This is a genomic window from Puerhibacterium sp. TATVAM-FAB25 (assembly GCF_046535855.1).
GTDB lineage: Bacteria > Actinomycetota > Actinomycetes > Actinomycetales > Cellulomonadaceae > Puerhibacterium > Puerhibacterium variabilis_A.
Genome location: NZ_JAXUAK010000004.1, coordinates 169,834 through 225,831 on the forward strand (window position 1 = coordinate 169,834; position 55,998 = coordinate 225,831).

Annotated in this window: 53 protein-coding genes and 1 tRNA gene (1 of these 54 only partly in view); 35 read left to right on the forward strand and 19 right to left on the reverse strand. The window is 76.2% G+C overall.

Features of this window, described 5'->3' with window-relative positions:
- Positions 1 to 76 precede the first annotated feature (76 nt).
- Positions 77 to 577, reverse strand: a complete 501-nt coding sequence (locus tag U5M74_RS06165; RefSeq protein WP_410907142.1) for an NUDIX hydrolase — start codon at positions 575 to 577, stop codon at positions 77 to 79.
- Positions 578 to 898: 321 nt separating this feature from the next.
- Here U5M74_RS06165 and U5M74_RS06170 point away from each other — a divergent pair, with 321 nt between their 5' ends.
- A complete protein-coding gene (locus U5M74_RS06170) occupies positions 899 to 2,008 on the forward strand; it encodes a 3-deoxy-7-phosphoheptulonate synthase (RefSeq protein WP_410907144.1) in 1,110 nt (369 codons plus the stop codon).
- A gap of 60 nt (positions 2,009 to 2,068) precedes the next feature.
- Here the strand turns inward: U5M74_RS06170 and U5M74_RS06175 are convergent, their stop codons facing one another.
- Entirely contained in the window at positions 2,069 to 3,307 is a 1,239-nt protein-coding gene (locus U5M74_RS06175) for an NAD(P)/FAD-dependent oxidoreductase (RefSeq protein ID WP_410907146.1), read from the reverse strand.
- Positions 3,308 to 3,744: 437 nt separating this feature from the next.
- Here U5M74_RS06175 and U5M74_RS06180 point away from each other — a divergent pair, with 437 nt between their 5' ends.
- Complete coding sequence (locus tag U5M74_RS06180; protein WP_410907148.1) at positions 3,745 to 4,569, forward strand: DUF4839 domain-containing protein; 825 nt, start codon at positions 3,745 to 3,747, stop codon at positions 4,567 to 4,569.
- Positions 4,570 to 4,872: 303 nt separating this feature from the next.
- Here the strand turns inward: U5M74_RS06180 and U5M74_RS06185 are convergent.
- From U5M74_RS06185 to U5M74_RS06195, 3 genes are all read right to left on the reverse strand, one after another.
- Positions 4,873 to 4,949: transfer RNA gene (locus tag U5M74_RS06185), tRNA-Pro, on the reverse strand.
- Positions 4,950 to 5,082: 133 nt separating this feature from the next.
- Positions 5,083 to 6,015: a metallophosphoesterase gene (locus U5M74_RS06190; protein WP_410907150.1), complete on the reverse strand. Its 933-nt coding sequence runs from the start codon at positions 6,013 to 6,015 to the stop codon at positions 5,083 to 5,085.
- Between the two features lie 11 nt (positions 6,016 to 6,026).
- Positions 6,027 to 8,288 (reverse strand): transglycosylase domain-containing protein, encoded by a 2,262-nt coding sequence (locus U5M74_RS06195; RefSeq protein WP_410907152.1) that lies wholly within the window; start codon positions 8,286 to 8,288, stop codon positions 6,027 to 6,029.
- Between the two features lie 126 nt (positions 8,289 to 8,414).
- On the opposite strand from U5M74_RS06195, the gene U5M74_RS06200 reads away from it, so the two are divergent.
- Positions 8,415 to 8,579 carry a DUF4177 domain-containing protein gene (locus U5M74_RS06200; RefSeq protein ID WP_142988609.1) on the forward strand — a complete coding sequence of 55 codons (165 nt, stop codon included), beginning with the start codon at positions 8,415 to 8,417 and terminating at the stop codon, positions 8,577 to 8,579.
- On the forward strand, positions 8,579 to 9,058 hold the full coding sequence (locus U5M74_RS06205) for a RidA family protein (protein ID WP_410907154.1): 480 nt from the start codon (positions 8,579 to 8,581) through the stop codon (positions 9,056 to 9,058). The genes U5M74_RS06200 and U5M74_RS06205 overlap by 1 nt, the downstream gene beginning before the upstream one ends.
- A 252-nt stretch (positions 9,059 to 9,310) precedes the next feature.
- Here the strand turns inward: U5M74_RS06205 and U5M74_RS06210 are convergent, their stop codons facing one another.
- Positions 9,311 to 9,946, reverse strand: a complete 636-nt coding sequence (locus U5M74_RS06210; protein WP_410907293.1) for a Crp/Fnr family transcriptional regulator — start codon at positions 9,944 to 9,946, stop codon at positions 9,311 to 9,313.
- Positions 9,947 to 10,309: 363 nt separating this feature from the next.
- Here U5M74_RS06210 and nth point away from each other — a divergent pair, with 363 nt between their 5' ends.
- Positions 10,310 to 11,017: an endonuclease III gene (nth, locus tag U5M74_RS06215; RefSeq protein WP_410907295.1), complete on the forward strand. Its 708-nt coding sequence runs from the start codon at positions 10,310 to 10,312 to the stop codon at positions 11,015 to 11,017.
- 52 nt (positions 11,018 to 11,069) lie between these two features.
- Here the strand turns inward: nth and U5M74_RS06220 are convergent, their stop codons facing one another.
- Together U5M74_RS06220 and U5M74_RS06225 are read right to left on the reverse strand one after the other, a co-directional pair.
- Complete coding sequence (locus U5M74_RS06220) at positions 11,070 to 12,017, reverse strand: alpha/beta fold hydrolase (RefSeq protein ID WP_410907156.1); 948 nt, start codon at positions 12,015 to 12,017, stop codon at positions 11,070 to 11,072.
- Between the two features lie 83 nt (positions 12,018 to 12,100).
- Positions 12,101 to 12,898 (reverse strand): winged-helix domain-containing protein, encoded by a 798-nt coding sequence (locus tag U5M74_RS06225; RefSeq protein WP_410907158.1) that lies wholly within the window; start codon positions 12,896 to 12,898, stop codon positions 12,101 to 12,103.
- Between the two features lie 243 nt (positions 12,899 to 13,141).
- On the opposite strand from U5M74_RS06225, the gene U5M74_RS06230 reads away from it, so the two are divergent.
- Positions 13,142 to 13,870 carry a hypothetical protein gene (locus U5M74_RS06230; protein ID WP_410907160.1) on the forward strand — a complete coding sequence of 243 codons (729 nt, stop codon included), beginning with the start codon at positions 13,142 to 13,144 and terminating at the stop codon, positions 13,868 to 13,870.
- A gap of 42 nt (positions 13,871 to 13,912) precedes the next feature.
- On the opposite strand, the gene U5M74_RS06235 is transcribed toward U5M74_RS06230, so the two are convergent.
- Positions 13,913 to 14,569, reverse strand: coding sequence for a YceI family protein (locus U5M74_RS06235; protein ID WP_410907162.1), 657 nt, complete (start codon positions 14,567 to 14,569; stop codon positions 13,913 to 13,915).
- A gap of 261 nt (positions 14,570 to 14,830) precedes the next feature.
- Here U5M74_RS06235 and U5M74_RS06240 point away from each other — a divergent pair, with 261 nt between their 5' ends.
- From U5M74_RS06240 to U5M74_RS06250, 3 genes are read left to right on the forward strand one after another with little or no spacing between them, the layout of a single operon-like run.
- Positions 14,831 to 15,430, forward strand: coding sequence for an FABP family protein (locus tag U5M74_RS06240; protein WP_410907164.1), 600 nt, complete (start codon positions 14,831 to 14,833; stop codon positions 15,428 to 15,430).
- Positions 15,431 to 15,446: 16 nt separating this feature from the next.
- Positions 15,447 to 16,664, forward strand: a complete 1,218-nt coding sequence (locus tag U5M74_RS06245; RefSeq protein ID WP_410907166.1) for a YgfZ/GcvT domain-containing protein — start codon at positions 15,447 to 15,449, stop codon at positions 16,662 to 16,664.
- A gap of 14 nt (positions 16,665 to 16,678) precedes the next feature.
- A complete protein-coding gene (locus U5M74_RS06250) occupies positions 16,679 to 17,836 on the forward strand; it encodes an FUSC family protein (RefSeq protein ID WP_410907168.1) in 1,158 nt (385 codons plus the stop codon).
- Here the strand turns inward: U5M74_RS06250 and U5M74_RS06255 are convergent.
- Positions 17,823 to 18,866, reverse strand: coding sequence for an acetamidase/formamidase family protein (locus U5M74_RS06255; protein WP_410907171.1), 1,044 nt, complete (start codon positions 18,864 to 18,866; stop codon positions 17,823 to 17,825). The genes U5M74_RS06250 and U5M74_RS06255 overlap by 14 nt on opposite strands.
- Before the next feature lie 136 nt (positions 18,867 to 19,002).
- Between U5M74_RS06255 and U5M74_RS06260 the strand changes: the two genes are divergently transcribed.
- From U5M74_RS06260 to U5M74_RS06295, 8 genes are all read left to right on the forward strand, one after another.
- The gene (locus U5M74_RS06260; RefSeq protein WP_410907173.1) at positions 19,003 to 19,305 is read left to right on the forward strand and encodes a type II toxin-antitoxin system Phd/YefM family antitoxin; all 303 of its coding nucleotides are present in this window, start codon (positions 19,003 to 19,005) and stop codon (positions 19,303 to 19,305) included.
- A gap of 13 nt (positions 19,306 to 19,318) precedes the next feature.
- Positions 19,319 to 19,744 (forward strand): type II toxin-antitoxin system VapC family toxin, encoded by a 426-nt coding sequence (locus tag U5M74_RS06265; protein WP_410907175.1) that lies wholly within the window; start codon positions 19,319 to 19,321, stop codon positions 19,742 to 19,744.
- A gap of 10 nt (positions 19,745 to 19,754) precedes the next feature.
- A complete protein-coding gene (locus U5M74_RS06270) occupies positions 19,755 to 20,069 on the forward strand; it encodes a DUF2516 family protein (RefSeq protein WP_410907177.1) in 315 nt (104 codons plus the stop codon).
- The gene (locus U5M74_RS06275) at positions 20,066 to 21,085 is read left to right on the forward strand and encodes an asparaginase (RefSeq protein WP_410907179.1); all 1,020 of its coding nucleotides are present in this window, start codon (positions 20,066 to 20,068) and stop codon (positions 21,083 to 21,085) included. Before U5M74_RS06270 ends, U5M74_RS06275 begins: the two co-directional genes overlap by 4 nt.
- A 24-nt stretch (positions 21,086 to 21,109) precedes the next feature.
- A complete protein-coding gene (gene dtd / locus U5M74_RS06280) occupies positions 21,110 to 21,535 on the forward strand; it encodes a D-aminoacyl-tRNA deacylase (RefSeq protein WP_069984002.1) in 426 nt (141 codons plus the stop codon).
- 73 nt (positions 21,536 to 21,608) lie between these two features.
- A complete protein-coding gene (locus U5M74_RS06285; protein WP_410907181.1) occupies positions 21,609 to 22,646 on the forward strand; it encodes a S66 peptidase family protein in 1,038 nt (345 codons plus the stop codon).
- Positions 22,647 to 22,765: 119 nt separating this feature from the next.
- Positions 22,766 to 23,206: an OsmC family peroxiredoxin gene (locus U5M74_RS06290; RefSeq protein WP_410907183.1), complete on the forward strand. Its 441-nt coding sequence runs from the start codon at positions 22,766 to 22,768 to the stop codon at positions 23,204 to 23,206.
- A 127-nt stretch (positions 23,207 to 23,333) separates the two neighbouring features.
- Positions 23,334 to 24,857, forward strand: a complete 1,524-nt coding sequence (locus tag U5M74_RS06295; RefSeq protein ID WP_410907185.1) for a M20/M25/M40 family metallo-hydrolase — start codon at positions 23,334 to 23,336, stop codon at positions 24,855 to 24,857.
- Between the two features lie 10 nt (positions 24,858 to 24,867).
- Here the strand turns inward: U5M74_RS06295 and U5M74_RS06300 are convergent, their stop codons facing one another.
- Positions 24,868 to 25,947 carry an NAD-dependent epimerase/dehydratase family protein gene (locus tag U5M74_RS06300; protein ID WP_410907187.1) on the reverse strand — a complete coding sequence of 360 codons (1,080 nt, stop codon included), beginning with the start codon at positions 25,945 to 25,947 and terminating at the stop codon, positions 24,868 to 24,870.
- A 283-nt stretch (positions 25,948 to 26,230) separates the two neighbouring features.
- On the opposite strand from U5M74_RS06300, the gene U5M74_RS06305 reads away from it, so the two are divergent.
- The 3 genes from U5M74_RS06305 to U5M74_RS06315 all read left to right on the forward strand — a co-directional run bounded on the left by U5M74_RS06305 (position 26,231) and on the right by U5M74_RS06315 (position 31,105).
- Entirely contained in the window at positions 26,231 to 29,206 is a 2,976-nt protein-coding gene (locus U5M74_RS06305) for an FAD-binding and (Fe-S)-binding domain-containing protein (protein ID WP_410907297.1), read from the forward strand.
- Between the two features lie 112 nt (positions 29,207 to 29,318).
- On the forward strand, positions 29,319 to 30,425 hold the full coding sequence (locus tag U5M74_RS06310; protein ID WP_410907189.1) for a GNAT family N-acetyltransferase: 1,107 nt from the start codon (positions 29,319 to 29,321) through the stop codon (positions 30,423 to 30,425).
- A 59-nt stretch (positions 30,426 to 30,484) separates the two neighbouring features.
- Entirely contained in the window at positions 30,485 to 31,105 is a 621-nt protein-coding gene (locus U5M74_RS06315) for a nitroreductase family protein (protein WP_410907191.1), read from the forward strand.
- Between the two features lie 15 nt (positions 31,106 to 31,120).
- Here U5M74_RS06315 and cofC read toward each other — a convergent pair whose 3' ends face one another.
- Entirely contained in the window at positions 31,121 to 31,819 is a 699-nt protein-coding gene (gene cofC / locus U5M74_RS06320; RefSeq protein WP_410907193.1) for a 2-phospho-L-lactate guanylyltransferase, read from the reverse strand.
- The gene (gene cofD, locus U5M74_RS06325; RefSeq protein WP_410907195.1) at positions 31,816 to 32,778 is read right to left on the reverse strand and encodes a 2-phospho-L-lactate transferase; all 963 of its coding nucleotides are present in this window, start codon (positions 32,776 to 32,778) and stop codon (positions 31,816 to 31,818) included. Before cofD ends, cofC begins: the two co-directional genes overlap by 4 nt.
- Positions 32,779 to 32,845: 67 nt before the next feature.
- Here cofD and U5M74_RS06330 point away from each other — a divergent pair, with 67 nt between their 5' ends.
- Both U5M74_RS06330 and U5M74_RS06335 read left to right on the forward strand, forming a co-directional pair.
- Positions 32,846 to 33,166 carry an MTH1187 family thiamine-binding protein gene (locus U5M74_RS06330; RefSeq protein WP_069984726.1) on the forward strand — a complete coding sequence of 107 codons (321 nt, stop codon included), beginning with the start codon at positions 32,846 to 32,848 and terminating at the stop codon, positions 33,164 to 33,166.
- A 327-nt stretch (positions 33,167 to 33,493) separates the two neighbouring features.
- The gene (locus U5M74_RS06335) at positions 33,494 to 34,795 is read left to right on the forward strand and encodes a hypothetical protein (protein ID WP_410907197.1); all 1,302 of its coding nucleotides are present in this window, start codon (positions 33,494 to 33,496) and stop codon (positions 34,793 to 34,795) included.
- A gap of 35 nt (positions 34,796 to 34,830) precedes the next feature.
- Here U5M74_RS06335 and U5M74_RS06340 read toward each other — a convergent pair whose 3' ends face one another.
- A complete protein-coding gene (locus tag U5M74_RS06340) occupies positions 34,831 to 35,790 on the reverse strand; it encodes a zinc-binding dehydrogenase (protein WP_410907199.1) in 960 nt (319 codons plus the stop codon).
- Between the two features lie 114 nt (positions 35,791 to 35,904).
- Between U5M74_RS06340 and U5M74_RS06345 the strand changes: the two genes are divergently transcribed.
- Positions 35,905 to 36,855, forward strand: coding sequence for a hypothetical protein (locus U5M74_RS06345; protein WP_410907201.1), 951 nt, complete (start codon positions 35,905 to 35,907; stop codon positions 36,853 to 36,855).
- 13 nt (positions 36,856 to 36,868) lie between these two features.
- Here U5M74_RS06345 and U5M74_RS06350 read toward each other — a convergent pair whose 3' ends face one another.
- The 5 genes from U5M74_RS06350 to U5M74_RS06370 all read right to left on the reverse strand — a co-directional run bounded on the left by U5M74_RS06350 (position 36,869) and on the right by U5M74_RS06370 (position 42,169).
- Entirely contained in the window at positions 36,869 to 37,300 is a 432-nt protein-coding gene (locus tag U5M74_RS06350; protein ID WP_410907202.1) for a VOC family protein, read from the reverse strand.
- A 162-nt stretch (positions 37,301 to 37,462) separates the two neighbouring features.
- On the reverse strand, positions 37,463 to 38,680 hold the full coding sequence (locus tag U5M74_RS06355; RefSeq protein ID WP_410907204.1) for a homoserine O-acetyltransferase: 1,218 nt from the start codon (positions 38,678 to 38,680) through the stop codon (positions 37,463 to 37,465).
- Positions 38,677 to 40,029, reverse strand: a complete 1,353-nt coding sequence (locus U5M74_RS06360) for a bifunctional o-acetylhomoserine/o-acetylserine sulfhydrylase (protein ID WP_410907206.1) — start codon at positions 40,027 to 40,029, stop codon at positions 38,677 to 38,679. The genes U5M74_RS06355 and U5M74_RS06360 overlap by 4 nt, the downstream gene beginning before the upstream one ends.
- 490 nt (positions 40,030 to 40,519) lie before the next feature.
- A complete protein-coding gene (locus U5M74_RS06365; protein WP_410907208.1) occupies positions 40,520 to 41,578 on the reverse strand; it encodes a zinc-binding dehydrogenase in 1,059 nt (352 codons plus the stop codon).
- 96 nt (positions 41,579 to 41,674) lie between these two features.
- The gene (locus U5M74_RS06370) at positions 41,675 to 42,169 is read right to left on the reverse strand and encodes an inorganic diphosphatase (RefSeq protein ID WP_410907209.1); all 495 of its coding nucleotides are present in this window, start codon (positions 42,167 to 42,169) and stop codon (positions 41,675 to 41,677) included.
- Between the two features lie 142 nt (positions 42,170 to 42,311).
- Here U5M74_RS06370 and dacB point away from each other — a divergent pair, with 142 nt between their 5' ends.
- The 12 genes from dacB to U5M74_RS06430 all read left to right on the forward strand — a co-directional run.
- Positions 42,312 to 43,715 carry a D-alanyl-D-alanine carboxypeptidase/D-alanyl-D-alanine-endopeptidase gene (gene dacB, locus U5M74_RS06375; RefSeq protein WP_410907211.1) on the forward strand — a complete coding sequence of 468 codons (1,404 nt, stop codon included), beginning with the start codon at positions 42,312 to 42,314 and terminating at the stop codon, positions 43,713 to 43,715.
- A gap of 54 nt (positions 43,716 to 43,769) precedes the next feature.
- Positions 43,770 to 44,909, forward strand: coding sequence for a zinc-dependent metalloprotease (locus tag U5M74_RS06380; protein ID WP_410907213.1), 1,140 nt, complete (start codon positions 43,770 to 43,772; stop codon positions 44,907 to 44,909).
- A 5-nt stretch (positions 44,910 to 44,914) separates the two neighbouring features.
- Complete coding sequence (tilS, locus tag U5M74_RS06385) at positions 44,915 to 46,096, forward strand: tRNA lysidine(34) synthetase TilS (protein WP_410907215.1); 1,182 nt, start codon at positions 44,915 to 44,917, stop codon at positions 46,094 to 46,096.
- A gap of 4 nt (positions 46,097 to 46,100) precedes the next feature.
- Complete coding sequence (gene hpt / locus U5M74_RS06390; protein WP_069984564.1) at positions 46,101 to 46,652, forward strand: hypoxanthine phosphoribosyltransferase; 552 nt, start codon at positions 46,101 to 46,103, stop codon at positions 46,650 to 46,652.
- 126 nt (positions 46,653 to 46,778) lie between these two features.
- Entirely contained in the window at positions 46,779 to 48,803 is a 2,025-nt protein-coding gene (ftsH, locus tag U5M74_RS06395; protein WP_410907217.1) for an ATP-dependent zinc metalloprotease FtsH, read from the forward strand.
- A 32-nt stretch (positions 48,804 to 48,835) separates the two neighbouring features.
- Positions 48,836 to 49,435 carry a GTP cyclohydrolase I FolE gene (gene folE, locus U5M74_RS06400; RefSeq protein ID WP_410907299.1) on the forward strand — a complete coding sequence of 200 codons (600 nt, stop codon included), beginning with the start codon at positions 48,836 to 48,838 and terminating at the stop codon, positions 49,433 to 49,435.
- An 82-nt stretch (positions 49,436 to 49,517) separates the two neighbouring features.
- The gene (folP, locus tag U5M74_RS06405; RefSeq protein ID WP_410907301.1) at positions 49,518 to 50,408 is read left to right on the forward strand and encodes a dihydropteroate synthase; all 891 of its coding nucleotides are present in this window, start codon (positions 49,518 to 49,520) and stop codon (positions 50,406 to 50,408) included.
- Positions 50,405 to 52,324, forward strand: coding sequence for a 2-amino-4-hydroxy-6-hydroxymethyldihydropteridine diphosphokinase (gene folK / locus U5M74_RS06410; protein WP_410907219.1), 1,920 nt, complete (start codon positions 50,405 to 50,407; stop codon positions 52,322 to 52,324). Before folP ends, folK begins: the two co-directional genes overlap by 4 nt.
- Positions 52,324 to 52,812, forward strand: coding sequence for a DUF3180 domain-containing protein (locus U5M74_RS06415; protein WP_410907221.1), 489 nt, complete (start codon positions 52,324 to 52,326; stop codon positions 52,810 to 52,812). The genes folK and U5M74_RS06415 overlap by 1 nt, the downstream gene beginning before the upstream one ends.
- 76 nt (positions 52,813 to 52,888) lie before the next feature.
- Entirely contained in the window at positions 52,889 to 53,401 is a 513-nt protein-coding gene (locus tag U5M74_RS06420; RefSeq protein WP_410907223.1) for a PH domain-containing protein, read from the forward strand.
- A complete protein-coding gene (locus tag U5M74_RS06425) occupies positions 53,398 to 55,221 on the forward strand; it encodes a PH domain-containing protein (RefSeq protein WP_410907225.1) in 1,824 nt (607 codons plus the stop codon). Before U5M74_RS06420 ends, U5M74_RS06425 begins: the two co-directional genes overlap by 4 nt.
- Positions 55,218 to 55,998, forward strand: partial view of a Rossmann-like and DUF2520 domain-containing protein gene (locus U5M74_RS06430; protein ID WP_410907227.1) — the 5' portion only. Its footprint extends 164 nt past the window's final position; only the first 781 of its 945 coding nucleotides appear in the window; the start codon lies at positions 55,218 to 55,220; its stop codon lies off the right edge, out of view. The genes U5M74_RS06425 and U5M74_RS06430 overlap by 4 nt, the downstream gene beginning before the upstream one ends.

Sequence of the window (55,998 nt, forward strand, 5' to 3'; positions counted from 1 at the left end):
CCCTATCAGTGCCCAGCCCCGCGCCCTGCGGCCGCCGCGCAGGTCGCGCATCAGGGCCGCGTATCGGGACCGCGTGTCAGGGCGCGACGAACAGCGTGACGCGGTCCCCGTTGGCCTCGAAGCGGCGCAGCAGGGCCAACCGCTGCGTCGTCGACGCCGTCAGCGGCTCGGGGAGCGCGTCGAGCGCGAACCAGCCGACGGCGGAGTTCTCGTCGTCGGCCACGTGCGCCGCGGCGGCGGCCTCGGCCGACACCGGGTGCGCGGTGAACAGCAGGTCGAGGTAGGTGGTGCGGTCGCCGTTGGGGTAGACGATCTCACCGGTGGTGGAGACGGCGGCCAGGTCGTCGACGACGACGGCGACGCCCGTCTCCTCCAGCGACTCCCGCGCCGCGGCCGGCGCGGGCTCCTCGCCCGGGTCGATGATGCCGCTGACCAGGGCCCACATGTCGTTGTCGGCGCGGCGGGTGAGCAGCACGCGTCCCGCGTCGTCGCGCACGACGACGGTCACTCCGGGCAGCCAGAGGAGGTCGGTCCCGATGCGGGTGCGCAGGTCGGCCACGTACGGCGGGATCGGCATGGCAGCGAGGTTACGCCCGCGCCCCGTCGCCGTCCTTCCCACGATCCGGACGCCGGCTGGACGGCGCCGGGCGGTCGGCGTACCGTCGTCGACCGTGAACACTCGTTGGTATTGGCGCTTTACGCCGGCTCCGTGCGGAGCTCGGCGGGCTTGCGCCTGACCGACGCCATCCACCGGAGCCAGCACAGGGCCTGGGACCGCTCGCCGAGCGGTCCGGGCCCTTCGTCGTCAGACGGGCCGCTCCGGTCGCCGGGACCACGGTGCGTCGACGACGACGTCAGACCCACCGGCACCTCGACCGACGACCAGGAGCGACACCCCATGAGCACCACGACCGAGCCGGCCACCGCGCACGGCGAGCTGCAGGCCGAGACCTCCGACCTGCGGATCCGCGCGCTCGAGCCGCTGCCCGCGCCGCGTGCCCTGCGCACCGAGATGCCGCTCGGCACCCGCCGCAGCGACCTGGTGACCACCTCGCGCCGCGAGGTGCGCGACGTGCTGCGCGGCGAGGACGACCGGCTGATCGCCATCGTCGGGCCGTGCTCCGTACACGACCCGGAGGCCGCGCTCGAGTACGCCGGGCGCCTGGCCGCCGTGGCTCGCGAGCTCGCCGACGACCTCGTCGTGGTCATGCGGGTGTACTTCGAGAAGCCGCGCACCACGGTGGGCTGGAAGGGCCTCATCAACGACCCGCACCTGGACGGCACCCACGACGTGCACCACGGCCTGCGGCTCGCGCGCGAGGTGCTGCTCGGCGTGCTGGACGCGGGCGTCCCGGCGGCCACGGAGTTCCTCGAGCCGACCAGCCCGCAGTACATCGCCGACGCCGTCACCTGGGGCGCGATCGGCGCGCGCAACGCGGAGTCGCAGGTGCACCGCCAGCTCGCCTCGGGCCTGTCGATGCCGGTCGGGTTCAAGAACGCGACCGACGGCGACGTGCAGATCGCCGTCGACGGCTGCATCACCGCCGCCAGCGAGCACACGTTCTTCGGCGCCGACGCCGAGGGCCGCGCCGCCGCGGTGGAGACGGCCGGCAACCCGGACTGCCACGTCATCCTGCGCGGCGGGCGCGGCGGCCCGAACTACTCCGCCCAGGACGTCGCCGCAGCGCTCGAGGTGGCCCGCGGCTCCGGGCTGGGCGGCGCCGTCGAGGCGGGCGTGGTCGTCGACGCCTCCCACGGGAACTCGAACAAGGACCACGTGCGCCAGGCGCAGGTGGTGCGCGAGATCGCCGAGCGGCTGGCGGCGGGGGAGCGCGGCATCAGCGGCCTCATGATGGAGAGCTTCCTCGAGGCCGGCGCCCAGAAGCCGGGCCCGCTCGACGCGCTCACCTACGGCCAGTCGGTCACCGACAAGTGCATGGACTGGGGCACCACCGAGGGCCTGCTGCGCGAGCTCGCCGCGGCGGTGCGGGCGCGCCGGGAGGCCTGAGCCCGCCTCGGAGCTGCGGCGTCGTCCGGTTGCCGGGCGGCGCCGCAGGCCCGCGACCCCTCAGCCGCGGAACGCCTCCAGCTCCTCGCGCGGCACCTCGCGCCGGGACCGGATGAGCTCCTCGGCGTCCGGCATCCGGTCCCACGTGTTGAGCGCCATCGCCATCTGCACGGCGCCGCCGCGCCGCCAGAACGCGACCGCCTCGCGGTCGTCGAGCGACCCGCTGACCACGACGTCGTCGTAGCCGCCGGGACCCTCGATCCAGCCGATGGCCTCCATGCCCAGGTCGTACTGGTCGGTGAAGAAGTACGGCAGCACGTCGTACGGGTCGGCGGCGTCCAGCATCGCCCGCGCCGCGTGGGCGCCGGTCGAGTCCGCGCCGGCCCAGTGCTCGTGCCGCAGGGGGCGGCCGTACTGCGGCGACGGCACCGAGGCGATGTCGCCGGCGGCGAAGACGTCGGGGTGCGACGTGCGCAGCGAGCCGTCGACGACGACGCCCCCGCCCTGCGCGGCCGGCCGCAGGTCGAGCCCCGCCGCCGCGGCCAGGCCCACCTCGGGAACCGCGCCGATGCCCACGACGACGACCGCGGCCTCGACGTGCGTCCCGTCGGCCATGTCGACGCCGGTCACCTGGCCCTCGGAGTGCGTGAACGCCGTCACCAGCGCCCGCCGGTGCACGCGCACGCCGCGCTGCTCGTGCAGGCGGGCGAACGCCTCGCCGAGCTCCGGACCGACGGCGGCGCCCAGCGGGTGCGACCCGCGGCCGAGGAGCGTGACGTCCAGGCCGAGGTCGCGCGCCGAGGCCGCGACCTCCAGCCCGATCCAGCCGTCGCCGACCACGGCGACCTGCCCGCCGCCCTCGAGCGCGGCGGGCAGCAGCACGCCGGCGAGGTGGTCGGCGTCGTCGATGGTGCGCAGGTAGTGCACGCCCCGCAGGTCGGATCCGGGCACGGAGAGGTGCCGAGGGACCGAGCCGGTGGCCAGCAGCAGCCTCGACCAGGCCAGCGCGCTGCCGTCCGAGAGCGTCAGGCTGTGCCCCGCGGGGTCGAGGCCCATCGCCCGCGTCCCGGGGCGCAGGTCGACGCCGTGCTGGCCGTACCAGTCCTCCGGCAGCGGGTAGAGGGACGCGCGCCCGGCCTCGCCCCGCAGGTAGTCCTTCGACAGCGGCGGCCGCTCGTAGGGGCAGTGCCGCTCGGCGGTCAGGACGACGACGTCGCCGTCGTGGCCCTCGTCCTGGAGGGTCGAGACGGCCCGGGCGGCGGCGAGGCCGCCGCCGACGACGACGATCGGTGCGGGCACGGTGCCTCCTCGGCGTGGTCGGGCCAGCGTCCGGTAAGCATCCCCGCCTCGCACCCGGGGAGGGGTGCGGCGCGCCGCCCGGGCTGTCGTCGGGAACGACGAAGCAGCCCTAGACAACGACGCCGCGGCCGTTATTCGAGTCCACTTGGGCCGACAGCGGTTCGGGAAGCAGCGTCGACCTCCCGGTCTTCCGAGCGTTCGACAAGGCCGACGCCATCAGTCTCGGACTCCTGTCCTGGCTGCGACCACTGCTGCGGCAGGTGAAGCCTGGCGATCGAAGCAGCGCCACGGGGTGAAATCGGAACGGACGTGGCGTCAGTGCAGCGCGGTCCGGCATCCCAAGCGCTGAGTGGGCGCGTTGGGGCTGATACGTTCGCGTCCGCTTAGAGTGTCGAGGCGCGGTGAGACCGGGCCATTCATGGTCGAGAGGAACACCCGTGCGGCGCAACACCCTGGTTCTTTCCGTGGCGATGTTGCTCGCGGTCTCATCGCTCGCTGGATGCGGCGGTGGCGACACTCATGAGAACGAGCTGCGATCTCCCCTCGCGGCAAGCGCCGCAGAGGGCCAGGACTACGAGGATGTAGTGAAGCAGCTCGAGGCCGCAGGCTTCACCAATGTTGAGACGAAGGTGCTCGACGACCTGGTCACTGGGTGGCTCACTTCCGATGGCGAAGTCGAGCAAGTTTCAATCAATGGAGTCGCGGACTTCGACGGCAACGACTGGTTCCCCACTGACGCTTCGGTGGTCGTCACCTACCACACGTTCCCTGAGGAGGGCTCTGACAAGGGTCCGTCGGATAGCTCCGAGGAGTCTGGAACTGCCGAGGCTGTGCCGACCGAGGAGCCAGCTGCGTCGGACGCCGCCGACGAAGTGCTGACGGCGGAGAGCAACCCGGACCTCGCGGCGCTGCTGGTGGAAGGCGATAACTGCAGCGCGACGATGGCGGACTTCGCAACGAAGTACGCAGGACGCACGATCGAGTTCGACGGGAGCATCGTCAGCATGGGCAACCACGGCGACTACGACACGAGGTATGACTTCCTCCTGGCTCCGGAGGACTACAGCGAGAACGCGGGCGGTCGTGGGCCGGCCTTCCAGTTCAGTGACGTGAACGTCTTCGACCTCGACCTGACCGGCCCGAACGTGCCGGATTTGGTCGGGGTGGGGCAGAACTTCCACTTCGTCGCCGAGGTGTCCGAGTACGAGGCGAATTCGTGTCTCTTCCTCTTGGATCCGATCGAGACGCAGTTCCGGGGCTGATCCGGACGGGACCGTCGCGCCTCGGTGAAGGTTCGAGGACTGGGCGGAACTGGGTGGCGTGTGCACGATGGACGCATGTGGACTCCCGAGCATGCGCGGAAGGTGGCGTTCGAGTATTTGTCCGCACCTGGACGACGCTGGTGATACGCGCGTGCCGTCGGAGAACTCACAGAAGCTCTGGCCGACGACGGAGCCGTCGATGAGGACGTCGTCATGGCGGCCTGGCTCCACGACCTCGGGCCGCCTCAGGAAACGCGAAAGGCCCTCCGGTCAGCGTTTCCGCTGACCGGAGGGCCTTTCGGCTGGTCGGGGTGACAGGATTTGAACCTGCGACCTCTTCGTCCCGAACGAAGCGCGCTACCAAGCTGCGCCACACCCCGAGGGAGCCCACCCCGCGAGCAGGTCGCCTGACGGCGGCCGACCTCGTGGGGAAGCCTGCCCAGCATAGCCGACCGCGGGCCCCGGAGAAAAACCGGGCCGGGCGCGCGCCCCGCGACCGGCCCGGTCAGGCGCTCACCGGGCGGTGAGCGTGAGCAACGTCGCCTCCGGGCGGCACGCGAACCGGACCGGCGCGTAGGGGGAGGTGCCCGCGCCGGCCGACACGTGCAGCCACGTCGAGCCGGCACCGCCCGGGGCGTCCGGCCGGGGTCCCGGCCAGCCGTGCAGGCCGCTGGCCCGCCCGCGGTCGAGGTCGCAGTTCGTCACGAGCGCGCCGTAGAACGGCACGCGCAGCTGCCCGCCGTGCGTGTGCCCCGCCAGGACCGCGTCGACGCCGTCGGCGTGCATCGCGTCGAGCACGCGGACGTACGGGGCGTGGGCGACGCCGAGCCGCAGGTCCGGGGTGCGCCCGTCCGGCCCCGCGTCGTCGGGGGCCGACGCCGGGAACGCGTCGCGGTCCAGGTGCGGGTCGTCGACGCCGACGCAGGCGACGGTGCGCCCGGCGGCCTCCACGACGTCGCGGCGGTTGGTGAGGTCCTTCCACCCGGCCTCGGTGAAGGCGCGCGCCAGCTCCTGCCACGGCAGGTCGATCGGCTCGGCGTGGATCACCCGCGGGTCGCGCAGCAGGTACCGGGCCGGGTTCTTGGGCCGCGGGCCGAAGTAGTCGTTCGAGCCCATGACGAACACCCCGGGCGTCGTGGTCAGGAGCGGCTCGAGCGCGTCGAGCAGCGGGCCGACGGCGCCGCGGTCGGCGAGGTTGTCACCGGTGTCGACCACCAGGTCGGGCTCGAGGTCGGCCAGCGAGCGGATCCACGCCAGCTTGGTGCGCTGCGAGGGCACCACGTGCAGGTCGCTCACGTGCAGCACCCGCAGGTCGGCCTGGCCGGGCGGCAGCACCGGGACGGTCACGTGCCGCACCGTGAAGAGCTTCGTCTCGACGTGCGCGTAGGTCACGCCCGCCGCCCCGAGGGCGGCGACCCCGCCGAGCAGGCGGAGCGCGCCCGGCACGCCGCGGGCGCTCAGCCCTGGCCCCCGTCGCCGTCGTTGCCGGTCCCGCTGCCCTGGCTGGTGCTGCTGGCCGGCGAGGCGGTGTTCGGCGAGCTCTGCGAGGAGCCGCCGCCACCGATGAGCGCCGGGTCCGGCGCGGGGAAGTCCTCGACGGGCATGCCGTCGGTCGCCTGGTTCATGTAGTCGCGCCACAGGGGCGCGGCGATCGAGCTGCCGTAGAGGGTCCGGATGTAGCGGCCCTGGAAGTTCACGTCGAAGTGCGGGGTCTCGCCCGAGGCCTCGCCCACCCAGACGGTGGTGGAGATCTGCGGCGTGAACCCGGTGAACCAGGTCTGCGCCGAGAGCTGGTTGGTGCCGGTCTTGCCCGCCGCGGGGCGGCCGCCGGCCAGCTCCATGCCGTGCGCCGTGCCGATGGTCAGCACGTTCTTCATGGCGTAGACCATGGTGGCCGCGACGTTGCCGGGCAGCGCGTCCGGGTTGCAGTTGGCCGACGGCACCTTGATCTCCGAGCCGTCCGGCTTGGCGACCTTGGTGATCGCGATCGGCTCGCAGTACGTGCCGTTGCTGGCGATCGTGGCGTAGGCCGCGGCGAGCTGCAGCGGCGAGGTGTTCTGCGTGCCGACGACCATGGCCGGCGTGACGTAGACGTCCTCCACGGTGGGGTTGGTCAGCGGCTGGCGCGTCCGGTTGTCGACGGTGGGGCGGAAGCCCATGTCCCAGGCGGTGTTGCGGAGGTCGCACAGGTCCAGCTGGGTGGACATCGAGGCGTACGCGGTGTTCACCGACAGGTAGGTCGCCTTGAGCACGCTCATGTTGCCGGTGAGGTTGCCCTCGGAGTTCGCGGGTCCCCAGGTCTCGCGGCCAAACCGGCCGCGGCAGGTGGCGTGCCACGCCGTCAGGGGCCGGTCCACCTTGCTGGCGCTGACCGTCTGGCTCAGCGTGCGGCCGGTCTTGAGCCACTCGGCCAGCACGAACGGCTTGAAGTTCGAGCCGGGGTGGAAGCCGCGGGAGCCGCCGTGCGCGTAGTCGGCGGCGTAGCTGACCGAGGTCGTGCCCGGCTCCGGGTCGCTGCTCGGGTCGTACGGCACGTTCTGCGCCATCGCGAGGATCTTGCCCGTGCCCGGCTCCACCGAGACGACGGCGGACTCCAGGCCGGCGGTGTTGTCCGCGGGCACCTGCGTGGTGACCTGCTGCTCGGCGGCGGTCTGCTTGGCCGGGTCGAGCGTCGTCGTGATCTCCAGGCCGCCGCGGTACAGCAGCTCCTGGCGGTCGCCCGAGGTCTCCCCGAACTCCGGGCTCGCCATGATCTCCTTGATCACGTACTCGCAGAAGAACGCGGCGCCGTCGGCGGCCTGGCAGCCGACCTCGATGGGCGTGACGTTCAGCGTGTCGGCAATCGGCGTCGAGATCGCGTCGTTGTACTCCTCGGTGCTGATGTAGCCGAGCGACCACATCTTGTTCAGCACGATGTCGCGGCGCTTCTGCGACTCCTCCGGGTTGACCGTCGGGTCGAACTGGCTCGGGGCCTTGGTGACGCCGGCGATCGTGGCCGCCTCGACGGGCGTGAGGTCCTTGGCGGACTTGTCGAAGTAGTAGTGGGAGGCCGTCTCGACGCCGTAGACGCTCGTGCCGAACTGGGCCACGTTGAGGTAGCCCTGCAGGATCTCGTCCTTGCTCATCTCCTTCTCGAGCGCGATGGAGAGCTTGGCCTCCCGCAGCTTGCGCTCGACGGAGTCCTCGCGGGCCTCGAGGACGCCGAACGGGTCGCCCTCCTGCTCCGCCTGGTCGATGAGTACGTTCTTGACGTACTGCTGCGTCAGGGTCGAGGCGCCCTGCGTCGACTTGCCGGCGAGGTTGTTCGCGAACGCGCGCGTGATGCCGCGCGGGTCGATGCCGCCGTGCTCGTAGAACCGCTCGTCCTCGATGGCGATCACGGCGTTCTTCATCGCGTCCGACACCTCGTCGAGCGGGACGACGATGCGGTTCTGCGCGTAGAACGTGGCCAGCAGGGAGCCGTCCGCGGCGTAGACGAACGACGCCTGCGACAGCGGCCCGGGCGTGAGCTCGTCGGGCACCTCCTCGAACAGCTCGACGGTGCTGTCCGTCGCGGTGCTCGCGCCCGCGGCGAGCGGGATCGCCAGCCCGGCCGCGAGCACGCCGCCGGCGCCGGCCGTCAGGAGGAAGGCGAGCAGCAGCGCGACGAGCTGGGTCGCCGGCATCGTGCGCGTGATGCGGCGGGGGTCCGAGGGGTTCACGTGCCGTCGACTCGCCATGGCGACCAGGGTACGGGGTGCTTCCTGGACGCGGGCGAGCACGGGCGACGGGCCGATGTGCAGGTCCTGTGGACGCCCCGGCCTCCCGGGCGCACCTGGCCGCGGGGCCGCGGCTAGCCTGAGCGCATGGCAACGACGTGGGAGTACGCGACGATCCCCCTCCTCATCCACAACACCAAGGCGATCCTCGACCAGTGGGGCGCCGACGGCTGGGAGCTCGTGCAGGTGGTGCCGGGCCCTGACGGCACGGGGCTCGTGGCGTACCTCAAGCGCCCGACCGGCGGCGAGTGATGGCGGCGGCCACCCCGGAGGCGCGCCTCGCCGAGCTCGGGATCGAGCTGCCCGACGTCGTCCCGCCCGTCGCGTCGTACGTGCCGGCGGTGCGCTCCGGCCGCTACGTCCACACCTCGGGCCAGCTGCCCATGGTCGACGGCGCGCTGCCCGCCACGGGCAAGGTCGGCGTCGGCGAGGGCCTCGTGGACCCCGAGGACGCCGCCGGCTACGCCCGGCAGTGCGCGCTCAACGCGCTGGCCGCGGTCCGCTCGCTCACCGGCTCCCTCGACCAGGTGGCCCGAGTGGTCAAGGTCGTGGGCTTCGTCGCCTCCGACCCGACGTTCACGGGCCAGCCCGCGGTCATCAACGGCGCATCGAACGTCCTGGGCGAGATCTTCGGCGACGCCGGCGTGCACGCCCGCTCGGCGGTCGGCGTGGCGGTCCTCCCGCTCGACTCCCCGGTCGAGGTCGAGCTCCTGGTCGAGCTCGCCGAGTAAGACCGCCAGTACGCCAAGTCCCGACTCCCACGGGCCGCGCCGCCGTCCAGGACGCGGCGCGGCCCGCCTGCTGAGCTGCCGCACCGACGCGGCGGGAAGCCTGCGAACCGACGGAGCGCGACAACGGGGCCTTCGACGCCCGGTCGTATCCGTCCCGAAGTGGAGCGCCCCCTGGGGCGCGTGGACGCGACCGGGCGTCGAAGGCCCTGTTGTCGTGCGGCCCCGCGCCGAACCGCGCGAGCCACAGAGAGATCAGCGCGCCCGGCGCTCCAGGCGGTCCAGGTCGAGCAGGACGACGGCACGGCCCTCCCGCCGCACCCAGCCCCGCGAGGCGAAGTCGGCCAGCGCCTTGTTCACGGTCTCGCGCGAGGCGCCGACGAGCTGCGCCAGCTCCTCCTGCGTGAGGTCGTGCGCCACGCGCACGCCGTCGTCGGACGGCTCGCCGAAGCGGGTCGACAGGTCGAGCAGCGCCTTGGCGACGCGGCCGGGGACGTCGGAGAAGACGAGGTCGGCGAGCGTCTCGTTGGTGCGGCGCAGGCGGCGCGCCAGCGCGCCGAGCAGGTGGGTGGCGACCTTGGGGTGCGCGTTGACCCAGGCGACGAGGGCCTGGTGGCGCAGCTCGTAGACGACCGAGTCGGACACCGACGAGGCCGAGGCGGTGCGGGGGCCCGGGTCGAACAGCGACAGCTCGCCGAACATCTCGCCGGGGCCGAGGATCGACAGCAGGTTCTCGCGGCCGTCCGACGAGCGGCGGCCGAGCTTGATCTTGCCCTGCGCGATGACGTAGAGGCGGTCGCCGGGCTCGCCCTCGCGGAAGAGCACGTCGCCGCGGGACAGCTCCACGGGGACCATGGAGTCCAGGAGCGCACGCGTCTCCTCGTCCTCCATGTCGGCGAAGAGGGGGGCGGAGAGCACGACGGTGGTGTCGTCCACGGGGCTTCCTCACGTTCTCGGGACCGTCGTGCGGTGCACCACCGGGGCGGTCCTGGTGTCGATGGCTTGTGTTCCAGTTCTCAAGTTTGCCTCACATCCACGCGGACGCAGGTCACACCCGCCCGGTACGGCGCCGTCCGGGCGGGCGGCGCGCCCGCCGAGGTCCCGGGCGCCGGTGTCCGGGGGCCTCGCTACGCTGCCCGTGTGCCGCCGTCGAAGTCGTCGAAGCCGACCGCACGCCCGTCCGCCGCCTCGGGGCCGCCCGAGGCGTCCGGGCCGGACGGCGCGCCCACCCCGACGGGCGAGTCCCGCCTCGCGCTGGTGCGCCGTGCGCGGCGGATCGACCGGGAGCTGGCGGCGGCCTACCCGGACGCCCGCGCCGAGCTCGACTTCACCACGCCGCTCGAGCTGCTCGTGGCCACGGTGCTGTCCGCGCAGACCACGGACGTGCGGGTGAACGCGACGACGCCCGAGCTGTTCGCGCGCTACCCCGACGCCGCCGCCTACGCGGCGGCGGACCCGGAGGAGATGGAGCAGATCCTCAAGCCGCTGGGCTTCTTCCGTGCCAAGACGCGGTCGCTGATCGGGCTGGGGCAGGCGCTGGTGGAGCGGTTCGACGGGGAGGTGCCGGCGCGGCTGGAGGACCTGGTGACGCTGCCCGGCGTGGGGCGCAAGACGGCCAACGTGGTGCTCGGCAACGCGTTCGGCGTCCCCGGCATCACGGTGGACACGCACTTCGGCCGCCTGGCCCGCCGCTTCGGGTGGACCGAGTCCGAGGACGCGGTCAAGGTCGAGCACGAGGTGGGCGAGCTCGTGCCGAAGAAGGACTGGACGATGCTCAGCCACCACCTGGTGTGGCACGGGCGGCGGGTGTGCCACTCGCGGCGCCCGGCGTGCGGGGCGTGCGTGGTGGCGCGCTGGTGCCCGTCGTACGGCGTCGGCGAGACCGACCCGGAGGTGGCGCGCACGCTGGTCAAGCCGGGCCCGACGCCGTCGCCGTCGACGCCGCAGCCGCCGCACGCCTGACGGCCCGCGCCGCGGACCGTCCGCGCCGCGGGACCATCGTTGCCGAGGGACGTCAGCGCGGGGCGACCCGCTCCAGCCAGCCGAGCAGCAGGGCGTTGACCCGGGCGGGGGCCTCCTCGGGCAGGAAGTGCCCGGCGCCCTCGACCACCTCGAACCGGTAGTCGCGGGCGAGCGCCGCGCCGTCGGCGTCGGCCAGCCGACGGCGCAGCAGGCCGTCCCGCGCGCCGTGCACCTGCAGCGCCGGCACGGGCACGCCGCGGCGCACCGCGGACAGGAACCGGCGACCGTCCAGCCGGGGCGTCGAACGGACCAGCCACCGCACCTGCTCCAGGGCGGCGTGCGCGGCGAACGGGATGCGCATCGCGGTGCGGTACAGCTCGACCTCCTCGGCGGGCCGCGCGGCGGCGGCGCCCGTGGTGAGCAGGCGCTCGACGAGGTCGGCCTCCCGCAGCCCGCGCTCGGGCAGCGTGGGGACCTGGGCGAGCGCCACCATGCGCAGCGCGGCGGGGGTCAGCAGCCGGCGCACCGACGCGTGCAGCCGCGCGGGGTGCGGGGCGGACAGCGCGGCGACGGCGGTGGTGACCGCCGGCTGGAGCGTGGCCATCGACCAGGCGACGGTGCCGCCGGTGCCGTGCCCGACCACCACGGCGCGGTCGTGCCCGAGGGAGCGGATCACGCCGGCCACGTCGCGGGTGCGGGTGGGCACGTCGTAGCCCGACGGCGGCTTGTCGGACGCGCCGGTGCCGCGCAGGTCCATCGCGGCGACCCGGTAGCCGGCGTCGGCCAGCGCGGTCACCTGGTGGCGCCACGCCCACCAGAACTGCGCCGTCCCGTGCAGCAGCACCACGAGCGGCGAGCCGTCCGCGTCGCGGTCGTGGGTCGGCTCCGGCCCGGCGAGCGCCACGTGGAAGCGCGAGCCGTTGGCGGCGACGAACTCGTGCCGCCACGGGCCGTCGACGAGGACGGCGGAGTAGTCGGCGACCTCCAGCGCGTCGCTCATCGCCCCGCCCCCGCGGCAGGCAGGGGGGAGGGCACGGCGGCGAGCGGAGCGATCACGCCAGGCAACCTACCCGGCGGGCCGGGTCAGGGGCGGGAGGCCACCGCTCGCGGGCCGGTCGTGCGGGCCGGCGCGTCGGGGCGGCGGGCGGGGCCGCCGTCGGTGGAGCCGTCGACGTCGTCGCGGGCCTCGGCGTCGAGCTGGGCGCGGTCCTTCGGCGGGTCGAACCGGTAGCCGACGTTGCGGACCGTGCCGATGAGCTGCTCGTGCTCCGGGCCGAGCTTGGCGCGCAGGCGCCGCACGTGGACGTCCACGGTGCGGGTGCCGCCGTAGTAGTCGTAGCCCCAGACCTCCTGCAGCAGCTGGGCGCGGGTGAACACGCGGCCCGGGTGCTGCACCAGGTACTTGAGGAGCTCGAACTCCTTGTAGGTGAGGTCGATCGGCCGGCCTCGCAGGCGGGCGGTGTAGCCGCCGGCGTCGATGGCGAGGTCGCCGGCGGAGATCTCCTGCGGCGACTCCTCGGCCGGGCCGCGCGCCGAGCGCTCGACGACCAGGCGCAGCCGCGCCTCCACCTCGGCGGGGGAGGCCGTCTCGAGCAGCAGGTCGTCCGCGCCCCACTCGTGCGTGACGACGGTGAGGCCGCCCTCGGTGAGGATGAGCACGAGCGGCACGGTGAGCCCGGTGGCGTGCAGCAGCCGGCACGTGGTGCGGGCGGCGACGAGGTCGCGCCGCGCGTCCAGCAGGACGACGTCCGAGTCCGGCGCGTCGACCAGGGCCGACGGCTCCATGGGCAGCACGCGGACGCGGTGGGACAGCAACCCCAGGGCGGGCAGCACCTCGACCGACCCGCCCGTCGCGGGGGTGAGGATCAACAGCTCTGCCAACGCGCACCTCCTCCCGGTGTCGTCGGGCCGGGTGCCGGCGGCGCCGTGCACGAGTCCCGACACACCTGTGTGATCCCGGGCAGTGTGCCCCGGACCACGTTACGGGCACATTACGCGTCGTTTTCGTGGACGGTCGCGGCGGCGCGGCGGGCCCGCCCGCGTGCCCCCGGCGTCACACGGGCGATGCGCGCGCGACCCACGGGCGGGCGGGACCGGGCCGCCGGGTCCGGGATACTCGTCCCCGTGACCGTGACCTCCCGCGCCGTGACGACCGCCGTCCTCGCCGCCGTCGTCGCCGCCGCGGCGTACGCCGGGACGCCGGCGCTCGTGGCCGTGGCCGTGGTGCTCGTGGCGGGCCTCGCCGCGGGCGCGCCCCGCCTGGTCCGCTCGCCGGCGCCGGGCGGCGCCTCCGTCGTCCTCGCCCTGGCCGGCCTCGGAGCCGTCGGCGTGGCCTGGCGCACCCAGGGCGAGCCGGTGCTGCGCCACCTGCCGCTGGTCGTGGCGATGGCGCTGATGCTCGCGTTCCTCGCCGAGATGCTGCGTCGCGACGGGCGCCCGCGGCTCGTGGAGTCGGTCAGCGGCACCGTGACCGGCGCGGTCGTCGCCGTGGCCGCGGCCGGCTGGGTCGCCACCGGGCGCACCGAGGAGGGCACGGCGCTGGTCGTCGCCGCGGCCGCGGCGCTCGCCGGAGCGGCCGCCGTCTCCGCGATCCCGGCCGGCCGGGTCGCCGCCGGCGCCGCCGTGGTCGCGGCGGGCGGGATCGGCGCCGCCGCGGGGGCCGTGCTGCCCGCGCTCGACGTCGTCGTGGGCCTCGTCGCCGGCCTGGTGGCCGGGGCCGTCGTCGCCGCGGTGCGCCTGCTGCTCGTCCGGCTGCCGGAGCTCGCGGGGCGGCGGGCCGGCATCGCCGGCGCCGTGGTGCCGGTGGCGGTGGCGGGCGTGCTGGTCTTCGCGGTGGGACGGGTGCTCGCCTGAGCACCACCCCCGGGTGAGCGCGGCGGCGGGGCCGCGGCGGCGTCAGCCCGCCTCGCGGATCGCCTCGCCGGCCAGCTCGATGCGCACCGTGCGGGCCACGAGCACGCCGCCGGCCTCGAGCGCCATGTTCCAGCGCAGGCCGTAGTCCTCGCGGTCGATCTCGCCCGTGGCGCTGAAACCGAACACGTCCTCGCCGGTCGGGGTGCGCCGGGCGCCGCCGAACTCGGCGTCGAGCGCGACGGGACGCGTCACGCCGCGGATCGTCAGCTCGCCGTGCACCACGAACGTCGTGGGCTGCGCGGGCTCGGGCGTGGCGGCCCTGCCGGGCGTGCGGCCCTTGAGCCGCGCCCAGGCGAAGATCGGGTCGGCCTCCGGCGCCTTCCACGCCACGCGCGTGCTGACGAAGTCGATCGTCGGGTGGTTCGCCACGTCGAGGAAGTCCGCGCTGCGCAGGTGGGAGTCCCGGTCCGGCTGGTGCGTGGTGATCGAGTCGGCCCGGATCTTCGCCACGACCTGGGACTGCAGCGGGTCCTCGGCCACGCGGACCACCGCGGTGCCCTCGCCGAACTCGCCGCGCACCGCGGAGACCATCATGTGCGTCACCTGGAAGCCCAGGCGCCGGTGCGCGGGGTCCAGCGTGAACGTGCCGGGCGTCGGGATGACGAGGCCGTTCCACGTCCGCAGGGGCAGGTCGGTCATCAGGCGTCCCCCGGGGTCGAAGGTCCCCCGCCAGTACACCACCGCACGCCGGCGACCACCAGGGACAGCGTCCTGCCACCTCCGGTGGCGGGCGCGCGGGTGACCACCGCCACCGGGCCCGCACCGCCGGCCGGACGCTACGATCGGAGCCATGTACTCCGGTCTCGAGGCGTTCTTCATCGGCCTGCTCGTCGTCACGTCGGTGACCATCGTGTGGTTCGCCGGCTACGTCGTCTACAAGCTGTTCCAGGGTCAGCGCTGATGCCCTTCTCCTTCCCCGAGGGGCTCGCCCCGGAGGTGTACCCGCTCGCGTGGCTCGTGGGCCGGTGGCGGGGCGAGGGAGTCATCGAGTACCCCGGGATCGAGACGACGGCGTTCGTCAACGACGTCGTCTTCGACCATGACGGCGGGCCGTACCTGCGGTACGAGTCGACCATCCGGGTCCTCGACGCGCAGGTGCCCGAGACGGTGCCCGACGAGGGGGAGTGGCCGGCGTCCGTGGCGGACGGCCCCGAGCCCGGCGCGGCGGCGGAGGCCGGCGCCGGCACGGTGTGGTCCACCGAGACCGGCTACTGGCGCGTCTCCAGCGACCGCCCCGAGGGCATGGACGACGAGAAGCACGCCCTCGAGGTGCTGGTGGCGGACGCCTCGGGCCGCATGAGCCTGTTCCTCGGCATGGTCGGCAACGGCCGCATCGACCTGGCCACCGACTTCGTGGCCCGCACGTCCACGGCGGCCGAGGTCGGCGCCGCCAAGCGGCTGTACGGGCTGGTCGAGGGCCAGCTCATGTGGGTGGAGGAGCTCGCCGCGTTCGGCCACCCGCTCGGCTCGTACGCGTCCGCCCGCCTCGACCGGGCCTGAGACGCCGGAGGCACCCGTGACCGTCGTGCAGCAGACCCCCGAGACCCCCCGCCCGTACGCGAGCCCGCTGCTCGCGCGGCGCGGCGCCGTCGCCGCGGCCGGGCCGGACGCCGGCGTCGCGTGGCACTACGGCGACCCCGTGGCCGAGCAGCGCGCGCTCGCCCGCGGCGGCGCCGTCGTCGACCAGTCCCACCTCGGCGTGGTGCGCGTGGCCGGCCCGGACCGGCACCGCTGGCTGCACGACATCACCTCCCAGCAGCTGGCGGACCTCGCGCCGCGCACCTCCACCGAGACGCTCGTGCTGTCCCCGCAGGGGCACGTGGAGCACGCCGCCGCGGTGGTCGACGACGGCGAGGCCACGTGGCTGATCACCGAGCGCGACCACGCGGCGCCGCTGGCCGGCTGGCTGGACCGGATGCGGTTCATGCTGCGGGTCGAGGTCGCCGACGTCACCGACGACTGGGCCGCGCTCGGCGAGGCCGTGGCCGGCGAGGGCGCCGAGGGCGAGCCGCTGACCTGGTGGGACACCTGGCCGCGGGTCGCCGCCGGCGGCACCCGGTACGGCCCGGCCGAGGCGGAGCACCCGGGCATGCAGCGCCCCTGGCGCCTGGTGCTCGTGCCGCGCGCGGACCTGGCCGCCGAGGTGGCCGCCCGCGAGGCGGCGGGCTGGCGGCTGGCCGGCACCTGGGCCACCGAGGCGCTGCGCATCGAGGCGTTCCGCCCGCGCCTGGCCCGCGACGTCGACCACCGCTCCATCCCGCACGAGGTCGACTGGCTGCGCACCGCCGTCCACCTGGAGAAGGGCTGCTACCGCGGCCAGGAGACCGTGGCGCGCGTGCACAACCTCGGCCGGCCGCCGCGCCGCCTGGTGTTCCTGCACCTGGACGGGTCGGTGCACGTGCTGCCCGAGCCCGGCGCCGAGGTGTTCGTGCGCGGCGCCGACGGCGCGCCGGAGGGCCGCGCGGTGGGCACGCTGACGTCCGTGGCGCGCCACCACGAGCTGGGCCCGGTCGGCCTGGCCGTCGTGAAGCGGAACGTGCCGGAGGACGCCGAGCTCGTCGTCGTCGGCGTCATCGGGGCCGACGCCGAGGGCGCGGGCGGCGAGCAGGTGACGGTCGCCGGGGCGCAGGAGGTCGTCGTGCCGGGCGACGGCGTCTCGGCCGACCGTCCCGAGCCGCGCGGGCCGCTCATGCGCGGGCTCGGTGCGCCCGGCGGGCACCAGAGCCTGCTGTGAGGTAGACCGGCCGCGTGACCCCACCGCACCCCGTGCCCGCCACCGGCCCCGGGACCGAGCGTCCTGCCCCCGCCTCCCGGCTCGCCCGTGCGGTGGTCCGGCGGCTGGTGGTGCGCTCGCGGGTGCGCCAGGGCTGGTCGCGGGTCCGGGCGTCGTTCTGGCCCGTGCTCCAGGCGTCCCTCGCCGCGGGCGTGGCCTACGGCATCGGCCTGTACGTGCTGGGCCACGAGATGCCCTTCTTCGCCGCCATCGCGGCCTGGGTGTGCCTCGGCTTCTCGTTCGAGCGCGAGCTGCGCAAGATCGCGGAGGTCGCCGTCGGGGTGGCCGTGGGCGTCGGCATGGGCGACCTGGTGGTGCACCTCATCGGCGCGGGCTGGTGGCAGCTCGTCACCGTCATGTTCGTCTCGGCCCTGCTCGGCCGGTTCATCGACCGCGGGGCCGTGCTCGCCTCGCAGGCCGGCACGCAGGCGATCGTCGTGGCCGGGCTGCCCATCCTCAGCGGCGGGCCGTTCGGGCGCTGGGCCGACGCGCTCGTCGGCGGCCTCGTGGCCCTCGCCGTCGCGCTGCTGACCCCGGGCGACCCGCGCCGCGCGCTGCGCACCGCCGGCGCCACCGCCACGAACGCGCTCGCCGACACGCTGCGCATGGTCGCCACGGCCCTGCGCGAGGCGGACCCGGAGGGGCTGCAGGCCGCGCTGGTGCGCGGCCGCGCCGCCGAGCCCGCCCTGCAGGACTGGATGGAGTCCGCCCACCACGCGAGCGACCAGGCGCGCGTCTCGGTCAACCGGCGCCACCGCGACGAGATCGTGCGGCTGGAGAAGCAGGCGGTGCTGGTGGAGCGGGCGATGCGCAGCGTGCGGGTGCTCGCCCGGCGCGCCGCGGCCACCGTGGCGCTCGTGGACCTCGAGCACCTCGAGCCGATGGCGGACCTGGTCGACCGCTACGCCGTCGCGGTGGGCGAGCTGGCCGCCGCCGTCAGCCGCGGGACCGACCTGGGCGCCGCGCGCGCCGCGCTCGAGGCGGTCGCCCACGACGCCGACCCGCACGTCCTCGGCGCGGGCGCGTGGGAGGTGCAGGCCCTGGTGATGCTGGTGCGCTCGCCGGTGGTCGACACCCTGGAGGCCACGGGCGCCACGGGGCAGGAGGCGCGGGCGGCGCTCACCGAGCTGTGACCCGGCCGGCCAGCAGCGCCTTCGGCACCGACGCGGTGACCAGCTGGTTGCCGTCCACGGCCTCGGCCACCACGAAGTCGACCGCGATGCTGCACAGTGCGTAGGCGTCGGCGGCGGACAGCGCGCCGTCGGTCTTCTCGCGCAGCAGCGCGATCGCCTCGGTGACCGCGATGCGCAGGGCGACGTCGAGGTCGGCGTGCGCGCCCATCGCCAGGTGCCGGTCCGGCGTCTCGACGCGCGGCCACGTCAGCCGCAGGTCCTTGCGCACGGTGAACCTCGCGGTGAGCGCCATGGAGTGCTCGACGGCGGTCTGGTTCACCTCGCCCTGGCCCTGCGCGCCGTGCGTGTCGCCCACGTAGAACTGCGCGCCGGGCTGGAACACCGGCAGGTACAGCGTGGAGCCCGCGGTGAGGTCCTTGACGTCCATGTTGCCGCCCCACCGGTCGGGCGGGTTGGCCGAGACGACGCCATCGGCGGGCACGGCGTCGTCGGGCGGCGCGACGGCCATGATGCCCGCGAACGGCGCGGCCGGGACGCGGATGCCGTGGCCGAACCCGTAGTGGGTGCCGGCCTCGTCGAGGCGCAGCAGCCGCACCGACGGCGCGTCGAGCAGGTCCGGCAGCACGCCGGCGCCGTGCCCGCTGGCGTTGACGCCGTAGCTCACTCGCGGGGCGACGTCGAGCACGTCCACCTGCAGCACGTCCCCGGGCTCGGCGCCGGCCACGTGCACCGGTCCGGTGAGCACGTGCCCCGAGGACCCCGGCGTGCGCGGCACCGCGGCCACCTCGACCAGCTCGGGCAGCACCTCGCCGGCGGGCACCCCGAGGGCCGCGAAGTACGCCAGCGGCCCGCCCGGCGCCGCCGCGCCCGCCTGGTTGACGGCGTCGATGCGCACCACGGCGCCCGAGCCCACCTCGAGCGCCGGGTCGCGGCGGGCGGGGAACCAGCCCCACAGCGCCGTGGCCGGCGACGTGGGCAGGACGGCGTCCACCGCGGCGAGCACGGGGGCGGGGCGGGCGGAGAGCGACACGGGGCCTCCGAGGGGTGCGGCGGGGCGGGCGGGAGGAGACGGCGGGGTAGCGGACGGCGCCATCCTGCCCGACCAGGGCCCGGCCACGGGCCGCGGCCCTGGTGGCGGCCGGTCCCGGACGGTACGGTCCCGTGCCATGGAGGTGCCCGTCAGCGCGCTGCGCGCCGAGCTCAAGTCCTGGATCGAGAAGGCGCGCGCCGGCGAGGAGGTGGTCATCACCGACCGCGGCGTGCCCGTCGCGCGGCTCACCGGCGTCGCGACGGCCGACCTCGTGTCCGGCCTGGTCCGCGACGGCCTGCTGACCAGCGCGCAGGCGCCCCGCCCGGCGGTCGACGTCGCCGAGACCGCCGACGGCGGCGCCCCCGTCCCGGCCGGCGTGCGCGGGCCCCGCGGCGGCGCCGCCGGGCTCGCCGGGCTCGTGCGCCGGATCCGGCGCTGAGGAGGACGCCGACATGGCCCTCGTCTACTTCGACGCCTCCGCGCTGGTGAAGCTGCTGCTGCCCGAGCCGGGCACGGCGCTCGCGGCCGCGCTCTTCGCCCGCGCCGACGTCGTCGTCACCAGCCGCATCACCGACACCGAGGTGCGCGCCGCGCTCGCCGCGGGCGAGCGCGCCGGGGTCGTCAGCCCCGAGGAGCACGACGCCGCCCGGGCCCGCTGGGACGCCGTGTGGCCGTCCCTGCACGTGGTCGAGGTGGGCGACGACGTCGCCCGGCGGGCCGCCGACCTGGTCGGCGACTGCCCCGTGCCGCTGCGCTCCGGCGATGCGCTGCACGTGGCCTCGGCGCTCGCCGTCGCGCACCCGGACACCGTCGTGGCCGCCTGGGACGAGCACGTGGCCGGTGCCGCGCGCTCCCGCGGCCTGCGGGTGGTCCCGTAGGCTCTCGACCGTGCTCGACCTCTTCCGCGGGTTCGTCGTCCTCATCATCTCGCTCGCCGTCCTGGTGGTGGCGGTGATCGCGCTGCTCGACGCCGTCCGCCGCCCCGAGCGCGCGTTCGCCTCCGAGGGCAAGCTGACCAAGAAGAAGTGGCTGCTCATCCTGGGCGCGGGCGCCCTGTTCGCGCTGCTCGGTGCGCTGGGCCTCATCGGCATCGTGCTGAACATCGTGGCCATCGCTCCGGCCGTCATCTACTGGGTGGACGTGCGGCCTGCCATCAAGCCGTACGGCACCGGCCGCCCGCGCAACCAGGGCCCGCAGTGGTGAGCGGCGCCGCGGCCCCCACGGTGGCCGACGGCGCCGGCCTGCTGGCCGAGGTGGTGCGCGGCGACCTCGTGGAGTCGGTGCACCTGGGCCACCTCGTCGTCCTCGACCCCGCCGGCGCGCCCGCCCTGGCGGTGGGCCGGCCCGACGCCGTCGTCTACCCGCGCTCGTCGCTCAAGCCGCTGCAGGCGGCCGCGATGCTGCGCGCCGGGCTCGACCTGCCCGACCGGCTGCTCGCCCTCGCCGCCGCGAGCCACAACGGTGAGCCGGCGCACCTCGACGGGGCGCGCGAGATCCTCGCGGGCGCGGGCCTGGGCGTCGACGCCCTGCGGAACACCCCCGACCTGCCGCTGCACGCGCCGTCCGCCCTGGCCTGGCAGCAGGCCGGGCACGGCCCCGAGCCGCTGACGCAGAACTGCTCCGGCAAGCACGCTGCGATGCTCGCCACGTGCGTCGCCGCCGGCTGGGACACCGCGACGTACCTCGCCCCGGAGCACCCGCTGCAGCAGGCGGTGCGCGCCGAGGTGCTCGACCTGACCGGCGACGACCCCGCCGCGCTGCACCCCACGACCGACGGGTGCGGCGCGCCCCTGCTCGCCACCACGCTCACCGGCCTCGCGCGGGCCTTCGCGCGGCTGGCCGCCGACGCCGCCGGCCCGGGCGGGCGCGTCGTGCGCGCGATGGCCGCCCACCCCGAGATGGTGGCCGGCACAGGCCGCGACGCGACCGCCGCGATGCGCGCGATGCCCGGGCTGGCCTGCAAGGACGGCGCCGAGGGCGTCTACGCCGGCGTGCTGCCGAGCGGCGCCGCCTTCGCGTTCAAGGTGCTCGACGGCGCGGGCCGGCCGCGCCCGGCGATCCTCGCCGCGGTGCTGCGGGCCGCCGGCGCGCTCGACGTGGACGGCGCGGACGCCGCCGCCCTCGACGCGCTCGGCGACGTGCCGGTGCTGGGCCACGGGCGGCCGGTGGGCGGCGTGCGCGTGCCGTTCGCCGACGTCGCGGTGGGGGCCTCGGCGTGAGGGCGGCGGCGTGAGGGCGGCGGTGTGAGGGCGGTGGTGCAGCGGGTGACGCGTGCCAGCGTCACCGTCGACGGCGAGGTGGTCGGCGCGATCGACCGGCCGGGCGTCGTCGCGCTCGTCGGCGTGACGCACGACGACGGGCCAGCCCAGGCCGACACGGTCGCGCGCAAGATCGCCGAGCTGCGCATCCTGCGCGACGAGCGGTCGGTGGCCGACGAGAAGGCCCCCGTGCTGGTGGTCAGCCAGTTCACGCTCTACGGCGACGCCCGCAAGGGTCGCCGGCCGTCGTGGTCCGCGGCGGCTCCCGGCGACGTGGCCGAGCCGCTCGTGGACGCGGTCGTCGAGCGGCTGCGCGAGCGCGGCCTCGAGGTGGCGACGGGGCGGTTCGGCGCCGACATGGCGGTGGAGCTCGTCAACGACGGGCCGTTCACGGTGCTCGTCGAGGCCTGAGCCCGGCCGCGGGAGCGGCGGCGCGCCGCCCGACCGCGTTGCCGCCCGTCGCCGCGGCGGGCAGGGTGCGGGCATGACGATCAGCCACCCGCGCCCGCTCCGGCCGGGCGACATCGTCGGCGTCACCGCGCCGTCGTCGGGCGTGCCCGCACGTCTCGCCGGCCGCCTGGACTTCGCCGTCGAGCGCCTGCGCGCCTCCGGCTACCCGGTGCGCCTCGGTGCGGCCCTGCGCTCCGACGGCATCGTCAGCGCGCCGGCGCCCGTGCGGGCCGCCGAGCTCATGGCGATGCTCACCGACCCGGCGGTGCGCGCCGTCGTGCCGCCCTGGGGCGGCGAGCTGGCGATCGACCTGCTGGGCCGCATCGACTGGGACGCCCTCGCCGCGGACCCGACCTGGCTCGTCGGGTTCTCGGACCTGTCCACCCTGCTGCTGCCGCTCACGCTGCGCACCGGCGTCGCGACGCTGCACGGGCACAACCTCATGGACTCCCCGTACGCCCCGCCGGCCGGGCTGCTCGGCTGGCTCGACGTCGCCACCGCGGCGCCCGGCGCGACGCTCGAGCAGACGTCCCCGCGCGTGCACCGCGGCCAGGGCTGGGACGACTGGGAGGCTGACCCGACGCCCACGGAGTGGGTGCTCGACACGCCGGGCGCATGGGTGCGGCTCGACGCCGGCGCCGGCCCGGACGAACCGGTCGACGTCACCGGCCGGCTGATCGGCGGGTGCGTGGAGACGGTCGCGTTCCTCGCCGGCACGCCCTACGGCGACGTGCCCGGCTTCGCCGCCGCGCACGCCCCGGAGGGCCTGGTCGTCTACCTCGACGTCTACGGGTGGAACGCCAGCGACGTCGGGCGGGCCCTGTGGGGGATGCGGCACGCCGGGTGGTTCGACGCCGCCAACGCCGTGCTGGTCAGCCGCACGCGCGGCCCGGCGTTCGAGGACCTCACCCAGCACGACGCCGTCCGGGACGCGCTCGGCGACCTGGGCGTCCCGGTGCTGGCGGACGTCGAGTGCGGGCACGTGCCGCCGTACCTCGCGCTGGTCAACGGCGCGGTGGCACGGGTGCGGCACGACGCGACGGCGTCGTCGGTGACGCAGACGCTGGCGTGAGGGGTGGTGCAGGAAGGGCGACCGACCCGGCGGGACCGGCGGCACGGCGCTACGGTCGGAACCGACGCCGTCGTGCCGCGGGCACGGCGGTGACCCCGACCCCGAGCGAAGGAGCAGTCATGGCCACCCGTACCGCACGCACCGCCTGGAGCGGCACCCTCAACGAGGGCTCCGGCCAGGTCGAGCTCAGCAGCTCCGGCACCGGCACGTTCGACGTCTCGTTCCCGCGCCGCACCGCCGACCAGGCCGAGGGTGTCACCAGCCCGGAGGAGCTCATCGCCGCGGCCCACACCTCCTGCTTCGCCATGCAGTTCTCCGGCCTGCTCGGCAAGGCCGGCGGCACGCCTGAGCAGGTGGAGGTCACGGCGGACGTCACCGTCACCCCGGTCTCCGGCGGGCTGCAGATCTCGAAGATCGCGCTCAAGGTCCGCGGCTACGCCTCCGGCGTGGACGAGGCGACGTTCCGCAAGACCGCCGAGGAGGCCAAGGACACCTGCCCGGTCTCCGTGGCGCTGAAGAACGTCCCGGAGATGACGCTCGACGTCGAGTACGAGGGCTGACGCCGACCGGCACCCGCCCCGACGGGCCCGCACCGCCGACGGTGCGGGCCCGTCGTCGTCCGCGCAGCATGGGAGGTGGCGCCGCCGACGGCGACGCCGCACGGCCACCGCGGCGGAAGGGGCCACCGTGCCGTCCCAGCCCAGCTCCGAGCACGACACCTCCGAGCACGACACCTCCGACGGGCGGACCGCCGACGGTGGCGACACCCTCGACGACGCCGTCGCCGCCTACCTGGAGGCCGACCGGACCCACATGATCGACCGGCTCGCCGAGTGGGTGCGGATCCCCTCGGTGGCCGGGGTCCCGGAGCGGCGGTCGAACCTGCTGCGGTCGGCCCACTGGCTCGCGGGCGAGATGCGCTCGATCGGGTTCCCGGTCACGGAGATCTGGCACGCGGACGAGGGCGAGGCCGTGCACGGCGCGTGGTGCGACGCGCCCGGTGCCCCGACCGTCCTGGTCTACAGCCACCACGACGTGCGCGCGACCAAGGAGGAGAACTGGGACCAGACCTCGCCGTTCGACCCCGTCGCCCGGGACGGCCGCCTGTACGGCCGCGGTAGCTCGGACGCCAAGGGACAGGTCGCCGCGCACCTGTGGGGCGTGCGCGCGCACCTCGCCGCGACCGGGCGCACCAGCCCGGCGGTGAACCTCAAGCTCCTGGTCGAGGGGGAGGAGGAGGCCGGCTCGCCCGGCCTCGCCCGGCTGCTCGACGAGCACCGCGAGGAGCTGGCCGCCGACCTGGTCGTCTTCTCCGACACCCTGCTGTGGCGCACCGACCACCCCGCGGCCTGCACGAGCGTGCGCGGCATGCTGGGCGCGCGGCTGGAGGTCTACGGTCCGTTCACCGACATCCACAGCGGCGCGGTCTCGGGGGCGGCGCCCAACCCCGCGATCGAGCTGGGTCGTCTGCTCGGGCAGCTCCACGACGACCGGGGGCGGATCACCCTGCCCGGCTTCTACGACTCCGTCCCGGACCTGCCGCAGGAGCGGCGCGACGAGCTGGCGAAGCTGCCGTTCGACGACGAGGACTGGCTGGCCCGCTCCCACACCCGCAGCGTGGGCGGCGAGGCCGGCTACACGGTGCTGGAGCGCCTGTGGGAGCGCCCCGCGCTGGAGGTCATCGCCATGACGGCCGGCGATCCGCGCGGCGTCTCACGGGCGGCGATCCCGTCCATGGCCTCCGCCGACCTGAGCATCCGCACGGTCGTGGGGCAGTCGGTGCACGAGGTGGCCGACCAGCTGCGCGCCTGGGTCGACGAGCGGGTCGACGGCCGGTTCGGCCACGAGCTCACGGTCTCCATGCCGACCGCCCAGGAGGCCTACCGCACGCCGGAGATCCGGGCCCTCGGCACCCTCGTCGGCGCCATGGCGAAGGGGTTCCGCGTCGACGTCGACGCGGTGGGGCGGATGGGCAACGCCGGCGGGGGCCCGGCGGACCTCTTGGCCACGGCGGTCGACGCGCCGATCCTGTTCTTCGGGACCGGGCTGGTCGAGGACAACTGGCACGACAGCGACGAGAGCGTGCGCTTCGACGTCCTCGCGGCGGGGGCGGCCACGACGGCGCACCTGTGGAGCGCTCTCGGGGCGATGACGCCCGAGGAGGCGCTGGCCGCGGCGACCGGCGCGGCCGCCGGCGCGACGACGGACTAGCTGTACCCGGTCACTTCTCCGCGGACAGCGGCGGCGTCGTCGTGCCCCGGTCGTCCAGCAGCGCGTCGACCATCTCCAGCACCGCCTGGCGGGTGGTGCGGCCGGGCGCCCAGCCGAGCTCCTCGCGCGCCCTGGCCGCGTCGAGCACCGGCGTCGCCATCGCCATGTCGAGCCAGCCCTCGCCGACCGCCACGAGCCGCAGCCGCCACGCGAGGGCCAGGGCGGCCCGGACGACGGCGGGCGGCAGCTCGACGCTGCGCCCGCCGGCCAGCAGGTCCGCGAGGTCCTGGCCGGTGAGGACCTCGTCGGCGGCCAGGTTGAACGTCCCGCCCTTGCGCTGCACCACGGCCGCGCGGATCGCCTGGGCCGCGTCGTCGGCGTGCATCGCCTGCAGCCGCACCCCGGCCGGCAGCGGGAGCACCGGGAACCGCGGGCGGGTGCCGGAGGCGCCGGACCCCGACCGCCCGGCCAGCCGCACGACGCGCGACGCCAGTCCGCCGAGGAAGATGCCCGAGACCTCCGCGCCGGCCGCCGCCTGGAACATCAGGGCGGGCCGGAACCGGGTGACCGTCACCTCCGGGTGCTGCGCCTCGAGGCCGTCGAGCAGCTGCTCCTGGGCCGCCTTGTCCACGGAGTAGTCGGACGTGGGGATCCCGCGCGCGGGCCACGACTCGTCGACGAGGCGGCCGTCGGGCGGGCCGGGGGAGTAGGCGCCGACGGACGAGACCACGACCAGGTGCGGCACCTCGTTGCGCACGACGGCGTCGAGCACCGCCCGGGTGCCGCCCACGTTGACGCGCTTCTGGTAGCCGCGGTCGTGGCTCGGCTGGATCGCCCACGCGAGGTGCACGACGGCGTCCGCGCCCGCGAGGGCCTGGTCGAGCCCACCGCGCACGTGGTCGGCGGTGCCGACGAGGTTCACGCGCACCCACTCCGCCCGGTCGTGCGGGTAGCCGACCGTGCTGCTGCCGTCGGCGCGCGGCACGCGGCGCGCCACCCCGACGATCGAGGTGACCGCGGGCTCCTCGGCCAGCGCCCGCAGCACCGCCGTCCCGACGTTGCCGCTCGCTCCCACCACGACGACGCGCATCGACGCTCCTCCCGGGCCGGCGCCCGGCGCGCCGGCGACCTCGCCTGTGGCGACGCTAGCCGCGGCCGGGGCGGCCCGCGCGCGCGACGACGCGCGCCGGCGCGGGCGGGTCGGCCAGGCGCGTCACCAGGCACGTCGCGAGCCCGCGCGCACGCATCGCGGACGGGGCTCGGACGGGCCCCGGCGCCGGTGCGACAATCGGCGCGTGGTTGCTCCCAGCGTGACGAGATCGACGGCCGGCGACGGGCGGGGCGCCGCCGCCCCCGGCGCGGACCTCGAGGCCCTGCGCGCGGCCGAGAGCGCGGCCGCGCAGGCGCGCGAGGCCGTGGCCGACGCGCTGCGCACCGTGGTCTCCGGCGAGGTGACCACGGGCGCCCGGCGCCGCGCGGAGTACTCCACCGACGCGTCGAACTACCGCGTGGTGCCCGACGTCGTCGTGCAGCCCCGCAGCACCGACGAGGTCGCCGGCGCGCTGGCCGTGCTGCGCGAGCTCAAGGTGCCCGTCACGGCCCGCGGCGCCGGCACGTCCGTGGCCGGCAACGCCGTCGGCCCCGGCGTGGTCGTCGACTTCGCCCAGCACCTGAACGAGGTCGTGAGCATCGACCCCGAGGCGCGCACCGCCGTCGTGCAGCCGGGCACCGTCATGTCCGTGCTGCAGAAGGCCGCCGCCCCGCACGGGCTGCGGTTCGGGCCCGACCCGTCCACGCAGAACCGCGCCACCCTCGGCGGCATGATCGGCAACAACGCCTGCGGCCCCCACGCGGTGGCCTACGGGCGCACCGCCGACAACGTCGTCGAGCTCGACGTCGTCGACGGGCGCGGGCGCCGTTTCACCGCCGGCGCCGGCGACCCCGAGTTCACCGCCGTGCCGGGCCTCAAGGAGCTGGTGCGGGAGAACCTCGCCCTCATCCGCACGCAGTTCGGCCGCTTCGGCCGGCAGGTCTCCGGCTACTCGCTGGAGCACCTGCTGCCCGAGAACGGGTCGGACCTCGCCAAGGCCCTGGTGGGCACCGAGGGCACGTGCGTCACCGTGCTCGGCGCGACGCTGCGGCTCGTGCCCGTGCCGGAGCGGCCCACCCTCGTCGTGCTCGGCTACCCGGACATGCCCGCCGCCGCCGACGACGTCCCCGCGCTGCTGGGGCTGAGGCCGCTGGCGATCGAGGGGCTCGACGCCCGCCTGGTCGAGGTGGTGAAGAAGGCGCAGGGCGAGACGCGGGTGCCGCCGCTGCCCGAGGGCGCCGGCTGGCTGATGATCGAGGTCGGCGGCGCGACGCAGGAGGAGGCGCTGGCGACCGCCGAGCAGGTCGTCGCGGCGTCGACCGCCCTGGACTCCGAGATCCTGCCCGCCGGGCCGGCCGCGACCGCGATGTGGCAGATCCGTGCCGACGGCGCCGGCCTCGCCGGCCGCACGCCGGCGGGCGAGCAGGCCTGGCCCGGCTGGGAGGACTCCGCCGTGCCGCCGGAGAAGCTCGGGCCGTACCTGCGCGACCTCGAGGCCCTGATGGCCCGCTACGGCGTCGACGGGCTGCCCTACGGCCACTTCGGCGACGGCTGCGTGCACCTGCGCATCGACATCCCGCTCGAGGCGTCCGGGTCGGTGCTGCGCACCTTCATGACCGAGGCCGCCGACCTCGTGGCCCGCTACGGCGGGTCGCTGTCGGGCGAGCACGGCGACGGCCGCGCCCGCTCCGAGCTGCTGCCGGTGATGTACAGCCCCGAGGCGATCGCGCTGCTCGAGCGGTTCAAGGCGCTGTTCGACCCCGAGAACCTGCTCAACCCCGGCGTGGTGGTCACGGCCGCGGGCACGCCGGGGTCCTCGACGGCGCGCCCGACGGCGGGCGCCGGCGCGGCCGGCGGCCGCACGCAGCTGCGGGTGGCCGCCGTCGACGAGGACCTGCGCCGCCCGAGCGCGCCGCGCACCCCGTCCGCCGGCGGGTTCTCGTTCCGCCACGACCACGGCGACATGACCACCGCGGTGCACCGCTGCGTCGGCGTGGGCAAGTGCCGCGCCGACACGCGCGGCTCGGGCGGGTTCATGTGCCCCAGCTACCTGGCCACCAAGGACGAGAAGGACGTCACCCGCGGCCGCGCGCGCGTGCTGCAGGAGGCGGTCAACGGCAGCCTGGTGCACGGCTTCGCCAGCCAGGAGGTGCGCGAGTCGCTCGACCTGTGCCTCAGCTGCAAGGCCTGCTCCTCCGACTGCCCCGCCGGCGTCGACATGGCCCAGTACAAGTCCGAGGTGCTGCACCGGACGTACAAGGGCAAGATCCGCCCGATCGACCACTACTCGCTGGGCTGGCTGCCGCGGTGGGCGCGGCTCGCGGGCGGCATGCCGCGGCTGATCAACCGGGTGCTGGAGAAGCCCTGGGCCGCCAAGGCGGTGCTGTGGGCCGGCGGCATGGACACCCGCCGCTCGATGGTCCGCTTCGCCGAGGTGCCGTTCCGCACCTGGTGGGCGCGCGGCGGCGCGACGCACGGCGTGCCCGGCCTGCCGCTCGGGCAGACGCCCGGCCGCGCGGGCCGCGCCGGGGAGCGGCCCAAGGTCGTGCTGTGGACCGACTCGTTCAGCGACGCGCTGTCGCCGTCGGTGCCGCAGGCCGCCGTCACCGTGCTCACGGCCGCCGGCTACGACGTCGTCGTGCCGGACCGCCAGGCGTGCTGCGGCCTGACGTGGATCACCACCGGCCAGCTCGACGGCGCGAAGAAGCGGCTGACGCACCTGCTCGAGGTGCTCGCCCCGTACGCGGTCAACGGCATCCCGATCCTGGGCCTGGAGCCGTCGTGCACCGCGGTGCTGCGCTCCGACCTGCCGGACCTGCTGCCGGACGACCCGCGCGCGCACGCCGTCGCCGCGGCCACCCGCACCGTGGCCGAGCTGCTCACCTCGCCCGAGACGGCGCCCGGCCCCGAGACGGGGTTCCGCATGCCCGACCTGTCGGACGTCAAGGCCGTGGTGCAGCCGCACTGCCACCACCACTCGGTGATGGGCTACCAGGCGGACGAGCGGCTCCTGCGCGACGCCGGCGCCCAGATCGAGGTGCTGGCGGGCTGCTGCGGCCTGGCCGGGAACTTCGGCATGCAGAAGGGCCACTACGAGGTGTCGGTGGCCGTGGCGGAGAACGCCCTGCTGCCCGCCCTGCGCGGCGCCGAGCCCGGCACGGAGTACCTCGCCGACGGCTTCTCCTGCCGCACGCAGGCGCTGCAGCTGGCGGACGTGGAGGGCAAGGCGCTCGTGGAGCTCATCGCCGAGCGGCTGTGAGCCGAGGTGTGACCCGCGTGACCCGCGTGACCCGCGTGCGACGCGTGTGATCCGTGCCCGGGATGCGGGCCTCGGGTACGCGCTGCGGGCACGGGCGCCGTACGCTGCCGCGGTGACCCTTCAGCTCGTGCCCTTCCCCGCGTCCCGGTACGCCGACTGGCGGACCGCGCAGGTGGAGCTGCGCTACCGCCGGCAGTTCCTGCCCCTGTGGGGCGACGAGGCGACCGCCCGCGAGCGCGCCCTGGCGGCCGTCGACCAGCTCGCGCCGGTCGACGGCCTCAGCGGGACGCAGCTGCACCTGGTGATCGACGACGAGGGCGAGGCCGGCTGGGTGTGGACCGTGCGCCACCCCGGCGACCTGCTCGTGCTCGACGCCGAGGTGCGCGCCCCCGCCGACGCCCTCCTGCCCGTGCTCGAGGCGCACGCCCGCGCCGGCGGCGCCGACGTGCTCCTCGTGGACCGCATGGACCACGCCGCCACGACGACGGCCCTGACCGCCGCCGCCGGCTTCCGGCCCGCCGGCGTGACGATGGTCCTCGACCTCGGCGACCCCGGCACGGTGGAGGCGCCGGAGGCCGCCGGCGTGCGCCTGGTGCCGATGAGCGAGGAGTCGTTCGACCGCTACGTGGGCGGCGCCGTCGCCGAGTACGCCGAGGTGATCCACTCCGCCGGCGCCGGCACCTGGGACGAGGCGCTCGACCGCTCCATCCGCGACTACCGCGTGCTCCTGCCCGAGGGCCTCGGGTCCCCGCAGCAGGCGCTGTTCGACGTCGTCACCGCCCCCGCGCCCGACACCGAGCCGCTCGCGGTGGGCGCCGGCGCCCCGCCGCTCGTCGGCGGGACGATCGGGTCGGCCGGCGCGGCCGGCGCGGTCGGTGGGCTGGCCGCGGCGTCGGCGGCCGTGCCGGCCGGTGCCGCCGTCGTCGACGCCGCCGGCGAGCAGGTCGGCGCCGTCTGGCTCGGCCTGCGCCCGCCGGCCGCCGCGTTCGTCTACGACGTCCACCTGCGCCCGGAGGCGCGCGGACGGGGCCTGGGCCGCGCCGCCATGGAGGCCGCCGCCGCCTGGTGCCGCACGCAGGGCATCCGGGTGCTCGGCGCCAACGTGCAGGGCAGCAACGTGGCGGCCCGGGCGATGTACGAGTCGCTCGGGTACCGGCCCGTGGTCGAGGAGCTGGCGCTGCCGCTCGCGCCGCTGGCACCGGTCACCGGCCCGCGCTGACGGACGGCTCTTCGGACGGCTCGACGGGTGGCGGCACGGGGCCGCGGGGCGGGGTGACGGTGGAGTTCCAGGACGTCGTGCGCCGGCGCCGGATGGTGCGGGCCTTCACCGACGAGCCGGTCGCGCCCGAGCAGGCCGACCGGCTGCTGCGCAACGCCGTGCGCGCGCCGAGCGCCGGGTTCACGCAGGGCTGGGCGTTCCTGGTCCTCGAGAGCCCCGAGGAGCGGGAGCGGTTCTGGTCCGCGGCCACGCCGCCGGCGGGCCGCGACATGGGCGACTGGCTGCGCGGCATGCGCACCGCGCCGCTGCTCGTGGCCGTCCTGGCCTCCAAGGCGGCCTACGTGGGGCGCTACGCCGAGCCCGACAAGGGCTGGACCGACCGCGACGAGGCCCGGTGGCCGGTGCCGTACTGGCACGTCGACGCGGGCATGGCGGCGCTGCTGATCCTGCAGACCGCGGTCGACGAGGGCCTCGGCGCCTGCTTCTTCGGCGTGCCCGGGGACCGGCTGGAGGCGTTCCGCGCGGCGTTCGACGTGCCGCCCGAGTGGGCGCCGACGGGCGTGGTCGCCGTCGGGCACCCGGCCGACGGCGGGGCCGCGGGCTCGCCGTCGCGGCGCCGCCGCAAGCCGCTCGACGAGGTGGTGCACCGCGGGCGGTTCGGCGGGCGGCCCCGCGGCTGAGGCCGCGCCGCGAGCTCAGCCCGCGAGCCGCGCCCGCACGGCGGGCGGCAGCTCGTCCCAGTCGTCGAGGGTGTCGAGGTCGGCCGCCGTGCCCGGCCGCTCCACGACGACGGCGCGCAGCCCGTGCCGGGCCGCCTCGGCCTCGTGCGCGGCGCGCGAGCCGACGCCGAACCGGAACGCGAAGCGCGCCCCCGGGCCGGCCAGGGGCAGCGCGAGCAGGTTGGTGCCGGCGCCGTGCCGGTCCGTGGCGACGACGACCTCGGCAGCGGTCCCGCCGCCGCCCGGCGCGAGCAGGGCGACGACGTCGTCGGGCGTCAGGGCGGGCAGGTCGGCGTGCGCGACCAGCAGCCGGGCGGCGGCCACGCTCTCGGTCAGCACCGCCTCCCGCGCGACGTCGAGCGCGGCGTTCAGCCCGGGCCGGTCGGCCGGCTGCGGCAGGATCTCCAGCCGGCCGCCGCCGGGCCCGCCGCCGGGCCCGGCGAGCACCTCGCGGGCGAACGGCGGGTCGGCCGTCACGACCACCACGCGCACCACGTCGTCGACCGCGAGCAGCGTGGCCACCACGTGCCGCGCCAGCGCGGCGACCAGCCGCCGCCGGGCGCCGGGGTCGAGCGCCGTCGCGAGCCGCGACTTGCCCGACACCCCGTCGCGCAGCGGCACGACCGCGACCGCACGCAGGGGCGGCGCGGGGCTCACCGGGTCGACGCGGGTCACGCGGCGGCGTGCCCCGCGGCGGCCAGCAGCTCGCGGGCCAGGCGCTCGCGGCCCGCGGCGCCGCCCATCACGGTGTCGGTGACCACGACCTCGAACCCCAGGTCGCCGATCGCCCCGGCGAGGTCGGCGTCGGCGTCGTCGACCACCATGACGTCCACGAGGCCCACGTAGAGCCGCGCGACGCCGAGGGCGGACACCTCGTGCCCCAGCGTCTCGAGGATCTGCGCGGCCGGCCCCTTGATCGCCTGGCCGCCGACGATCGGGCTCACCGCCACGCGCCGCGCCGCCGTCGTGCGGACCGCGTCGCGCACGCCCGGCACGGCGAGCACCGGCTCGACCGACAGGAACGGGTTGGACGGGGCGACCACGAGCACGTCCGCGCCGGTCACCGCGTCGAGGACGCCGGGGGCCGGGCGCGCGGCGTCGACGCCGTCGTAGTGCAGGCCGAGCACGGCGTCGGCGTGCCGGCGCCGCACGAAGTACTCCTGGAACGCCAGGCGGCCGGCGGGGGTGTCGACGAGCGTCGCCATGCGGTCGTCGGTGACGGGCCGCACCCGCGGACCGACGCCGAGGGCCGCCGCGAGCTGCGCCGTCACCTCGCTCGGCGTGGCGCCCGCGCGCAGCCGCGCGGTGCGGACCACGTGCGTGGCGAGGTCCTTGTCGCCCAGCGTGAACCAGGTGTCCTCGCCGAGGCGGGTCATCTGCTCGAGCGTCGCGTACGTCTCGCCGCGCAGGCCCCAGCCGCGCTGCTCGTCGTTCAGGCCGGCGAGCGTGTACAGCACCGTGTCGACGTCCGGGGAGATGTGCAGGCCGTGCAGCTCGGTGTCGTCGCCGACGTTCACGACGACGTCGAGGGCGTCCGCGGGCAGCGCTCGGGCCAGGCCGTGGGCCAGGCGGGCGCCGCCGACGCCGCCGGCGAGCACGGTCACACGAGGGGTCGGGGCGGGGGTGTGGGGCACGCCGTCGAGCCTAGACGCCGATGCAGGGCGCCGGGCCGGGGACGGCGGCGCGGGCCATGATGGGGCCATGGCCGTCTTCGCCTTCTCCGTCGCCCCGCTCGGTGCCGGCGAGTCCGTCGCGGACTCCGTCGCCGAGGCCGTCCGCATCGTCCGCGAGTCCGGGCTGCCCAACCGCACCTCCGCGATGTTCACCGAGATCGAGGGGGAGTGGGACGAGGTGATGCCGGTGATCAAGGCGGCCACGGACGCCGTCGGCCGCGACGGGCACCGCGTGTCCCTGGTGCTCAAGGCCGACATCCGGCCCGGCTTCACCGGGCAGCTCGACGCCAAGGTCGCGCGGGTCGAGGAGCGGCTGGCCGCCGAGGCCGAGGAGACCGGCCACAGCTGACCGGCCACAGCTGACCGGCCACAGCCGACCGGCCACAGCCGACCGGCCACAGCCGACCGGCTGCACGGACGGCTGCACGGACCGCGTGGGGTGCGCCACACCCGCGGCCCGGCCGCCCCCGGGCCGCGTCCGGGGCTCGCCGGTCCGCCCGGGCGGGCGTCACCTGCGGGATCGTCCGTGCCGGATCCGCCCGAGCGCGGGTGATGTGTCCGGATCGTTATCCTTTCACCTGGATCGTCGCGTGTCGCGGGGCTGCCGTGCGGCGCGCGTAGGCTATGGCGACGCGTGGCCGGCCCGGGTCGCGCCGGGCACGACGGGAGGTGGGCTGTGCCGCTGTTCGAGGTCGAGGGAGAGCGACCGCACCTGGTGCGCACCCCGCGCTCCGGCGTCGGGTCGGGCGCCCACCGGGTCGTCGAGTCGCACATCGACGGGCTGCTCGGCGAGCAGATCTTCCCGGTCGCGCCGGGCGCCGGGCCGGACGAGCCGCACCTGCTCGCCCTGGACGCGACGGGTGCCCCCGTCGTCGTCGAGCTGGTCGCGGAGCTGGACGAGGCCGCCCTCGCGCGCGCCCTCGACCACGCCGGCGCCGCCGGCCGGATGACGCGCGCCCAGCTCGCCGCGCGGTACCACGCCGGCCCGCAGGCCTTCCAGCGGGACGTGGCCGAGTTCTACGACTCCGTGCCCATGACGCGGACCCAGCCCGGCCGCGGCGGCGCGCGCCTCATCGTGATCTGCCAGGAAGCGCGCCAGGACGTGCTCAACGCGATCGACTTCCTGCGGCAGCCCTCCATGCCGGTCGAGGTGCTGCGCATGGGCGTGCTCCACGGGGCCGACGGCCGCCGGTTCATCGACGTCTCGCCGCTCGTCATCCACCCCGCGTCGGCGCCGGACGCCCCGCAGATCGTCGCGACGCCGGGCATGCAGCCGCTCACCGCCGCCCTGCCCGTCGTGGTGCAGGCGCCGCGCCCGGAGGAGGACGGCGCCGGAGAGGCCCCCGAGGCGCCGACGCCGGACGAGGACGCGCCCGCCGCCGACGCGCCGGAGCAGGAGACCGCGGCGCCTGCCGCCGAGGAGCAGCCGGCGGAGCAGCCCGCACCGGCTCCCGCCGCCGAGCCGCCGGCCGAGCCGCGTCCCGTCACCGGCGCGCTGCCGGAGGGCCTCCGGACGGTCAGCGGGCGGCCACCCCGCGTGCCGCTGCGCCGCTCGCGGACCGACCGCTTCGCGCCGGCAGCGCCCGCCGCCGAGCCGTCTGCGGCCGCCGCCGAGGCGTCCGAGCCCGCCGCCACCACGGGCACGACCCCCGCGCCCGGGGAGCCGTGGAGCACCCCGCCGACGGCCCCGCCGGTGCCGGTGGCGGAGGAGACCGACCCCGACCTCATCGCCCTCGCGAGCAGCATCGGCGCGGACACGCCGCTGGTGTGGTCGCGGCCCCGCCGCCGCCAGCGCTTCGAGGCGGTGCTGCGCCCCGACGGCGTCATCGAGCTGCCCGACGGCGGCCGCTACCGCCACCCGGACGTGGCCGCCGTCGCGGCGTCCGGCTCCCGTGCGGCGGACGGCTGGGTGGTGTGGCGCCTGGGCAAGGACACCGGCCCCACGCTGGCGGACGCGTTCCGCGACCGCTTCGCCTGACCGGCCGGCGCGGTCGCCCGGCCGTGCCCGTCCGCTCAGGGCACGACGACGATCTTGCCGGTCTGCTCGCCCGCGGCCATCCGCGCCAGGCCCCGGCCGACGTCGTCGAGCGACACCTGCGAGTCGATCACCGGCCGCACGCCGGTGCGGGCGCAGAACCTCGCCAGCGCCGCGAGCTCCTCGCGGGTGCCCATGGTGACCCCGCGCACCGCGATCTCCTGGAAGAAGATGCGGTTCAGCTCGGCGGGCGAGGCGTCGCCGGAGGTGGCGCCGCACACGACGATCGTGCCGCCCGGGCGCACGGACCGCACCGAGTGCGCCCACGTGGCCCGGCCCACCGACTCGACCACGGCGTCGACCCGCGCCGGCACGCGCGCGCCCGTCTCGACGGCGTGCGCCGCCCCGAGGGCCAGCGCCCGCTCTCGCTTCGCCGCGGAGCGCGACGTCGCGGTCACCTCGAGGCCGGCGGCCGCGCCGAGCACGATCGCCGCCGTCGCGACGCCGCCGCCCGCGCCCTGGACGAGCACCCGGTCGCCCGGCGTCAGCCCGCCGACGGTGAAGAGCATCCGGTAGGCCGTGAGCCAGGCGGTGGGCAGGCACGCGGCCTCGGCGAACGAGAGCTCCGGCGGCTTGGGCACGAGGTTCGCGGTGGGCACGGCGACCCGCTCGGCGAGCGTGCCCGGGTAGCGCTCCGACAGCAGCGAGCGCGGCTCGCGGGGCCCGACGCCGTGGCCGTCCGCCCCGACGACGCCGTGCACCACCACCTCGGTGCCGTCCGGCGTGACCCCCGCGGCGTCGGTGCCCAGCACCATGGGCAGCTGCTCGGCGCGCAGGCCCACCCCGCGCAGCGACCACAGGTCGTGGTGGTTGAGGCTCGCCGCACGCACCGTCACGGTGGTCCAGTGCTCGCGCTCCTGCGGGTCGGGGCGCTCGCCGACCTCGAGGCCGGCGAGCGGGTCGTCGGGGGAGAACCGGGCGGCGTAGGCGGCACGCATGCCGCGACCCTACCGACCGGCCTCCTGCTCGGCCCTCCCGCCCGGCCGGCGACGGCGGGACCGGCACGCCCGGCGGGTGCCGGTCCCGCGGTCCGGGGGCGCTAGGGTCCCGGCATGCCGACCGCACCGGAGCGCGACCCCCGCCACCTCCTCGACGCCGCGGAGCGCGCCGTCGCCGAGCACGCCCGCCTCGCCGCGCGCCGCGAGCGCGCGCACGGGGCCGCGCAGGCCGAGCGCGAGGCGCTCGCGGAGGCCCGCGGGCGGCTCGCGGACGAGACGGCCGACGTCGAGCGGCTCGAGCACCTGAGCCCGACGCGCATCTGGGCCGGCCTGCGCGGCGACCGCGCCGAGCGCCTCGACCGCGAGCGCGCCGAGCAGCAGGCCGCGCAGTACGCCGTCGGCGTCGTCGAGGCGCGGCTGGGCGCCGCGGAGCGCGAGCTCGCGGCCGTGGACGCCGAGCTCGCCGCGCTCGGCGACGTGGCCGCCCGCCGGGCCCAGGCGCTGCACGCGGTGGAGGCGTGGGCGCGCACGCACGGCGGGCCCGCCGTGGCCGACCTCGACGCCCTGGCGCGGGAGTCCGGCGCCGTCGCCGCCGAGCGCCAGGAGGTCGCGGAGGCCGCCGCCGCGGCGCACACCGCCGAGGCCAGCCTCGCCGCCGCCGCGGGGCACCTGCGCAGCGCGGACGGCTGGGCCACCTACGACACGTTCTTCGGCGGCGGGTTCGTGGCCGACATGGTCAAGCACGACAAGCTCGACAAGGCGGCCGCGCTGATGCGCCAGGCCGACCTGGACCTGCGCCGGCTCGCCACCGAGCTGGGCGACCTCGGCCAGCAGGGCGTCGGCGGCATCGGCATCGACGGCCTGACCAGCGTCTTCGACTGGATGGACAACATCTTCGGCGACTGGGCGGTCAAGAACCGCATCGCCGACGCGGCCGACCGCGTGCAGCGGGCGCGCGGCGCCGTCGGGCACGTGCAGCAGGGCCTCGCGGCGCGGGAGGAGGCGCTGCGGCGCCGCGCGGACGACGTCGAGGCGCGCCGCGCGGCGCTGCTGCGGACCGTGTGACCGCGGCCGGGCGTCACTCCTCCGGGCCGACGTCGAACATCCAGGTGATGCCGTAGCGGTCGGTGAGCTGGCCGTAGTGGTCGCCCCACGGGGCGAGGTCGAGCGGCATGACGTCGCTGGCGCCGTCCGACAGCGCCTCGTACGCGCCGCGGATGTACTCCAGGTCCTCGGGCCCGCCGGTGAGGGCCACGGTGACGCCCGACGTCGGCGCCTCGTAGGGCATGGAGGAGCCGGTGTCGGCGGCCATGAGGGTCAGGCCGCCGGGCGCGTCGAGCTGGCCGTGCATGACGAGCGACTTCTCCGACTCGTCCTGGAGCATGCCGGCGACCTCCGGGACGTCCGAGAACACCGAGATGCTCAGCTCGCCGCCCAGCGCGGACTGCCAGAACTCCAGCGCCTCGCGGGCGTTGTCCTTGAAGCTGACGTAGGGGTTGAGCTTGGCCATGGCGGATCCCTCCCGTCCAGGCCGGGCGCGGGCCGCCCGGCGTCGTGGCCGCCGCCCCACCCAGGTGTGACGGGGTCAGCACCAGGGTGGGGCCGGCACCGGACCACGGCAAGGCCCCGCGACGGGTTTCAGCCGGTGCGCCGGCGCGGGCGGCGGCGCCGCTCAGCCGACGCGCTCGGTGGCTCCCAGGAACTCCCGCACGATGGGGCCGAGCTGGTCGAACTCGATGAGGAACCCGTCGTGCCCGTGCTCCGAGGTGATGATCCGCAGCCCCTCGGCCCCCGGCACCCAGGCCGCGATGCGCGCCGACTGCGCCGGCGGGAACAGCCGGTCGGAGTCCACCGCGACCACCAGCGTGCGCGCCGTGACCTGCGAGAGCGCCGCCTCCACCCCGCCGCGGTCGCGCCCCAGGTCGTGCGTGAGCATCGACTCGGTGAGCACCAGGTAGGAGTTGGCGTCGAACCGGCGGGCCAGCTTGTCGCCGTGGTGGTCCAGGTACGACTGGACGGCGTAGCGGCCGTCGGTCAGCGGGTCCTCCCCGCCCTGCGGCAGGCGGCCGAACCGGGTGTCCAGCTCGTGCGCCGAGCGGTAGGTCGTGTGCGCGATCTGCCGTGCGACGCCGAGGCCGGCGTGCGGCCCCTCGCCGTCCGGCGCGTCGTAGTAGTCGCCGCCGTTCCAGCGCGGGTCGAGCCGGATCGCCGCGAGCTGCGGGTGCGCCCAGGCGATCTGGTCCGCGCTGGTCTGCGCCGTCGTCGCGATCGCGGCCAGGCCGCGCACCTCGATCCCGGCCTCGGGGCCCATCAGAGCCCACTCCAGTGCGCGCAGGCCGCCCATGGACGCGCCGACCACGAGCTCCCAGGAGCGCACGCCGAGCTGGCGCGCCAGCTCGACCTCCACGGCCACCTGGTCGCGCGTCGTGACGCGCGGGAAGCGCCCGCCCCACGGGCGCCCGTCCGGCGCGACGGACGACGGGCCCGTGGTGCCCTGGCACCCGCCCAGCACGTTGGGCACCACCACGAACCAGCGGTCGGTGTCGACGGGCCGGCCGGGGCCGACCAGGTCCTCCCACCAGCCCGCGGACAGGTGGCCCGGGCCCGCGGGGCCGGCCACGTGGGAGTCGCCGGTGAGCGCGTGCAGCACCAGGACGGCGTTGGACCCGTCGGCGGCGAGCTCGCCGTACGTCTCGTAGGCCACGGTGACGTCGGGCAGCAGCCCGCCGCCCTCGAGCTCGAACGAGCCGACGGCGGCGAACCGCCGGTCGCCGGCGGGGTCGCCGTCGCGCCAGGCCCCCGTCGCGGGGACGGGGGGCCTGGCGGCCGCCCGGGGCGTGGTCCCGACGAGGCGGTTGGCGCTGCCGACGAGCGGGGTCGTGCGTGTCACGCGTTGGCCCCGAGCCGGCCCTTGGCGGCGGTGAAGCCGAGCTCGAGGTCCGCGAGGATGTCGTCCAGGTGCTCCAGGCCCACGGCGAGGCGCACGAGCCCCGGCGTCACGCCGGAGAGCTCCTGCTCGAGCGGCGTGAGCTGGCTGTGCGTGGTCGAGGCGGGGTGGATGACCAGCGACCGGACGTCGCCGATGTTGGCGACGTTCGAGTGCAGCTGCAGCGCCGAGACGAACGCCTGCCCGGCCCGGCGGGCCGTCTCCGGGTCGTCGACGTCCAGCTCGAAGGCCAGCACGGCGCCCGCCCCCTTCGGCAGGTACTTCGCCGCCGCCTCGTGCCAGCGCGACGACGGCAGCCCGGCGTAGTGCACGCGACGCACGTCGTCGCGCGCCTCGAGCCACTCGGCCACCTTCTGGGCGTTGGCCACGTGCCGCTCGATGCGCAGCGAGAGCGTCTCGATGCCCTGGGCGAGCAGGAACGCGTTGAACGGCGAGATCGCCGGGCCGAGGTCGCGCAGCAGCTGCACGCGCGCCTTGAGCACGAACGCGAGGTTGGCCCCCAGCGGCGAGCCGACGCCCAGGTCCCGGGCGTAGACCAGGCCGTGGTAGCTCGGGTCGGGCTGGTTGAAGTTGCTGAAGCGCTCGGGGTGCAGCGCGTAGTCGAACGTGCCCCCGTCGACGATGACGCCGCCGATCGCGGAGCCGTGGCCGCCGAGGTACTTGGTGGCCGAGTGCACGACGACGTCGGCGCCCCACTCCAGCGGGCGCAGCAGGTAGGGCGTGGGCACGGTGTTGTCGACGACCAGCGGCACGCCGACCTCGTGCGCGACGCCCGCGACGGTCTCGATGTCGAGCACGTCGGCCAGCGGGTTCGGCACGGTCTCGCCGAAGAACAGCTTGGTGTTCGGCCGCACGGCGTCGCGCCAGGCCTGCGGGTCGTGCGGGTCGGTGACGAACGTCGTCTCCACGCCCAGCTTGGGCAGCGTGTAGTGCAGCAGGTTGTACGTGCCGCCGTAGAGGCTCGGGCTGGCGACGACGTGGTCGCCCGCCTCCGCGATGTTGAGGATCGCCAGCGACTCGGCCGCCTGGCCCGAGGCGACGAGCAGCGCGCCGACGCCCCCCTCGAGGTCGGCGATGCGGTTCTCGACGACCTCCTGCGTGGGGTTGCCGATGCGCGTGTAGATCGGGCCCAGGTCCTGCAGGGCGAAGCGGTCGGCGGCGACGTCGGCCGAGGGGAACACGAACGAGGTGGTCTGGAAGATCGGCAGGGCGCGGGCGCCGGTGACGGGGTCCGGCGACTGGCCGGCGTGGATCTGACGGGTCTCGAACGACCAGTTCGGCTGGGTGCTCATGGTGGTCCTCCGGGGTGCTGGCGAGGGGTCGTCTCTGCTGACGTAGGACGGGCCGCGGACGCCCCTCTCGGGGGCCTGCTGCGTCGGAGGTGGTCCGCGGCGGGCGTCTGCGCACGCGGGGCCGGAGCGGGTCCGGGCAGGCGAACGTGCGCTGGGGTCAGCGACACATTCGACGGGTCATGGCTGGGACAGTAACGGCGCCACCAGGCGCACGAAACCGGCATCCCACGATGTGGGACCAAGATATGAGACGGCCGCGACGCCCGTTCCGAGCGTGAACGTCGCAGTTCCCCGGCTTCCCAACCGTCTTCGCCGGGAAGCTACGACGCTCGCCGAGGGCGACGTCGACGCCCGGCCAGGCACGCCGGTCCGGCAGGGAAGCGGTGCGGGGGAGCGGCTCGCGCGAGAGCCGAGGGAGCGCAGCGACCGGATCATTCGAGCACGAGGCGCTCGCCCGCGCGCCGTCAGACGGCCGGGCCGTCAGACGGCGTCAAGGACGCAGCAGCACCTTCGTCGCCCGCCGCTCGTCCATCGCGGCGTACGCCTCCGCCACCTTGGCCAGCGGCAGCTCCAGGTCGAACACGCGCCCCGGGATGATCGTCCCGTCCAGCACGTCCGGCAGCAGCTCCGCCATGTAGCGCCGGGCCGAGGCCATGCCGCCGCCCACGGAGATGTTGCGCCGGAACATGCGGGTCACGTCGAGCGCCGGACCGTGCGGCACGCCCACGAACCCGATGCGCCCGCCGCCGCGGACCACGCCGAACGCCTGGTCCATCGACTGCGCGGTGCCCACGCACTCCAGCGCCGCGTCCGCGAGGTCTCCGTCGAGCAGGTCGCGCACCGCGGCCGTCGCCTCCTCGCCGCGCTCGGAGACGACGTCGGTGGCCCCGAGCTCGCGGGCCAGCGCCGCACGGTCCTCGTGCCGGCTCATCGCGATGATGCGCTCGGCGCCGAGCTGCTTGGCGGCGATGACGCCCGACAGGCCGACCGCGCCGTCACCCACGACGGCCACGACGTCGCCCGGGCCCACGTGCGCGGACACCGCGGCGTGGTAGCCGGTCGACATGACGTCGGCGAGCGTGAGCAGGTGCGGCACCAGGCCGGCGGCCTCGAGGTCGGCCTCGGTGCGGCCGACGGGGAACAGGGAGTGCTGGGCCAGCGGGATGCGCACGCGCTCGCCCTGGGCACCGTCGACCGGCAGCCCGTCGCGGTCGGCGGAGCCGAAGCCGGTGACCTTGTCGCACGCCGACGGGAAGCCGGCGCGGCAGGCCTGGCACTCCCCGCAGCTGAGCGAGAACGGCACGATGACGAAGTCGCCGACCTGCGCGGACGTCACGTCGGCGCCGAGCTCCTCGACGACGCCCACCAGCTCGTGGCCGATGGGGCGCGGCTCGCGGGTCTCGTTGACGCCGCGGTAGGGCCACAGGTCCGAGCCGCACACGCAGGAGGCGACGACGCGCACGACGGCGTCGCCGGGGGTGAGGACCCGGGGGTCCGGCCGGTTCTCGGCGCGCACGTCACGAGGGCCGTGGATGATGGCTGCGAGCATGCGCCCACAGTACGACGGCGGCGCCGCGCCCCGGTGCGGGGTGCGGCGCCGCCGTCGTCGGACCTGCGGCCCGGCCGTCGTGGCCGGGCCCGGAGGTCAGTGGTGGTAGCCGTGGTCCTTGGCGCGCTGGACCGAACGCTCGATCTCGGCCTCGGCCTCGGCGCGGCCCACCCAGTGGGCGCCCTCGACGGACTTGCCGGGCTCGAGGTCCTTGTAGACCTCGAAGAAGTGCTGGATCTCCAGGCGGTGGAAGTCCGACACGTCGTCGATGTCCTGGCGCCAGGCGGCGCGCTGGTCGCCCGTGGGCACGCACAGCACCTTGTCGTCGCCGCCGGCCTCGTCGCGCATGCGGAACATGCCCAGCGCGCGGCAGCGGATCAGGCAGCCCGGGAAGGTCGGCTCCTCCAGCAGGACGAGAGCGTCCAGCGGGTCGCCGTCCTCGCCGAGCGTTCCCTCGATGAACCCGTAGTCGTCCGGGTAGCGGGTCGAGGTGAAGAGCATGCGGTCCAGACGGATGCGACCGGTCTCGTGGTCCACCTCGTACTTGTTCCGCTGACCCTTCGGGATCTCGATCGTGACGTCGAACTCCACACTTCCTCCTGCCGTCGGTACGCCGGGACAAGTGTGCCACGTGCGCGTGCTCGGCCCGCCGGGAAGGCGTGCCATGATGCCCGTTGTCACGCGCGCGGGCGGTCCGGAGCCCGCGGCCGGCGGGCGACAGGCTGGAGGAACCATGGGGTGGCGGGCACGGGTCGGTGCCACCGTCACGACGGTGGTCGTGCTCGTCGGGGGATACCTCGCCGCGGACGCCTACGACGTCGTGCCGGGCGCGCTCACGCTCGCGCCCGCGCCGCCGCAGCCGGCGCCGTTCCCCACGGCGCCCGCCGCGCAGCCCGGCCCGTCGCCGTCCGCGGTGCTCGACCCGCTGCCCAGCGACGCGCCGGAGCCGTCCGCCGACGACGTCGGCGCCCTGGTCGACGAGGTGGCGCAGGACGAGCGGCTGGGCGAGCGCGCCGGCCTGCTCGTCGTCGACGCGCTCAGCGGCGACGTGCTCGGCGAGGCGGGCGCGGACGCGGGGCTGGTGCCCGCCTCCACGCAGAAGCTCGTCACCGCCGTGGCCGCCGTGACGACGCTGGGCGAGGACGCGACCCTGCCCACCACCGTCGTCGACGACGGCGACGGCGGGCTCGTGCTGGTGGGCGGCGGCGACATGATGCTCGCGGCGGGGGCCGGGGACCCCGACGCCGTCAACGGCCGCGCCGGGCTCGACGACCTCGCCGCGCAGGTGGCGGCGCAGGTCACGCTCACCGGCCGCACCGAGGTGCGGCTCACCCTCGACGACACCCTCTTCAGCGGCGCCGCGATCGCCCCCACCGTCCCGGCCGCCGACGTCACCGACGGCTACCTGGCGCCCGTCGCCGCGCTGGCGGTCGACATCGCGCGCCTGGAGGACGAGGAGTACGCGCCGCGCGAGAAGGACCCTGCGATGGCCGCCGCGCAGGCGTTCGCCCGGGCGCTCGGCGAGCACGGCGTGACGGTGACGGGCGAGCCGGCCCGGGGCGCGGCGCCCGAGGGCGCGCGCGTCCTCGGGCAGGTGGAGTCGGCGCCGCTCGACCAGGTGGTCGAGTACGCGCTGGAGCACTCGGACAACACGATCACCGAGGTGCTCGGCCGGCTCGTCGCGCTCGACCGGGGCCTGCCGGGGTCCCTCGAGGGCTCCACGGAGGCGGTGGTCGACGTGGTGGCCGGCCTGGGGGTGGACCTCGACGGCGCCCGGCTCGTGGACTGCTCCGGGCTCGGCCGCGGCTCGGTCATGACCGCGCGCCAGCTCGTGGACACGCTGCGGCTCGCCGTCGACCCCGAGCACCCCGAGCTGCGCGACATCGCCGTCGGCATGCCGGTCGCCGGCCTGTCCGGCACGCTCTCGGGCCGCTACGGCGGCGACAACCCGGGGCGCGGGCTCGTGCGCGCCAAGACGGGCTCGCTGCCGAGCACCGTCGGGCTCGCCGGAAGCGTCGTCACCGGCGACGACCGCCTGCTGCTGTTCGCCTTCCTCGCCGACCGCATCCCCGACGGCGGCACGTACGGGGCGCGGCAGATCTTCGACGGGCTCGCGGGCCGGCTCGCCCAGGTCTGACCCGGGCCGGCGCCGGGCGCGCCGCGCCGGCCGGCACGTGGCTACGGTGGTCGCGTGAACTCCACGCCCGATCCGGTCGTCGACTGGTCCGCCGCCGCCGGCATCGCCGCCCACGTCGCCCCGCCCGGCCCGCGGGCCACGCGCGAGCAGATCGCCGAGCTCGTCGAGGGCCTGCGGCACGCCGCTGCGCGGGCCGTGCCGCACGTGCTGCGCACCACGCGGCTCGAGCCGGCCGGTGGCGTGCGCCACGTCGTCGGCGGGGCGCAGGACGGCGCGCCGCTGCTCGGCCAGGTGGCCGTCGTCGACCGCGCCACCTGGGCGCGCGCCAACACGCAGGTGATGGAGGCCATGACCGCGCCCGTCGCCGCGACGCTCGGCGAGGAGTCCGTGCCCACCTCCGACGCGGCCCGGCTCGGCGGCGCCGCCGAGGTGGGCGGCCTGCTGGCGCTGCTGTCCTCCCGCGTGCTGGGCCAGTTCGACCCGTACTCGGCGCTCGGCACCGACGCCGACGCCGCGGGGCCGGGGCGCCTGCTGCTCGTGGCGCCGAACGTGCTGCAGGTGGAGCGCGCGCTGGACGTGCACCCCGCGGACTTCCGCCTGTGGGTGTGCCTGCACGAGCAGACGCACGCCCTGCAGTTCGCCGCCGCGCCGTGGCTCGCCGGCCACCTGCGCGACCGCGTCGGCACGCTGCTGCAGGACCTCGCGCGCACGTCGATCGGGTTCTCCCGCGCCCCGCTGCGGCGCAAGCTCGCCGCGGCCGGGCGCGCCACGTACGACGTCGTCGCCGGGGTGGTCCGCGGCGACGGCCCCGCCCCGCTCGACCGCCTCATGACCCCCGCCCAGAAGGACGAGCTGGTCGAGGTCACCGCCGTGATGGCCCTGCTCGAGGGGCACGCCGACGTGATGATGGACGCCGTGGGGCCCCGCGTCGTGCGCAGCGTGCGCACCATCCGCGCGCGGTTCGACCGCCGCCGCGCCGGCGAGGGCGCCCCCACCTTCGACGTCGTGCTGCGCCGGCTGCTGGGCATGGAGGCCAAGCTCGCCCAGTACCGCGACGGGGCGCAGTTCGTGCGGGCCGTCGAGGAGATCGTGGGGCGCGACGGGCTGAACGCCGCGTTCGCCGCCCCGGAGAACCTGCCGTCCGCGCGCGAGATCGCCGACGCCCCGGCCTGGGTGCGCCGGGTGCACGGCTGACGCCGGTGGGGCGCGTCGACCCCGCGCTCGCCGCCGTCCGCGCCGCCGTCCGCGCCGAGCTCGCCGGGCTCGCCCGGCTCGCCGGCTCGGGGCCGGATGCCCTCGTGCTCGTCGCCTGCTCCGGCGGGCCCGACTCCCTGGCGCTCGCGGGCGCGCTCGCGCTGGAGGCGCCCCGGGTGGGGCGGTCCGTGCGCTCGCGCGGGCACGGGGTGCGGGCCGGCGCCGTCGTCGTCGACCACGGGCTCCAGCCGGGGTCCCACGCCGTCGCCGCGCGCGCCGCCGAGCAGTGCCGCGGGCTCGGGCTGGAGCCCGTCGTCGTGCGGCGCGTGGCGGTGCCGCGCAGCCCTGCCGGGCCGGAGGCCGCGGCGCGGGACGCGCGGTACGCCGCGCTCGACGCCGTCGCCGCCGAGCTCGGCGCGGCGGCCGTGCTGCTGGGGCACACCCTCGACGACCAGGCGGAGTCGGTGCTGCTCGGGCTGGCCCGGGGGAGCGGGGCGCGCTCGCTCGCGGGCATGCCGCGGCGCCGGGGCGTCTACCGCCGGCCGCTCCTCGGTGTCCGCCGCGCCCAGACGCTCGCGGCGTGCGCGGCGCTCGGCCTCGACCCGTGGCACGACCCGACGAACGGGCCCGCGGACGCCGGGGCCGGTGTCGGGGCCGGTGTCGGGGTCGGAGCCGGGGCCGGGGCGGGGGCGCCCGCGCGCTCGCGGGTGCGGCACGAGGCGCTGCCGGTGCTCGAGGCGGTGCTGGGGCCGGGCGTCGCGCTGGCCCTCGCCCGGTCGGCCGCCCTGCTGCGTGACGACGCCGACGCGCTCGACGCCCTGGCCGCCGACCTCCTGGCGCGCGCCACCCTGCCCCCCGCCCACCCCGACGTGTCAGTACGGGCGCACGGTATGGCCTGCGCTGGTCCTGACAACCCCGAGGTGGACGGGCGCGACGGCGCCGGGGTCGTGCTCGACGCCGCCGTGCTCGCCGCCGCGCCGGCCGCCCTGCGGCGCCGCGCGCTGCGCGCCGCCGCGGCCGTCGTCGTCGGGTCGCCGGGCGCCCTCACCGCCCGCCACGTCGACGCCCTCGACGCCCTGGTCGTCGACTGGCACGGGCAGGGTGAGGCGGGCCTGCCGACCGGTGCGGCGGCCGGCCGGGCGTGTGGCAGAGTTTTCCTGCGCCCCGCCCCGAGCACCGAGGAGTGAACCCGTGGACCAGTCGGACGTCGCCGGCGACATCGCCGAGATCCTGCTCACCGAGGAGCAGATCGGCACCAAGCTCGACGAGATGGCCGCCCAGATCGACGCCGACTACGCGGGCAAGGACCTGCTGCTCGTCGGCGTGCTCAAGGGCGCGGTCATGGTGATGGCGGACCTCGCGCGCCGCCTGCACCACCCGATGCAGATGGACTGGATGGCGGTGTCGAGCTACGGCTCGGGCACCAAGTCGTCCGGCGTGGTGCGGATCCTCAAGGACCTCGACGCCGACCTCACCGGCCGGCACGTGCTGATCGTCGAGGACATCATCGACTCCGGCCTCACGCTCTCCTGGCTCGTGGCCAACCTGCGCTCGCGCGGCCCGGCGTCGGTGGAGATCGCGGCGATGCTGCGCAAGCCCGACGCCGCGAAGGTCGAGGTCGACGTCCGCTACGTCGGCTACGACATCCCCAACGAGTTCGTGGTGGGCTACGGGCTCGACTACGCGGAGAAGTACCGCAACCTGCCGTTCGTCGCGACGCTCGCGCCGCACGTCTACAGCTGACGCGGGCGCGCTGGGGGCCGCGTCGCGCCCTGGGCGAACACTCATCGACCACCCAGGTACAGCGTGTAGTTTCGAGGCACAGTCTTTGCGCGAACGAAGGGATGCGGGGGACTGCCCCCGTCGCCGATGAACATCAAGAAGATCCTCAGTGGCCCCATCGTCTGGATCGTGGCGGGCCTGCTCATCCTCGCCCTCGCCTGGGGCGCGCTCATGACACCTCGCACGGCGCGGATCGAGACCTTCCAGGGCCTGGAGCTGCTGCGCGACGGCACGGTCGAGCACGCCACGGTGATCGACGGCGAGCAGCGCGTCGAGCTGAGGCTGAGCGAAGACTTCGTCACCGGCACCGGCGACGAGGAGCAGAACCTCGGGCGCGACGTCGAGTTCTACTACGTGGAGCCGCAGGGCGACGTGGTGGCCGAGGCGATCACGCGGGCCGACCCGCCGGACGGGTTCGACTCCGAGGTGCCGCAGCCGAGCTTCTGGGGCTCGCTGATGTCGCTGCTCATCCCCTTCCTCATCATCGGTCTCGTCTTCTGGTTCCTCATGTCCCGCATGCAGGGCGGCGGCAACCGGGTGATGGGCTTCGGCAAGTCGCGCGCCAAGCTGATCTCCAAGGACATGCCGCAGGTGACGTTCGCCGACGTCGCGGGCGTGGACGAGGCGGTCGAGGAGCTCTACGAGATCAAGGAGTTCCTGGCCGAGCCGGGCAAGTTCCAGGCCGTCGGCGCCAAGATCCCCAAGGGCGTGCTGCTGTACGGCCCGCCCGGCACCGGCAAGACGCTGCTCGCGCGCGCCGTCGCCGGCGAGGCCGGCGTGCCGTTCTACTCCATCTCCGGCTCGGACTTCGTCGAGATGTTCGTCGGCGTCGGCGCCTCGCGCGTGCGCGACCTGTTCGAGCAGGCCAAGCAGAACGCGCCGGCCATCATCTTCGTCGACGAGATCGACGCCGTCGGCCGCCACCGCGGCGCCGGCATGGGCGGCGGGCACGACGAGCGCGAGCAGACGCTGAACCAGATGCTCGTCGAGATGGACGGCTTCGACGTCAAGACGAACGTCATCCTCATCGCGGCGACCAACCGCCCCGACATCCTCGACCCCGCGCTGCTGCGCCCCGGCCGCTTCGACCGCCAGGTGGCCGTCGAGGCCCCCGACCTCAAGGGCCGCGAGGCGATCCTCAAGGTGCACGCGCAGGGCAAGCCGATGGTGCCGCAGGTCGACCTGGCCGCCGTGGCCCGCCGCACGCCCGGCTTCACCGGCGCGGACCTGGCCAACGTGCTCAACGAGGCGGCGCTGCTCACCGCGCGCAGCGGCGCCCAGCTCATCGACGACCGCGCGCTGGACGAGGCGATCGACCGCGTCGTCGCCGGGCCGCAGAAGCGCACCCGCGTGATGAACGTCAAGGAGCAGAAGATCACGGCCTACCACGAGGGCGGGCACGCCCTGGTGGCGGCGGCGATGCGCTACACCGACCCCGTCACCAAGGTGACGATCCTGCCGCGCGGGCGGGCGCTGGGCTACACGATGGTCATGCCCACCGAGGACAAGTACTCGACCACCCGCAACGAGCTGCTCGACCAGCTCGCCTACGCGATGGGCGGGCGCGTTGCCGAGGAGATCGTGTTCCACGACCCCACCACGGGTGCGAGCAACGACATCGAGAAGGCGACCTCCATCGCCCGCAAGATGGTCACCGAGTACGGCATGAGCGAGAAGGTCGGCGCGATCAAGCTCGGCACGGGCAGCGGCGAGCCGTTCCTCGGCCGTGACTACGGCCACCAGCGCGACTACTCCGAGGCCGTCGCCGGCACCGTCGACCACGAGGTGCGCAAGCTCGTGGAGGCGGCGCACGACGAGGCGTGGGAGGTGCTCACCCAGTACCGCGACGTGCTCGACGACCTGGTGCTGCGCCTCATGGAGAAGGAGACGCTCAACCAGGCCGAGCTGGCCGAGGTGTTCGCCCCCGTCGTCAAGCGCGAGGCGCGCGACGTGTGGCTCTCGAGCGAGCAGCGCACGGTGCACACCCGCGGCCCGGTGATGACCGCGGGCGAGCTCAACGGCAACGGCAACGGCCACGTCGTGCCGCAGGACGAGGCCGCCGCGGCCAGCGACGAGCTGCCCCCGCAGCGGATCGGCGAGGTCCAGGAGTGACCACCGACCACGCCACGGAGCGGCTGTCGCCGGTGGTCTCCGCGAACGTGCGCCCTGCCGCGGAGATCCCGCCGTACGACGTGGCCCGCGCGGAGGCCGCCGTGCGCGAGCTGCTGCTGGCGATCGGGGAGGACCCCGAGCGCGAGGGCCTGCGGGACACCCCGGCGCGGGTGGCGCGGGCGTACCAGGAGATCTTCGCGGGGCTGCGCCAGGAGCCCGAGGACGTCCTGACCACCGTGTTCGACATCGGGCACGAGGAGATGGTGATCGTCCGCGACATCGAGGTGTACTCCACCTGCGAGCACCACCTCGTGCCGTTCCACGGCGTCGCCCACGTCGGGTACATCCCCAACGAGGACGGCAAGATCACCGGCCTGTCCAAGCTCGCCCGGCTCGTCGAGGTCTACGCCCGCCGCCCGCAGGTGCAGGAGCGCCTCACCACGCAGATCGCGGACGCCATGGTGCGCATCCTCGAGCCGCGGGGCGTGCTCGTGGTCGTCGAGTGCGAGCACCTGTGCATGTCGATGCGCGGGGTGCGCAAGCCCGGCTCCCGCACGGTCACCTCGGCCGTGCGCGGGCAGCTGCGCAACCCCGCCACGCGTGCCGAGGCGATGAGCCTCCTCGGGAAGTAGGCCCGTGGCCTCGCCGACCGCCGCGCGCGACGCCGCCGTCGCCGGCCTGCCGGAGCTGTCCGCGGTCGGGCGCTGCCTCGTCATGGGCGTCGTCAACATCACGCCCGACTCGTTCTCCGACGGCGGGCAGTGGTTCGAGCCCGACGCCGGCGTGCGGCACGGCCTCGACCTGCTGGCCGAGGGCGCGGACATCCTCGACGTCGGCGGCGAGTCGACGCGGCCCGGCGCCGCGCGCGTGCCGCAGGACGAGGAGCTCGCGCGCGTGCTGCCGGTGATCGAGCGGCTCGCCGCGCAGGGCGCGGTGGTCTCCGTCGACACCACCCGGGCGGCGGTGGCCGAGCGCGCGGTCGCCGCCGGCGCCCGCATCGTCAACGACGTCTCCGGCGGCCTCGCCGACCCGCAGATGGGCCGCGTCGTCGCCGAGACCGGCGCCGCGTACGTCTGCATGCACTGGCGCGGCCACGCCGACGTCATGGACTCCCGCGAGGTGTACGACGACGTCGTCGCGGACGTCCGCGACGAGCTCGCCACCCGCCTGGCGGCGCTGGAGTCCGCCGGCGTGCGGCGCGAGCAGGTGGTGCTCGACCCGGGCCTCGGGTTCGCCAAGTCCGGCGACCTCAACTGGCCGCTGCTGGCGCACCTGGACGCGCTGCACGGGCTCGGCCGCCCGGTGCTGGTCGGGGCCAGCCGCAAGCGGTTCCTCGGGCGGCTGCTGGCCGGCGCCGACGGCGCGCCCGCGGCGCCGGCCGAGCGCGACCACGCCACCGCGGCCGTCTCGGCGCTGTCCGCCGCGGCCGGCGCGTGGGCCGTGCGCGTCCACGCCGCGCGAGCCACCGCGGACGCCGTGCGCGTCGCGGCCGCGTGGGAGGCCGCGCGGGCGGAGACTGCCTCCGGCACCACGACCGACGACACGACCGACGACACGACCGACGCTGCGAAGCGACCGACCCCCGGGGAGGCGTCCCGCCCATGACGATCTTCGCGACCCCCGTGGCCGGCCCGGACGGCCTGCCGCTCGACCAGGTGCGCCTGACGGGCGTCACCGCCACCGGCCACCACGGCGTCTTCGCCCACGAGCGCGAGGAGGGCCAGGAGTTCCGCGCGGACGTCGTGCTGCACCTGGACACCCGGCACGCCGCGGCCGGTGACGACCTCGGGGCCACCGTGAGCTACGCCGACGTGGCCGAGGACGTGCACGCCGTCCTCGCCGGCTCGCCGGCCGACCTCGTGGAGACCGTCGCCGAGCGCATCGCCGCCGCCGTGCTGACGCGGCCCGCCGTGGTCGCCGTCGACGTGCGGGTGCACAAGCCGCAGGCGCCGATCACGGTGCCGTTCCAGGACGTCGACGTGGCGATCCGCCGCGACCGGGTGCGCACGCCGGTGGTCGAGGCGTTCCCGGACGCCGGCGCGGACCCGCTCGACGGCGCCGAGCCCCTCGTCGGCGCGGACCCGCTCGTGGGCGCGGAGCCCCTGCCCGCCGTCCGCCCGGGCGAGGCCGCCGGGACCCCGGTGCCCGCCGCCCCGGCGCCGGGGCTCGGACCGGCCGAGCCGAGGCCGGTGTCGGCCCCGGTGCCCGTCCCGTCGGCCGCCGACCGGCTCGACACCGAGCCGGTCGACGCGGTCGACGTGGTGCTCGCGATCGGCGCCAACCTCGGCGACCCGCAGACCACGCTGCGCCAGGCCGTGGTGGACCTCGACGCCCGGCCGGGGCTCGAGGTCGTGGACGTCTCCCCGCTGGCCCGCACGGCGGCGGTGGGCGGCCCCGACCAGCCCGACTACCTCAACGCCGTCGTGCTGGCCCGCACCACGCTGTCGGCGCGCGGCCTCCTGCGTGCCTGCCAGGCGGTGGAGAACGCGCACGGCCGCGTGCGCGAGGAGCACTGGGGCCCGCGCACGCTCGACGTCGACGTGGTGGCCTACGGCGCCCTCGTGGCCGCCGACGACGAGCTCGAGGTGCCGCACCCGCGGGCGCACGAGCGCGCCTTCGTGCTGGTGCCCTGGACCGAGGTCCAGCCCGACGCCGTGCTGCCCGGCCTGGGCGGCGGGCCGGTGGCGCGCCTGGCGGAGACGGCGCCCGACCGCGCCGGCATCCGCTGGATGGCGCTCGACTGGCTGACCGAGCCGACGACGCGCAGCGGCATGCTGCCCGCCGCACCGGTCGAGCAGGTCCCGGCCGAGGAGCCGTTCGACGCGGCGCTCGCGGCCGGAGAGCCGGCGGCCGCCGCCGAGGAGCCGTTCGACGCGGCGCCCGCGGCCGAGGAGCCGGTGGCCGAGGCGGCTCCGCCGGGCGCGGCCGAGCCGTACCCGGGCGAGGAGCCCGCGGCCGACCCGGACGACAGGGAGCACCCCTCCGGAGCCACGGAGGCCGACGCCGTCGAGCGCGGCGAGACCGAGCGGCCCCACGAGCCGCTGGTCACCGGCGTGCCGGCGTCCGGGACGCCGGCCGCCCCGCGGGCGACGACGCCCGGCCCGCTGGCGACGACGCCCGGCCCGCTGGTGGAGGAGTCCGGGATCCTCGCGCCGCGCCCGTTCGTCGAGCCGGTGGGCCGGGCCGACGACGCGCCGCCCGCCGAGCGCGCCGACGACCCGTCGGCCGAGCACCCCGCCGCGCCGCCGGCCCCGTGGGAGCTGCCCGCCGACGCCGCGCCGGCGCCCACCGAGCGACCGCACTGGGCGCCCGTGCACCCGCACGACGAGCCCGAGGCGCCCCGGGCCGGGACGGCGGTCATGACCGCCGTCGAGCCGGCGGACGGCGGCGCGCCGCCGTCGAGCCGCCTCGAGCCCGCCGACCCTGCGGACCCCGAGGGCGAGGACCGCCCCGAGCGGGCCGACCGTGCGGGCGGTGCCGCCGGGAGCGGCACACCCGACGGCGCGGACGCCGCCCGCTGATGCGCCGCACGTCCGTCCGCACGCTGCTCGCCGTCGTCCTCGGCGTCGCCGTCGTGGGCGCGGTGGTCGGCCGCGCGCTCGCCGCCCAGGGCGTGCACCTGCCTCCGGTCGCCTGGGTCGAGGACGTCGCGATCCTCCTGCTCGCCGTGGTGATCTTCTGGATGGGCTGGGCGGTGCGCGCCTACCAGAAGGGCGACCGGCCGGACCTCGACCCGATCCGCGCCGCGCGCACCTTCGTGCTGGCGAAGGCCGGCGCGCTGACGGGCGCGATCCTGGCCGGCCGGTACCTCGCCACCGTGCTGGGGCTGCTCGGCGACCTGGACATCGCCGCGCTGCGCGACCGGGTGCTCGCGGCCGCCGTCGCCGCCCTGTGCGCTCTCGTGCTGGCGGTCGTCGGGCTGGTGGTCGAGAGGTTCTGCGAGCTGCCCCCGCCCGACGACGAGGACGCCGAGGAGGGCGAGGGCGGCGCGGCGCCGATGAGCTGGTGAGGCGGCGTCGCCGCCCGACGCGCGCGGGCGGCCGGGGCTGCTGACCTGGCGCGGCCTCGGTGCGAGGATGGGCGCCATGGCCACCCCAGAGCGCACGTCCGGTGACCCCGCGGCCCCGTTCGAGCCCGACGGCGTCGAGTTCCGCAGCGTCTCGCCGCGCCTGGTGACCGCCCGCCTCGTCTCGGGCGGCATCACCGTGCTCCTGCCGGTGGTGGCCGGGGCCGTGCTCGCGCTCGCGTTCTCCCCGTGGTGGTGGATCCTCGCCGGCGTGCCGGCCGCGATCTTCCTCGCCACCGCCGTGGTCGTGCCGCGCCAGGTGCGCGCGCTCGGCTACGCCGAGCGCGACGACGACCTGCTGGTGCGCAAGGGCGTGCTGTTCCGCTCGCTCGTGGTGGTGCCGTACGGGCGCATGCAGTACGTGGACGTCGAGGCCGGGCCGCTCGACCGCAGGCTCGGCATCGCCAAGGTGCAGCTGCACACGGCCGCGGCGGCCACGGACGCCGTGATCCCCGGGCTGCCCCCGGCGGAGGCCGAGCGGCTGCGCGACCGGCTCTCGGCGCGCGGCGAGGCGAGGCTGGCCGGGCTGTGAGCGCCGCCGACCCGACGCCCCGCGACGGCGTTCGCGACCCGGAGGTGCCCGCGGGCGACCTCACCTGGCACCGCATGCACCCGGTCACGCCGTTCGTGCGGGGCTGGTCGGTGATCCTGGTGGCGGTCGCGTTCGTCGGCCACCAGACGCTCGACCAGCTCGAGGCGGTCGGCGGCGCCGCCGCCGCGGTGGGCCAGGTCTCGGGCCTGTGGTGGAAGGCCACGCTCGCCGGCCTGGTGCTCCTGGCGCTGATCTTCGGCCTCGCCGCCCTCGCCTGGCGCATGACCGCCTACGCGGTCGACGACGACGCGGTCCACCTGCGCAAGGGCGTGGTGTTCCGCCAGCAGCGGCACGCGCGGCTCGACCGGCTGCAGGCCATCGACATCCGCCAGCCGCTGCTGGCGCGGCTCGGGGGGCTGGCCGAGCTCACCCTCGAGGTGGCCGGCGGCAGCGGCTCCGGTGTGGCGATCGGGTTCCTGCGCGAGCAGGACGCCCGCCGCCTGCGCGCCGACCTGCTCGCCCGCGCGGCCGGCGTCAAGGCCCGTCGCGGCGCGCCCGCCCCGGCCGCGGCGCCGGTGGCCGACGCTGCCGCCGCCGCTCCTGTCGCCGCGCCGGACGGCACCCCGGCCGACGGCGTGCCCGGCGCCCCCGTCGGCACGCCCGCCGGCCCCACCGCCGCCGACGGCGCGCCTGTCGCCGCCGACGGCGCCCGTCCCGACGGCGCCCCGCTCGACCGCACCGCGCCGGCCGGCCCCGCCGCCGGCCTCGGCGACATCGGCGGCCTCGGCGACGTCGACGACGTCGACGGCGTCGGTGACGTCGACGACATCGACGAGGCGCCCGAGGAGCAGCTCTACGAGGTGCCGGCGGGCCGGCTCGTGCACTCGCTGCTGCGGTCCCCGGCCCTGTGGTTCGTCGCGCTCGGCCTCGTCGGCATGGTCGTCGCCGTCGCGCTGACGCGGAACCTCGGCATCCTCGTGTCGGCCGCCCCGGCGGTGCTCGGCGGCGGCGGCTACCTGTTCCAGCGCTTCGCCGGCGAGTTCGGGTTCCGCGCGGCGCTGTCCCCGGACGGCATCCGGCTGCGCCACGGCCTGCTCGAGACCCGGGCCCAGACCATCCCGCCCGGCCGCGTCCAGGCGGTCTCGCTCACGCAGGGCCCGCTGTGGCGCGGCCCGGACTGGTGGCGCGTCAAGGTCAACGTGGCCGGGTACGCGACGGGCGAGAACACCGAGTCGCAGAACGTGCTGCTGCCCGTGGGCCCGCGCGCCGAGGCGCTCACCGCGCTCTGGCTCGTGCTGCCCGACCTGGGCACCGAGGACCCGCTGCGCCTGCTCGACGAGGGCCTGACCGGCACGGATGCCGACGGGGCGTTCACCGTCGCGCCGCGGCGCTCGCGCTGGCTCGACCCGGTGGCGTGGCGGCGCAACGGGTTCGCCGTCACCGACCGTGCCCTGCTGCTGCGCAGCGGCCGCGTCGTGCGCCGGCTCGTGCTGGTGCCGCACGAGCGCACCCAGTCGCTCGCGGTCGCGCAGGGGCCGTGGCAGCGCCGGCTGGGCCTCGGCACGTTCACCGTGCACTCGACGCCGGGCCCGGTCGCGCCCGCCGTGGCGCACCTCGACGCCGCCGACGCCGGTCGGCTGCTCGAGGAGCAGGCGCGCCGCGCCCGCACCGCCCGCGCCGCCGCCGGGCCGGAGCGCTGGATGGAGCAGCGGGCCCAGGTGGCCGAGGCGAACCGCGCCGACGTCGCGCCCGCCGAGGCGGTCGCCCGCACGGAGGCCGCCGTCCCGGGCGCGGACGCCGGCCCGGAGGTGCGGGGATGACCGACCGGCGTCCCGGCCGACTCGGCGTCGGCGTCGTCGGTGCCGGCCGGGTCGGCGCGGTGCTGGGCAGCGCCCTGCGCGCCACCGGCCACGCCGTCGTCGGCGCCAGCGGCATCAGCGAGGCCTCGCGCGAGCGCATCGCCACGCTGCTGCCCGGCGTCCCCACCCTCACGGTCGAGGAGGTCGTGGAGCGCTCGGAGCTCGTGCTGCTCGCGGTGCCCGACGACGCCCTGGCCGACCTCGTCGCCGGGCTCGCCGGCGTCGGCGCGTGGCAGACCGGCCAGCTCGTCGTGCACACCTCCGGCCGGCACGGCACCGCGGTGCTCGAGCCGGCGCGCCAGGCGGGCGCGATCCCGCTGGCGGTCCACCCGGCGATGACGTTCACCGGCACCTCGCTCGACCTGGCGCGCCTCGAGGGCACCACCTTCGCGGTCACCGCGCCCGCGGCGGTCCAGCCGATCGGGCAGGCGCTCGTCGTCGAGGTCGGCGGCGAGCCCGTGATCGTCGACGAGGCCTCCCGGCCGCTCTACCACGCGGCCCTGGCGCACGGCGCCGACCACCTCGTCGTCCTCGTGGCGCAGGCCGCGCAGGCGCTCGAGGCCGCCGGCGTCGCGCAGCCGGGCCGCCTGCTGCGCCCGCTGCTCACGGCCGCGCTCGACGGTGCGACGCGCGCCGCGGACACGCGCGAGGACGGCGCGGGGCCCGGCGCGGTGGCGGCGCTCGGCGGAGCGGTGCCGGCCGGCGACGCTGTGGCTGTGGCCGCGCACCTGGAGGCCC

Excerpts from the sequence above, each read along its gene's own strand:
- U5M74_RS06165 (WP_410907142.1), bottom strand. The coding sequence starts at position 577 with ATGCCGATCCCGCCGTACGTGGCCGACCTGCGCACCCGCATCGGGACC.
- U5M74_RS06170 (WP_410907144.1), top strand. The coding sequence starts at position 899 with ATGAGCACCACGACCGAGCCGGCCACCGCGCACGGCGAGCTGCAGGCC.
- U5M74_RS06195 (WP_410907152.1), bottom strand. The coding sequence starts at position 8,288 with ATGGCGAGTCGACGGCACGTGAACCCCTCGGACCCCCGCCGCATCACG.
- U5M74_RS06200 (WP_142988609.1), top strand. The coding sequence starts at position 8,415 with ATGGCAACGACGTGGGAGTACGCGACGATCCCCCTCCTCATCCACAAC.
- U5M74_RS06205 (WP_410907154.1), top strand. The coding sequence starts at position 8,579 with ATGGCGGCGGCCACCCCGGAGGCGCGCCTCGCCGAGCTCGGGATCGAG.
- U5M74_RS06210 (WP_410907293.1), bottom strand. The coding sequence starts at position 9,946 with ATGGAGGACGAGGAGACGCGTGCGCTCCTGGACTCCATGGTCCCCGTG.
- U5M74_RS06220 (WP_410907156.1), bottom strand. The coding sequence starts at position 12,017 with ATGAGCGACGCGCTGGAGGTCGCCGACTACTCCGCCGTCCTCGTCGAC.
- U5M74_RS06235 (WP_410907162.1), bottom strand. The coding sequence starts at position 14,569 with ATGACCGACCTGCCCCTGCGGACGTGGAACGGCCTCGTCATCCCGACG.
- U5M74_RS06240 (WP_410907164.1), top strand. The coding sequence starts at position 14,831 with ATGCCCTTCTCCTTCCCCGAGGGGCTCGCCCCGGAGGTGTACCCGCTC.
- U5M74_RS06260 (WP_410907173.1), top strand. The coding sequence starts at position 19,003 with ATGGAGGTGCCCGTCAGCGCGCTGCGCGCCGAGCTCAAGTCCTGGATC.
- U5M74_RS06265 (WP_410907175.1), top strand. The coding sequence starts at position 19,319 with ATGGCCCTCGTCTACTTCGACGCCTCCGCGCTGGTGAAGCTGCTGCTG.
- U5M74_RS06285 (WP_410907181.1), top strand. The coding sequence starts at position 21,609 with ATGACGATCAGCCACCCGCGCCCGCTCCGGCCGGGCGACATCGTCGGC.
- U5M74_RS06290 (WP_410907183.1), top strand. The coding sequence starts at position 22,766 with ATGGCCACCCGTACCGCACGCACCGCCTGGAGCGGCACCCTCAACGAG.
- U5M74_RS06300 (WP_410907187.1), bottom strand. The coding sequence starts at position 25,947 with ATGCGCGTCGTCGTGGTGGGAGCGAGCGGCAACGTCGGGACGGCGGTG.
- U5M74_RS06330 (WP_069984726.1), top strand. The coding sequence starts at position 32,846 with ATGGCCGTCTTCGCCTTCTCCGTCGCCCCGCTCGGTGCCGGCGAGTCC.
- U5M74_RS06340 (WP_410907199.1), bottom strand. The coding sequence starts at position 35,790 with ATGCGTGCCGCCTACGCCGCCCGGTTCTCCCCCGACGACCCGCTCGCC.
- U5M74_RS06345 (WP_410907201.1), top strand. The coding sequence starts at position 35,905 with ATGCCGACCGCACCGGAGCGCGACCCCCGCCACCTCCTCGACGCCGCG.
- U5M74_RS06350 (WP_410907202.1), bottom strand. The coding sequence starts at position 37,300 with ATGGCCAAGCTCAACCCCTACGTCAGCTTCAAGGACAACGCCCGCGAG.
- U5M74_RS06360 (WP_410907206.1), bottom strand. The coding sequence starts at position 40,029 with ATGAGCACCCAGCCGAACTGGTCGTTCGAGACCCGTCAGATCCACGCC.
- U5M74_RS06365 (WP_410907208.1), bottom strand. The coding sequence starts at position 41,578 with ATGCTCGCAGCCATCATCCACGGCCCTCGTGACGTGCGCGCCGAGAAC.
- dacB (WP_410907211.1), top strand. The coding sequence starts at position 42,312 with ATGGGGTGGCGGGCACGGGTCGGTGCCACCGTCACGACGGTGGTCGTG.
- ftsH (WP_410907217.1), top strand. The coding sequence starts at position 46,779 with ATGAACATCAAGAAGATCCTCAGTGGCCCCATCGTCTGGATCGTGGCG.
- folP (WP_410907301.1), top strand. The coding sequence starts at position 49,518 with ATGGGCGTCGTCAACATCACGCCCGACTCGTTCTCCGACGGCGGGCAG.
- folK (WP_410907219.1), top strand. The coding sequence starts at position 50,405 with ATGACGATCTTCGCGACCCCCGTGGCCGGCCCGGACGGCCTGCCGCTC.
- U5M74_RS06415 (WP_410907221.1), top strand. The coding sequence starts at position 52,324 with ATGCGCCGCACGTCCGTCCGCACGCTGCTCGCCGTCGTCCTCGGCGTC.
- U5M74_RS06420 (WP_410907223.1), top strand. The coding sequence starts at position 52,889 with ATGGCCACCCCAGAGCGCACGTCCGGTGACCCCGCGGCCCCGTTCGAG.